General features: G+C 62.9%; 57 protein-coding genes, 1 tRNA gene, 1 other RNA gene and 2 pseudogenes (1 of these 61 cut by a window edge). 18 read left to right on the top strand and 43 right to left on the bottom strand.

The genetic code is table 11. The features are described 5' to 3' along the window. The 3 genes from NKH28_RS13320 to NKH28_RS13310 all read right to left on the bottom strand — a co-directional run. On the bottom strand, positions 1-13 hold the beginning of the coding sequence (locus tag NKH28_RS13320) for an Rdx family protein (RefSeq protein WP_352683337.1). It extends 299 nt beyond the left edge of the window; 13 of the gene's 312 nt are visible here — the first part of the coding sequence; it begins with the start codon at positions 11-13; its stop codon lies off the left edge, out of view. Beyond that, complete coding sequence (locus tag NKH28_RS13315; RefSeq protein ID WP_352540320.1) at positions 10-759, bottom strand: YebC/PmpR family DNA-binding transcriptional regulator; 750 nt, start codon at positions 757-759, stop codon at positions 10-12. Before NKH28_RS13315 ends, NKH28_RS13320 begins: the two co-directional genes overlap by 4 nt. A 237-nt stretch (positions 760-996) precedes the next feature. Then, complete coding sequence (locus NKH28_RS13310) at positions 997-1,320, bottom strand: ArsR/SmtB family transcription factor (protein ID WP_023678030.1); 324 nt, start codon at positions 1,318-1,320, stop codon at positions 997-999. 51 nt (positions 1,321-1,371) lie between these two features. Here NKH28_RS13310 and NKH28_RS13305 point away from each other — a divergent pair, with 51 nt between their 5' ends. The 3 genes from NKH28_RS13305 to NKH28_RS13295 are packed head-to-tail and all read left to right on the top strand — an operon-like array spanning position 1,372 to position 2,732. Beyond that, positions 1,372-1,854 (top strand): SRPBCC domain-containing protein, encoded by a 483-nt coding sequence (locus NKH28_RS13305; RefSeq protein WP_352613345.1) that lies wholly within the window; start codon positions 1,372-1,374, stop codon positions 1,852-1,854. Between the two features lie 17 nt (positions 1,855-1,871). Beyond that, positions 1,872-2,234 (top strand): VOC family protein, encoded by a 363-nt coding sequence (locus NKH28_RS13300; RefSeq protein WP_352683335.1) that lies wholly within the window; start codon positions 1,872-1,874, stop codon positions 2,232-2,234. Between the two features lie 30 nt (positions 2,235-2,264). Further along, entirely contained in the window at positions 2,265-2,732 is a 468-nt protein-coding gene (locus tag NKH28_RS13295; RefSeq protein ID WP_352683333.1) for an SRPBCC family protein, read from the top strand. A 21-nt stretch (positions 2,733-2,753) separates the two neighbouring features. On the opposite strand, the gene NKH28_RS13290 is transcribed toward NKH28_RS13295, so the two are convergent. The 4 genes from NKH28_RS13290 to ssrS all read right to left on the bottom strand — a co-directional run bounded on the left by NKH28_RS13290 (position 2,754) and on the right by ssrS (position 5,378). Further along, complete coding sequence (locus NKH28_RS13290; protein ID WP_352471227.1) at positions 2,754-3,518, bottom strand: TerC family protein; 765 nt, start codon at positions 3,516-3,518, stop codon at positions 2,754-2,756. A gap of 70 nt (positions 3,519-3,588) precedes the next feature. After that, positions 3,589-4,413 carry a TIGR00282 family metallophosphoesterase gene (locus NKH28_RS13285; RefSeq protein ID WP_023678036.1) on the bottom strand — a complete coding sequence of 275 codons (825 nt, stop codon included), beginning with the start codon at positions 4,411-4,413 and terminating at the stop codon, positions 3,589-3,591. Between the two features lie 81 nt (positions 4,414-4,494). Next, positions 4,495-5,082, bottom strand: a complete 588-nt coding sequence (locus NKH28_RS13280; protein WP_352450855.1) for a 5-formyltetrahydrofolate cyclo-ligase — start codon at positions 5,080-5,082, stop codon at positions 4,495-4,497. 140 nt (positions 5,083-5,222) lie between these two features. Continuing rightward, positions 5,223-5,378: non-coding RNA, 6S RNA (gene ssrS / locus NKH28_RS13275), on the bottom strand. 176 nt (positions 5,379-5,554) lie between these two features. Here ssrS and NKH28_RS13270 point away from each other — a divergent pair. The 7 genes from NKH28_RS13270 (at position 5,555) to msrB (ending at position 10,164) form a co-directional block, all read left to right on the top strand. Further along, positions 5,555-6,394, top strand: coding sequence for an AAA family ATPase (locus tag NKH28_RS13270; RefSeq protein WP_352540325.1), 840 nt, complete (start codon positions 5,555-5,557; stop codon positions 6,392-6,394). Positions 6,395-6,511: 117 nt separating this feature from the next. Then, the gene (locus tag NKH28_RS13265) at positions 6,512-6,958 is read left to right on the top strand and encodes a GNAT family N-acetyltransferase (protein WP_352979142.1); all 447 of its coding nucleotides are present in this window, start codon (positions 6,512-6,514) and stop codon (positions 6,956-6,958) included. A gap of 61 nt (positions 6,959-7,019) precedes the next feature. Then, positions 7,020-7,214: a type II toxin-antitoxin system HicA family toxin gene (locus NKH28_RS13260; protein WP_126104508.1), complete on the top strand. Its 195-nt coding sequence runs from the start codon at positions 7,020-7,022 to the stop codon at positions 7,212-7,214. Positions 7,215-7,223: 9 nt separating this feature from the next. Continuing rightward, positions 7,224-7,628 (top strand): type II toxin-antitoxin system HicB family antitoxin, encoded by a 405-nt coding sequence (locus NKH28_RS13255; RefSeq protein WP_254816428.1) that lies wholly within the window; start codon positions 7,224-7,226, stop codon positions 7,626-7,628. Positions 7,629-7,637: 9 nt separating this feature from the next. Continuing rightward, positions 7,638-8,828, top strand: coding sequence for a vWA domain-containing protein (locus NKH28_RS13250; protein WP_352979140.1), 1,191 nt, complete (start codon positions 7,638-7,640; stop codon positions 8,826-8,828). Beyond that, positions 8,829-9,650, top strand: coding sequence for an MBL fold metallo-hydrolase (locus NKH28_RS13245; protein WP_352979138.1), 822 nt, complete (start codon positions 8,829-8,831; stop codon positions 9,648-9,650). A 109-nt stretch (positions 9,651-9,759) separates the two neighbouring features. Further along, positions 9,760-10,164 carry a peptide-methionine (R)-S-oxide reductase MsrB gene (gene msrB / locus NKH28_RS13240; RefSeq protein WP_027152870.1) on the top strand — a complete coding sequence of 135 codons (405 nt, stop codon included), beginning with the start codon at positions 9,760-9,762 and terminating at the stop codon, positions 10,162-10,164. Between the two features lie 3 nt (positions 10,165-10,167). Here msrB and NKH28_RS13235 read toward each other — a convergent pair whose 3' ends face one another. The 13 genes from NKH28_RS13235 to NKH28_RS13175 all read right to left on the bottom strand — a co-directional run bounded on the left by NKH28_RS13235 (position 10,168) and on the right by NKH28_RS13175 (position 24,737). Continuing rightward, a complete protein-coding gene (locus tag NKH28_RS13235; RefSeq protein WP_352613554.1) occupies positions 10,168-10,473 on the bottom strand; it encodes a hypothetical protein in 306 nt (101 codons plus the stop codon). Positions 10,474-10,551: 78 nt separating this feature from the next. Further along, the gene (locus tag NKH28_RS13230) at positions 10,552-10,992 is read right to left on the bottom strand and encodes a hypothetical protein (protein ID WP_292658543.1); all 441 of its coding nucleotides are present in this window, start codon (positions 10,990-10,992) and stop codon (positions 10,552-10,554) included. A gap of 61 nt (positions 10,993-11,053) precedes the next feature. Next, on the bottom strand, positions 11,054-11,314 hold the full coding sequence (locus NKH28_RS13225) for a DUF2312 domain-containing protein (protein WP_023719653.1): 261 nt from the start codon (positions 11,312-11,314) through the stop codon (positions 11,054-11,056). Positions 11,315-11,475: 161 nt separating this feature from the next. Next, positions 11,476-14,934, bottom strand: coding sequence for a pyruvate carboxylase (pyc, locus tag NKH28_RS13220; RefSeq protein WP_352979136.1), 3,459 nt, complete (start codon positions 14,932-14,934; stop codon positions 11,476-11,478). 191 nt (positions 14,935-15,125) lie between these two features. Beyond that, a complete protein-coding gene (locus NKH28_RS13215) occupies positions 15,126-16,244 on the bottom strand; it encodes a branched-chain amino acid ABC transporter substrate-binding protein (RefSeq protein ID WP_352471237.1) in 1,119 nt (372 codons plus the stop codon). A gap of 138 nt (positions 16,245-16,382) precedes the next feature. Next, positions 16,383-16,730 carry a DUF6867 family protein gene (locus NKH28_RS13210; RefSeq protein ID WP_352471238.1) on the bottom strand — a complete coding sequence of 116 codons (348 nt, stop codon included), beginning with the start codon at positions 16,728-16,730 and terminating at the stop codon, positions 16,383-16,385. Positions 16,731-16,749: 19 nt separating this feature from the next. Continuing rightward, a complete protein-coding gene (locus tag NKH28_RS13205; RefSeq protein WP_352979134.1) occupies positions 16,750-17,478 on the bottom strand; it encodes an ABC transporter ATP-binding protein in 729 nt (242 codons plus the stop codon). Beyond that, positions 17,478-18,644, bottom strand: a complete 1,167-nt coding sequence (locus NKH28_RS13200) for an ABC transporter ATP-binding protein (RefSeq protein WP_352540330.1) — start codon at positions 18,642-18,644, stop codon at positions 17,478-17,480. Before NKH28_RS13200 ends, NKH28_RS13205 begins: the two co-directional genes overlap by 1 nt. After that, positions 18,644-20,272 (bottom strand): high-affinity branched-chain amino acid ABC transporter permease LivM, encoded by a 1,629-nt coding sequence (gene livM / locus NKH28_RS13195; protein WP_352767577.1) that lies wholly within the window; start codon positions 20,270-20,272, stop codon positions 18,644-18,646. Before livM ends, NKH28_RS13200 begins: the two co-directional genes overlap by 1 nt. Positions 20,273-20,276: 4 nt before the next feature. Beyond that, on the bottom strand, positions 20,277-21,179 hold the full coding sequence (locus NKH28_RS13190) for a branched-chain amino acid ABC transporter permease (RefSeq protein ID WP_352454929.1): 903 nt from the start codon (positions 21,177-21,179) through the stop codon (positions 20,277-20,279). Positions 21,180-21,514: 335 nt separating this feature from the next. After that, positions 21,515-22,516 carry a 4-hydroxyproline epimerase gene (locus NKH28_RS13185; RefSeq protein WP_352979131.1) on the bottom strand — a complete coding sequence of 334 codons (1,002 nt, stop codon included), beginning with the start codon at positions 22,514-22,516 and terminating at the stop codon, positions 21,515-21,517. A gap of 28 nt (positions 22,517-22,544) precedes the next feature. Beyond that, entirely contained in the window at positions 22,545-23,795 is a 1,251-nt protein-coding gene (locus NKH28_RS13180) for an NAD(P)/FAD-dependent oxidoreductase (RefSeq protein ID WP_352979129.1), read from the bottom strand. Between the two features lie 48 nt (positions 23,796-23,843). After that, positions 23,844-24,737 (bottom strand): dihydrodipicolinate synthase family protein, encoded by an 894-nt coding sequence (locus NKH28_RS13175; RefSeq protein ID WP_352471244.1) that lies wholly within the window; start codon positions 24,735-24,737, stop codon positions 23,844-23,846. 166 nt (positions 24,738-24,903) lie between these two features. Between NKH28_RS13175 and NKH28_RS13170 the strand changes: the two genes are divergently transcribed. After that, the gene (locus NKH28_RS13170; protein WP_502893709.1) at positions 24,904-25,494 is read left to right on the top strand and encodes a GntR family transcriptional regulator; all 591 of its coding nucleotides are present in this window, start codon (positions 24,904-24,906) and stop codon (positions 25,492-25,494) included. A gap of 13 nt (positions 25,495-25,507) precedes the next feature. Here NKH28_RS13170 and NKH28_RS13165 read toward each other — a convergent pair whose 3' ends face one another. From NKH28_RS13165 to NKH28_RS13155, 3 genes are all read right to left on the bottom strand, one after another. Further along, the gene (locus NKH28_RS13165) at positions 25,508-25,822 is read right to left on the bottom strand and encodes a hypothetical protein (RefSeq protein ID WP_352471246.1); all 315 of its coding nucleotides are present in this window, start codon (positions 25,820-25,822) and stop codon (positions 25,508-25,510) included. A gap of 303 nt (positions 25,823-26,125) precedes the next feature. Beyond that, positions 26,126-26,422, bottom strand: a complete 297-nt coding sequence (locus NKH28_RS13160) for a hypothetical protein (RefSeq protein WP_352471247.1) — start codon at positions 26,420-26,422, stop codon at positions 26,126-26,128. Positions 26,423-26,729: 307 nt separating this feature from the next. Beyond that, positions 26,730-28,226: a CoA-acylating methylmalonate-semialdehyde dehydrogenase gene (locus NKH28_RS13155; RefSeq protein ID WP_352979127.1), complete on the bottom strand. Its 1,497-nt coding sequence runs from the start codon at positions 28,224-28,226 to the stop codon at positions 26,730-26,732. Positions 28,227-28,446: 220 nt separating this feature from the next. Between NKH28_RS13155 and NKH28_RS13150 the strand changes: the two genes are divergently transcribed. Beyond that, complete coding sequence (locus NKH28_RS13150; protein ID WP_352613322.1) at positions 28,447-29,328, top strand: LysR family transcriptional regulator; 882 nt, start codon at positions 28,447-28,449, stop codon at positions 29,326-29,328. A gap of 37 nt (positions 29,329-29,365) precedes the next feature. Here NKH28_RS13150 and NKH28_RS13145 read toward each other — a convergent pair. The 8 genes and pseudogenes from NKH28_RS13145 to rsfS all read right to left on the bottom strand — a co-directional run. After that, a pseudogene (locus tag NKH28_RS13145) lies at positions 29,366-30,643 on the bottom strand (D-amino acid dehydrogenase); the annotation flags it as partial. Positions 30,644-30,760: 117 nt separating this feature from the next. After that, on the bottom strand, positions 30,761-31,912 hold the full coding sequence (alr, locus tag NKH28_RS13140) for an alanine racemase (protein WP_352979125.1): 1,152 nt from the start codon (positions 31,910-31,912) through the stop codon (positions 30,761-30,763). A gap of 29 nt (positions 31,913-31,941) precedes the next feature. Then, a complete protein-coding gene (locus tag NKH28_RS13135) occupies positions 31,942-32,463 on the bottom strand; it encodes an RNA pyrophosphohydrolase (protein WP_352979123.1) in 522 nt (173 codons plus the stop codon). A gap of 1 nt (position 32,464) precedes the next feature. After that, positions 32,465-33,661 (bottom strand): divergent polysaccharide deacetylase family protein, encoded by a 1,197-nt coding sequence (locus NKH28_RS13130; protein ID WP_352979121.1) that lies wholly within the window; start codon positions 33,659-33,661, stop codon positions 32,465-32,467. Positions 33,662-33,864: 203 nt separating this feature from the next. Then, positions 33,865-35,190: a S41 family peptidase gene (locus NKH28_RS13125; RefSeq protein WP_023678065.1), complete on the bottom strand. Its 1,326-nt coding sequence runs from the start codon at positions 35,188-35,190 to the stop codon at positions 33,865-33,867. Next, positions 35,191-36,534, bottom strand: coding sequence for a murein hydrolase activator EnvC family protein (locus NKH28_RS13120; RefSeq protein ID WP_352450875.1), 1,344 nt, complete (start codon positions 36,532-36,534; stop codon positions 35,191-35,193). 151 nt (positions 36,535-36,685) lie between these two features. Beyond that, positions 36,686-37,168 carry a 23S rRNA (pseudouridine(1915)-N(3))-methyltransferase RlmH gene (gene rlmH / locus NKH28_RS13115; RefSeq protein ID WP_352613317.1) on the bottom strand — a complete coding sequence of 161 codons (483 nt, stop codon included), beginning with the start codon at positions 37,166-37,168 and terminating at the stop codon, positions 36,686-36,688. Positions 37,169-37,229: 61 nt separating this feature from the next. Next, complete coding sequence (gene rsfS / locus NKH28_RS13110; RefSeq protein ID WP_023678068.1) at positions 37,230-37,607, bottom strand: ribosome silencing factor; 378 nt, start codon at positions 37,605-37,607, stop codon at positions 37,230-37,232. A 239-nt stretch (positions 37,608-37,846) separates the two neighbouring features. Between rsfS and NKH28_RS13105 the strand changes: the two genes are divergently transcribed. Continuing rightward, positions 37,847-38,704: a mechanosensitive ion channel family protein gene (locus tag NKH28_RS13105; protein ID WP_352979119.1), complete on the top strand. Its 858-nt coding sequence runs from the start codon at positions 37,847-37,849 to the stop codon at positions 38,702-38,704. A gap of 29 nt (positions 38,705-38,733) precedes the next feature. On the opposite strand, the gene NKH28_RS13100 is transcribed toward NKH28_RS13105, so the two are convergent. The 5 genes from NKH28_RS13100 to obgE form a co-directional block, all read right to left on the bottom strand. Further along, positions 38,734-40,023 carry an MFS transporter gene (locus tag NKH28_RS13100; protein WP_352979117.1) on the bottom strand — a complete coding sequence of 430 codons (1,290 nt, stop codon included), beginning with the start codon at positions 40,021-40,023 and terminating at the stop codon, positions 38,734-38,736. A 74-nt stretch (positions 40,024-40,097) separates the two neighbouring features. Then, positions 40,098-40,685, bottom strand: coding sequence for a nicotinate-nucleotide adenylyltransferase (locus tag NKH28_RS13095; RefSeq protein WP_031212055.1), 588 nt, complete (start codon positions 40,683-40,685; stop codon positions 40,098-40,100). Between the two features lie 163 nt (positions 40,686-40,848). Continuing rightward, positions 40,849-42,135 (bottom strand): glutamate-5-semialdehyde dehydrogenase, encoded by a 1,287-nt coding sequence (locus tag NKH28_RS13090; protein ID WP_352979115.1) that lies wholly within the window; start codon positions 42,133-42,135, stop codon positions 40,849-40,851. Positions 42,136-42,148: 13 nt separating this feature from the next. Further along, positions 42,149-43,303 (bottom strand): glutamate 5-kinase, encoded by a 1,155-nt coding sequence (gene proB / locus NKH28_RS13085; protein WP_352979113.1) that lies wholly within the window; start codon positions 43,301-43,303, stop codon positions 42,149-42,151. A 2-nt stretch (positions 43,304-43,305) separates the two neighbouring features. Then, entirely contained in the window at positions 43,306-44,337 is a 1,032-nt protein-coding gene (obgE, locus tag NKH28_RS13080) for a GTPase ObgE (RefSeq protein WP_352979111.1), read from the bottom strand. A 172-nt stretch (positions 44,338-44,509) separates the two neighbouring features. Between obgE and NKH28_RS13075 the strand changes: the two genes are divergently transcribed. After that, entirely contained in the window at positions 44,510-45,379 is an 870-nt protein-coding gene (locus NKH28_RS13075; RefSeq protein WP_352979109.1) for an endonuclease/exonuclease/phosphatase family protein, read from the top strand. Positions 45,380-45,389: 10 nt separating this feature from the next. On the opposite strand, the gene NKH28_RS13070 is transcribed toward NKH28_RS13075, so the two are convergent. The 3 genes from NKH28_RS13070 to NKH28_RS13060 all read right to left on the bottom strand — a co-directional run bounded on the left by NKH28_RS13070 (position 45,390) and on the right by NKH28_RS13060 (position 47,172). Beyond that, positions 45,390-45,977 (bottom strand): GNAT family N-acetyltransferase, encoded by a 588-nt coding sequence (locus tag NKH28_RS13070; protein WP_352471260.1) that lies wholly within the window; start codon positions 45,975-45,977, stop codon positions 45,390-45,392. A gap of 119 nt (positions 45,978-46,096) precedes the next feature. Further along, on the bottom strand, positions 46,097-46,366 hold the full coding sequence (rpmA, locus tag NKH28_RS13065) for a 50S ribosomal protein L27 (RefSeq protein ID WP_023678077.1): 270 nt from the start codon (positions 46,364-46,366) through the stop codon (positions 46,097-46,099). Positions 46,367-46,464: 98 nt separating this feature from the next. Continuing rightward, positions 46,465-47,172, bottom strand: a complete 708-nt coding sequence (locus tag NKH28_RS13060; RefSeq protein ID WP_352471261.1) for a 50S ribosomal protein L21 — start codon at positions 47,170-47,172, stop codon at positions 46,465-46,467. 337 nt (positions 47,173-47,509) lie between these two features. On the opposite strand from NKH28_RS13060, the gene NKH28_RS13055 reads away from it, so the two are divergent. Then, positions 47,510-47,599: transfer RNA gene (locus NKH28_RS13055), tRNA-Ser, on the top strand. 75 nt (positions 47,600-47,674) lie between these two features. Here the strand turns inward: NKH28_RS13055 and NKH28_RS13050 are convergent. After that, positions 47,675-48,250: a DUF308 domain-containing protein gene (locus NKH28_RS13050; protein WP_352979107.1), complete on the bottom strand. Its 576-nt coding sequence runs from the start codon at positions 48,248-48,250 to the stop codon at positions 47,675-47,677. 66 nt (positions 48,251-48,316) lie between these two features. Further along, the gene (locus tag NKH28_RS13045; protein ID WP_352979105.1) at positions 48,317-48,925 is read right to left on the bottom strand and encodes a TetR/AcrR family transcriptional regulator; all 609 of its coding nucleotides are present in this window, start codon (positions 48,923-48,925) and stop codon (positions 48,317-48,319) included. Positions 48,926-49,649: 724 nt separating this feature from the next. On the opposite strand from NKH28_RS13045, the gene NKH28_RS13040 reads away from it, so the two are divergent. Both NKH28_RS13040 and NKH28_RS13035 read left to right on the top strand, forming a co-directional pair. Next, positions 49,650-50,567 carry an alpha/beta fold hydrolase gene (locus tag NKH28_RS13040; protein WP_352979103.1) on the top strand — a complete coding sequence of 306 codons (918 nt, stop codon included), beginning with the start codon at positions 49,650-49,652 and terminating at the stop codon, positions 50,565-50,567. Positions 50,568-50,741: 174 nt separating this feature from the next. Continuing rightward, entirely contained in the window at positions 50,742-50,996 is a 255-nt protein-coding gene (locus NKH28_RS13035; protein WP_352979101.1) for a hypothetical protein, read from the top strand. On the opposite strand, the gene NKH28_RS13030 is transcribed toward NKH28_RS13035, so the two are convergent. Continuing rightward, positions 50,993-52,141, bottom strand: coding sequence for a hypothetical protein (locus NKH28_RS13030; protein ID WP_352979099.1), 1,149 nt, complete (start codon positions 52,139-52,141; stop codon positions 50,993-50,995). The genes NKH28_RS13035 and NKH28_RS13030 overlap by 4 nt on opposite strands. A gap of 239 nt (positions 52,142-52,380) precedes the next feature. Here NKH28_RS13030 and NKH28_RS13025 point away from each other — a divergent pair. Continuing rightward, a pseudogene (locus tag NKH28_RS13025) lies at positions 52,381-52,473 on the top strand (SEC-C metal-binding domain-containing protein); the annotation flags it as partial. Positions 52,474-52,519: 46 nt separating this feature from the next. Here the strand turns inward: NKH28_RS13025 and recQ are convergent. Further along, positions 52,520-54,355 carry a DNA helicase RecQ gene (gene recQ / locus NKH28_RS13020; RefSeq protein ID WP_352979098.1) on the bottom strand — a complete coding sequence of 612 codons (1,836 nt, stop codon included), beginning with the start codon at positions 54,353-54,355 and terminating at the stop codon, positions 52,520-52,522. Positions 54,356-54,668 lie beyond the last annotated feature (313 nt).

Raw genomic sequence — 54,668 nt, 5'->3', positions numbered from 1 at the left:
CGTGTTGGATCATGCCGCGCTGAGCTTTGCCAAGGTCTCCTCGTCGACCTCGAAATTGGCGTAGACGCTCTGCACGTCGTCGTCGTCCTCGAGCGTCGCAACCAGCTTCATCAGCGATTGTGCCCGCTCCTCGTCGACCGCGATATTGGTCTGCGGCTTCCAGATCGGCTTCACCGATTCAGCCTCTCCGAGCGCGCCCTCCAGCGCCTTCGACACTTCGCCGAGATTCTCGAAAGCGCAGTAGATCGTGTGGCCGTCCTCGTCCGACTGGACGTCGTCGGCGCCGGCCTCGATCGCCGCGTCCATCACCTTCTCGGCGCTGCCGGCCGATGCCGGATAGTAGATCTCGCCGACGCGGTCCCACATGAACGATACCGAGCCGGTCTCGCCCATCGCCCCGCCCGCCTTGGTGAAGGCAGCGCGCACATTCGACGCCGAGCGGTTGCGGTTGTCGGTCAGCGCCTCGACGATCAGCGCGACGCCGCCTGGCCCGTAACCCTCGTAGCGCACGGCTTCGTAGGTCTCGGCATCGCCCATCGACGCCTTGTTGATGGCGCGCTGGATATTGTCCTTCGGCATCGACACCGCCTTAGCGTTCTGCACCGCAAGGCGCAGGCGCGGGTTCATCGATGGATCGGGCGTGCCGCTCTTGGCGGCGACGGTGATTTCGCGCGCCAGCTTGGAAAACATTTTCGACCGCACCGCATCCTGGCGGCCCTTGCGGTGCATGATGTTCTTGAACTGTGAATGGCCAGCCATGGCACCCCTGTCATCTTCTCGGCTAGAGCATCTGCCGCCTGGTGAACCACCCGGCATCTTGCAAAATGCTCGAATTCAAAATTTCAGAACGTCCTGCTGCGTCCCTGACGGACGGACGGCGCTCGCTGTCGGAATGGCCGGCTTATAGATAAATCGGCTCAATTCGTCCAGCCGCGCCATTGCTGCCGGCACGCAAGGGTTTCAAGATCCGAAAATCGGCAGGCTTCGGCAAACCTTTCATCCCTCAAGATCGGATTTCAGCCGGTCGAGGATGCTGATCGCGTGCGTGGCATATTGACTGATCCAGCGGTCGTGGATGTGCTTGATCGGCAGCGCGTTGAGATGGTTCCAGCGTTCGCGCCCCTCGCGCCGCGCCACGACCAGGTCGGCCTCCTCCAGCACCTTCAGGTGCAGCATGACCGTGCAGCGGTCCATGTCGGGGAAGGCATCGCACAACATGCCGGTGGTCTGCGGCGCATCCTTCAGCCGGTCGAGCAACGCACGCCGGCGCGGATGCGCCAGCGCCTTGAAAACATTGTCGTCCCGCGATTGGCTTGACATGTTATATTTCTATAACATATCATTGAGCCATTCAAGGAAGGAGCTGTGGATATGTCTCTTGGATTCAGGGTTTCTGGCCGCATCGGCAAACCCGTCGCCGAAGTCTTCGATGCGGTCGTCAATCCGAAGAAACTTAGCGGCTACTTCACCACGATCGGCGGCGCCAGCGCACTGCTGGTGGCGGGCGCCACCGTCATCTGGTGGGGCAAGGTTCCCGTCGAGGTCGACGAGGTGAAGAAAGACAGCCGCATCGTGCTGCGCTGGGATGCCACCGACGCCGACGGCAAGCCAGCCTACAAGACTCGCATCGAGATGAATTTCGAGCCGCTCGACGATGGCGGCACCTTCGTCACCATCGCCGAAACCGGCTGGCACGAGGACGCGGTCGGCCTGAAGAAATCCTACCTCAATTGCGAGGGCTGGTCGCAGATGCTGGCCTGCATGAAGGCCTATGTCGAATACGGCATCAATCTGCGCGACGGCTATTACCGCAGCGAGATGAAGGGCGAGCCGGCCAACCAGAACAACATCTGAGAGCAAATGGAGTAAGAATGTCCGCGAAGATCACCGGCGGCATCAACATCGCGATGAAGGTCCCGCCGCATCAATACCAGGCAACGGTCGCCTTCTATCGCGACGTCATCGGCCTGAAGCCATTCACCGCCAAGCCGCCGGCCGTCGGCTTCGAACTCGGTCCCAATCGGCTGTGGATCGACGAGGCGCCGATGATGAGCCAGGCCGAGATCTGGCTGGAACTGTTCACCGATGACTTTCCGGCCGCTGCGGAGCATCTCGCCGAGGCCGGTGTCGTGCGCTGCGATGCCATCGAGGCACTGGGTGAAGGCTTTCGCGGCGGCTGGATCACCAACCCGACCAACATCATTCACCTGGTGCGCGAACCCGATGCCTGGTGAACAGGGCGGCGCCGTGGAAAGGAGGATGAAATGGAAATCCGCGAAACACCGACCGCCGAAGCCGGCATGCTGATAAGGCGGCCGGTCGCCGACGTATTCGAAGCCTTCGTCGATCCGGCGATCACGACGAAGTTCTGGTTCACCCATGGCAGCAACAGGCTGGACAGCGGCAACAAAGTTCGCTGGGAATGGCGCATGTATGGCGTCTCGACGACGGTCAATGTCAGTGAGATCGTCGATAACAAGAAGATCGTCATGCAATGGAGCGATCCGCCGACTACGGTGGTCTGGACTTTCGAGGAGATGCCGGGCAACACGACCTTTGTCGAGGTCCGCAATTTCGGCTTTGCCGGCAGCCCTGACGAGCAGGTCAAGCAGGCGATCGGCTCGACCGATGGCTTTGCGCTGGTGCTCGCCGGCGCCAAGGCGTGGCTGGAGCAAGGCCTGACGCTTGGCCTGATCGGCGACCGCCATCCGAAGGGTGTGCCGGGGAATTAGGTCAGCCGCGGTGGGCCATCCTCAGTGCCCGCCGCCTTTTGCCTTCTTCCGCCGCCGCGCCAGCATGTTGAGCCCTTCGACCAGTGCCGAAAAACCCATGGCGGCGTAGATGTAGCCTTTCGGCACGTGGTAACCCATGCCGTCGGCGATCAGCGTCGTGCCGATCATCAGCAGGAAGCCGAGGGCCAGCATGACGATGCTGGGGTTCCTGGCGATAAAGTCGGCCAGCGGCCCGGCCGCCAGCATCATCACGCTCACCGCCACGATCACCGCGATGTACATGATCGCGATTTCGTCGGTCATGCCGACGGCGGTGATGATCGAGTCGATCGAGAAGACGAGGTCGAGCAGCAATATCTGGAAAATCGCGCCGGCCAGCGAAAGCTGCAGCGTCTCGCCCATCATGGTGTCCTGGTGATCATCGAGATCAACCGTGTGGTGGATCTCCTTGGTCGCCTTCCAGACAAGAAACAGGCCGCCTGCGATCAGGATCAGGTCGCGCCATGAAAACCCGTGGCCGAAGGCGGTGAATATCGGCGTCGTCAGTTGGACGATGATCGAGATGGTGGCCAGCAGGATCAGCCGCATCACCAGCGCGGCGGATATGCCGAGCCGCCGGGCGCGGGCCCGCTGCGCTACCGGCAATTTGTTGGTCAAAATCGAGATGAAGATCAGATTGTCGATGCCGAGCACGACCTCCAGCACGACCAGAGTCAGCAGCGCGACCCATGCCGTCGGGTCGGAGACAAAGGCGAAATGCGGCGCCAGGAATTCGACTAGCTGCATGGAGGTCGTCCCCTCTACGATCTAGAGCAGTTTCGCCGGCAATTGGGTATTGCAAGCGTCCATATCAATGTCACGACCAGAAGGATGGCGCCGTTTCCTCCAGCCGCGGGCCGCGGCGAAACGGCGCGATCCGTTCGGTCAGGCCGCTACGGTCGGAAATGTCGACGCCGACGCCGCACAATGTCGCCGGTCCGGTCGACGCCTCGAAGCGGCCTTTCGGCACCTTGGACAAGAACCGGTTGAGCGGCTCCTCCTTGTCCATGCCGAGCGAGGAATCGTAATCGCCGCACATGCCGGCATCGGAAATATAACCGGTGCCGCCATTGAGGATCTGGTGATCGCCGGTCGGCTGATGCGTATGGGTGCCGACAACAAGGCTGGCACGGCCGTCGACGAAATGAGCGAAGCACATTTTTTCCGAGGTCGCCTCGGCATGGAAATCGATGACGATCGCATCGGCCTGCTCGCCAAGCGGACAAGCGGCAAGTTCGCGCTCGCCGGCCTGGAACGGATCGTCGAGCTCGGGATGCATGAACACCCGGCCCATGATGTTGGCGACCAGCACGCGCGCGCCGTTCCTGGCGATGTAGACGCCTGAGCCGCGCCCCGGCGTACCCTTGGGGAAATTGGACGGACGCAGGAAGCGCTCTTCGCGCGGCGCGAAAATCAGCGCATCGCGCTGGTCCCAGACATGGTTGCCGGTGGTGACGACATCGGCGCCGGCCGAGATCGTCTCGCGAAAAATTTCCTCGGTGATGCCGAAGCCGCCGGCGGCGTTCTCGCCATTGACGATGACGAAGTCGAGTTTGAAATCCGAGATCAGGCCGGGCAGTTGTTCCCACACCGCCGTACGTCCTGTCTTGCCGACCATGTCGCCGAGGAAGAGAAGTCTCATATAAGCGTGATCCCGAACCGAAGGTCAGCGAAGCAAAAAGCTGCATGACTTTCGGAAAAGACCATGCGTCCAGGAACTTATCTACAATTTCGGCGCGAACCGGCGCAACCCGCTCTCGGTGAGTATTTCCGGAATGATCACGTCATGCGGCTCGTCCGGCACCAGGGCCACCTCCTGGCAGTCGAAGGCAATGCCGATCAGCCGCGGCTGCTGCCCCTTGTCGGCCAGCCGCGCGATCGCCCGGTCATAATAGCCGGCGCCGTAACCGATGCGGTGGCCGCGCGCATCGAAGGCGGCAAGCGGCACCAGCATCATTTGGGGATCGAGCACCTCGGCTTCCTCATGCGGCCCGACGGTGCCGAAGCCCATGTCGATCATCGGCGCGCCGCGCACCAGTTCGCGAAAAACGATGGTGGTCTTGTTGAGGATGGCCGGCAGGCAGAGCCTTGCCCCCTTTTCGCGCAAGGCAAACATCAGCGGCCGGACGTCGACTTCCGAGCGCATCGGCCAGAAGCCTGAGACGATCTGGGCCGGCTCGACCGTGATCCGGTCGCGCGCCGTCTCGGCCATTTCGAGTGCTGCCTCCACCCGCCAGAAAGGATCGAGCGCGTCGCGGCGCCCGAGGGCTTGGTTGCGGAGAGTTTTTTTCAGGTCTTTTGGGGATGTCATGCGCCGACGTTAGAAAAGGTCAGATTTGGATGGAGTTTTACGAGCGACGTTTTGGAGGAGCGGGGCGAGCTTTCGTTCGTGAGAGCACCGCACAAAGCGGCGCGACGACAAGATCCGCCAGACATTGCCTTTTCGACAGGTGACGATCCACACAACCGGTGGAGAGAGCGATCCCGGGAACCTACAAAGTAGGTGGGCGCCGTATGAGAAAACCCACGGGTCTTCCCAGGGACAGCTCCCTAGGGATCATTAAGGCCCCGGGGAAAATGTTCTCCTGCCGGGAAGCGCAGACCGTCTCCGCCAATATAGGCAGACGGCAGACCAAGCGCCAGAGAGACGACATGTTTCGAGTCTTAAATCGACGCAGAACCGCTCGACGAGGGTCGCGCCGGCAAGATCCCCGCTTTGCCAGCAGCGCCTTGCACAGCGAAGGCCGCCTCCTTAGGGTCGCGCGATGAACCCGGGAGCAAAAATGCGTTTTGAAGGCACGGCAGCCTATGTCGCCGACAAGGATCTGATGGTGGCGGTCAACGCGGCGATCGCGCTCGAGCGGCCGTTGCTGGTCAAGGGCGAGCCCGGTACCGGCAAGACCGAACTTGCCCGCCAGGTGGCGGCGGCGCTCGGCATCGATCTGATCGAATGGCATGTCAAATCGACCACGCGGGCGCAGCAGGGCCTCTATGAATATGATGCCGTCTCGCGGCTGCGCGACAGCCAGCTCGGCGACGAGCGCTTCAACGACATCCGCAATTACATCAAGCGCGGCAAGCTGTGGGACGCCTTTGCTGCCGGCAAGAAAGTCGTGCTTCTGATCGACGAGATCGACAAGGCCGATATCGAGTTCCCCAACGATCTGTTGCAGGAACTGGATCGGATGGAGTTCTTCGTCTACGAGACCGGCGAGACCATCCGTGCCACAGTCCGGCCGATCGTCATCATCACCTCCAACAACGAAAAAGAGCTGCCGGACGCCTTCCTGCGCCGCTGCTTCTTCCACTACATCCGCTTTCCCGACGTCGAGACGCTGCACAAAATCGTCGACGTGCACTATCCCGGCATCAAGCAGAACCTGGTGCGCGCCGCACTCACGCAATTCTATGAAATCCGTGACGTGCCGGGCCTCAAGAAGAAGCCGTCGACCTCCGAGGCACTCGACTGGATCCGCCTGCTGGTCGCCGACGAGATCGCGCCCGAGGACCTGCGCGCCGACCCGAAGAACGTGCTGCCCAAGCTGCACGGCGCCTTGCTGAAGAACGAACAGGACGTGCATCTGTTCGAGCGCCTGGCCTTCATGGCGAGACGGCAGGGATGAGGGGCCGGTCGGCCGGAAGCCCACGAAGTCACCGGACAGCGCTTTCCCGGTGCTGGACCGTTGCCTCTAGCCGGGCACGGAGGCAGCTTCAGGTTGCCGACTTCAGAGGGAAACGAAATGACCGAGATCACCATCCGCCCATTGGCGCAATCTGACCACGCCGATTGGCGGCGTCTTTGGACCGCCTATCTCACCTTCTACGAAACCAAGCTGCCGGAAGAGGTTTACGCCGTCACCTGGAAGCGGCTGTTCACGGCGGGCGAGTTCGAGCCGAAAGGCTTCATCGCCACCCTCGACGGCAAGGCCGTCGGCCTGACGCACTATCTCTACCATCGCTCCTGCTGGTCGCAGATAAACAACTGCTATCTGCAGGACCTGTTCGCCGACCCCGATGTACGCGGCAAGGGCGTCGGCGCCGCCCTGATCGAAGCGGTCAAGCAGGAAGCCGGCAAGATCGGCGTCAAGAACGTCTACTGGATGACCCACGAAACCAACACCACGGCACGCAAGCTCTACGACCGCGTGGCGCGGCGGACCGGCTTCATCGAGTACGATCTGCTATGATGAAGCCAACGATTGAAATAATCACCTGTGCGCAATATATTGCGCATGATCAGGGGCGACAGTGCCGCTGATCGAGACCAACACGCGCAAGATTGTCACGAGGCTTTTACGTGACGGCTGGGTGAACGTAGGCGGCGGCAAACACGAGAAGTACGAGCATCCGGAAAGGCCGGAGATCATGATTATCGTGCCGCGGCATCGCGAACAATCTCTGGGTGTTGCGCGGTCGATCGCCCGGCTTGCTGGATGGATTTAAGGACGAATCATGACGCACTATGTCGGAATTCTTGACGGCGCAGATGAAGTCTGGGGAGTGCGGGTGCCTGATCTTCCCGGATGTCACGGCGGTGGCGCAAGTCCCGAAGAGGCGATAGCCGATGCGACTTCTGCCGTTCGCGAATGGGCAGAGACACGAATGGCGAAGAACTTGCCCTTGCCCGCGGCGCGCACTGTGGCAGATCTGCTCCGACTGGGCGAAGTCGATAGCGCTGCCGGTGAATCCGCCGTGATGATCCCTGTGCTGATCGATTCCGGACGGCCTGTCCGGGCCAATCTGTCGCTCGACGCAGGTCTTTTGGCGGCAATCGACGAAGAAGCGGGTCGGCGTGGTCTGACGCGTTCCGCCTTTATCGCCAGCGCCGCACGGGAGAAGATCGAGGGACACAGATAAAGTCGGACCATGTTCATCCCCTTCTTCCTCGAACTGAAGGCAGCGCGGGTTCCGGTCTCGCTCCGCGAATATCTGTCGCTGCTGGAGGGGCTGGAGGCCGGGCTGGTCGACTATGATGTCGAGGGCTTTTACTATCTCGCCCGCGCCGCTCTGGTGAAGGACGAGCGCCACATCGACCGCTTCGACCAGGTCTTTTCGCACATCTTCAAAGGTGTCGAGGCGCAGGCTGGCGAAAACGCGGTCGATGTCGCAAACATCCCGGAGGAATGGCTGCGGAGGCTCGCCGAAAAGCACCTGACCGACGAGGAGAAGAAGCTGATCGAGGCGCTGGGCGGCTTCGGAAAGCTGATGGAGACGCTGAAGAAGCGGTTGGAGGAGCAAAAGGGCCGGCATCAGGGCGGTTCGAAATGGATCGGCACCGGCGGCACCTCGCCGTTCGGCGCCTATGGCTACAATCCCGAAGGCGTGCGCATCGGCCAGCACGAAAGCCGCAACCGCCGCGCGGTAAAAGTCTGGGACAAACGCGAGTTCAGGAATTTCGACGATGCCGTCGAACTCGGCACCCGCAACATCAAGGTCGCGCTGAAGCGCTTGCGCCGCTGGGTGCGCGAAGGCGCCGAACAGGAATTCGACCTGCCCGGCACCATCCACGCCACCGCCGAGCACGGTTATCTTGACGTTAAGACACAACCCGAACGTCGCAATGCCGTGAAGCTGCTGATGTTCTTCGATGTCGGCGGCTCGATGGACGACCATGTCAGGAGTGTCGAGGAGCTGTTTTCGGCCGCGCGCGCCGAGTTCCGCCAGCTCGAATATTTCTATTTCCACAACTGCCTTTACGAGGGCGTGTGGAAGGACAATCGCCGCCGCCATGCCGAGGTGATTCCGACCTTCGATCTCCTCCATAAATATGGCCCCGACTACAAGGTGATCGTCGTCGGCGACGCCTCGATGAGCCCCTATGAGATCGCTCAACCCGGCGGCTCGGTCGAGCATTGGAACAAGGAGGCCGGCGCCGTCTGGCTCGGCAGGCTGCTGCAGCAATGGCCGAACGCCATTTGGCTCAATCCGGAAGACGCGAAGAACTGGGGTTTTACCCATTCGATTGCCATGATCCGCGATATTTTTGGCGGCCGCATGTTTCCGCTGACGCTCGCCGGCCTCGAAGCCGCGACGAAGCAACTTTCAAGGAAGCACTGAATGGATCCACGCAAAACAGGACGGTCGACCTGTTTCCTTTGCCTGCAATGCGGTGTCCAGTTCGCGGCGACAGCGACGCCGCCGCGACATTGCCCGATCTGCGAGGACGAGCGGCAATATGTGCGCTGGGAAGGTCAGGCCTGGACCACGCCGGAAGAGCTCGCCGCCGGCCATCGGGTCGTGATCAAGGATGATGCCGGCGTGCTCGCCTTCGGCATCGAGCCACGCTTCGCTATCGGCCAGCGCGCATTGCTGGCGCAAACGCCGCACGGCAATGTGCTGTGGGACTGCATCTCGATGGTCAGCGACGAGGCGGTGGCCGAGATCAACCGCCGGGGCGGCCTGACCGCCATCGCCATTTCGCACTGCCATTATTATTCGGCAATGGTCGAATGGAGCGGGGCGTTTGGCGGCGTGCCGATTTATCTGCACGCCGATGATCGTCAGTGGATCATGCGGCCGCATCCGGCAATCATCAGTTGGGAAGGCGAGATGCGCGCCATAAACCCGTCGCTGACGCTCATCCGCTGCGGCGGCCACTTTGCCGGTGGCCAGGTACTGCACTGGAAGCGCGACCGCGGCAATGCCATCCTGGCCGGCGACATCCTGCAGGTGACGCCGACCCGCCGTCATGTAAGCTTCATGTACAGCTATCCGAACTATATCCCGCTCAACGCGACGAAAGTGCACGGCATCAAGGCCGCGCTGGAGCCTTTCGCGTTCGACCATATCTACGGCGCATGGTGGAACCAGAACGTCATCGGAGACGCAAAGGCGGCATTTTCAGCATCGGTTGCGCGCTATCTCGCCGCCATCGCCTGAGGGATTCTTCGCGGCAGGATAGGAAATACGAGCAAACGCCGTAACAAATGCCTATTTCAGACGAAGTTGCGAAGGCAACCCAAATAGCGACATAAGCTAAGAGGAAAAAATGGACAGCCACACCTACCCCGTTACCCGCACCGATGCCGAATGGCGCGCCCGGCTGACGCCCGAGCAATATGCGGTGATGCGCAACCACGGCACCGAGCGGCCGGGAAGCTGCGCCCTGCTGCACGAGAAGCGCGCCGGCACCTTCTCCTGCGTCGGCTGCGACCAGCCCTTGTTTGAATCCAAGCTGAAATTCGAGAGCGGCACCGGCTGGCCGAGCTTCAACGACCCAGTGCCGGGTTCGGTCGAGACCACCGTCGACCGCAGCTACGGCATGGTCCGCACCGAATGCCATTGCGCCCGCTGCGGCAGCCATCTCGGCCACGTCTTCGAGGACGGCCCGCCGCCGACGGGTCTGCGCTATTGCATCAACGGCGTGGCGCTCAAATTCGAGCCGGCCGCCTGATCGTCAGGCCACAACCACCAGGATCAGCCACAACGTGGCGCCAAGCGTCATCAGCGAGGCCATGACGCCACTCGATTTTCCGGCAGTTCGCCAAACGGCAAAGGTCAGGAAGATATTGTAGGGCACCGGCGCGAAATGCACCGCCAGGACGAGCGCAAGCGGCAGCTTCAATCCTAGCAGAATGAGCGCCCCCACCGACGACGCGACGTTGATCGCTGTGCCGACAACGACCAGGTCGCGCCAGAACAGCCGATCGAGCGGCACGCCGCCGAACCAGCGTGAGCGGAAGAAGGCGGCAACGCGCGACATGATCGTCATCGATCGATCGGCTCCCTGGCTGCTCACCAGAGCAACCCTTCCACAAGGATTGCGTCTGGAAACCCTGCTTTATTCCTGACCCAGAACTTCGGCAATCGCGCGCTCGAAACGTGAGGCTTCCGTCACCAGCCAGTCGGTCATCGCCGGCCAATTGTCCTCGGCAAAACAATTCACCCGCCACATCGAATTGATGCCGAGGCCGTCGCAACTTTGTTCTGGCCTGAGCTTCAGCCTGTCTTCGATGGCCGGCTGGAACGGCTTCAACCGCGACCAGGCTTGCGTGGCACCGAACTTCTCGTTGCGGCCGAAGAAGACGCCGACATGATTGTGCGCAGGCGCGACATACATGGAAAGGACCAATGCGAAATCGGGCAGCCCACGCTGCCAGAACCACGGTCCGCGCCTCGCCAACAGAGCCCTTTCATCCGGATGCCGTTCCGCGAACAGCGTCCAGAAGCTGCGTTGGCGGAATTCAGAGGCGCGGCGGGCGCCAAAATCGAATTCGCTCATGGCTGGAATCCATGGTCAGAACCGCTTCTCCCGCGATCGTCTCCGGCGCCGAGGCCGGCCTTTACACCATGCCGAGCGCAGCCTTGTACAGATCGAGGATGGATTCCTCTTCCTGCCGCTCGGCCTGGTCCTTCTTGCGCAGCCGGATGATCGACCGCATCGCCTTGGTGTCGAATCCGGTGCCCTTGGCCTCGGCGAACACTTCCTTGATGTCGTCGGCAATCGTCTTCTTCTCTTCCTCGAGCCGCTCGATTCGTTCGATGAAGGCGCGCAGCTGGCCGGCGGCAACAGTCTGGCTGGTCTCGGTGATGTCGTCGGCCATATTCTTCTCTCCGCGTCGTTTCTCGCCGCGACTCGGGGTGACCCGAGCGGGCGAATTGCAGCGGTTCGATGCCCGACCGGGCGCGGCGGGTCAAGGTACTATCGATGCGGCATGAAGGGCTGCTGCCAGGCGCCGACAAGTCTCTCTGATGCCGGCCTGTTTCACCCGAACGCGATCAGCAGATCCTTGGCATCGATCTGGTCGCCGGCCTTGACCAGCACCTCGGCTATGGTGCCGTCGCGTTCGGCATGCAACGCCGTTTCCATCTTCATCGCTTCGATCGACAGCAGCACGTCGCCGGCCTTCACCGCCTGGCCGGCAGCGACCGCAAGCGCCGAGACGACGCCAGGCATCGGCGCGCCGACATGCGCCTCATTGCCCGGCTCCGCCTTGCGCCGTGCCTTGGCAGCGGACGCGCCATGCGCCCGGTCCGGCACCTTCACCCGGCGCGGCTGCCCGTTGAGCTCGAAGAACACGGTGACCATGCCCTTTTCGTCGACATCGCCGATGGCAAGGCAGCGCACCACCAGCGTCTTGCCTTTTTCGATGTCGACGAAAATCTCGTCTTCCGGCTTCATGCCGTAGAAATAGGTCGGCGTCGGCAGCACGCTGACCGGCCCGTAGGTCTCCTGCGCGGCGGCAAAATCGGAAAACACCTTCGGATACATCAGCCACGACGCGAACTCGAACTCGCTGAGCTTGCGCTCGAGCTTTTCCTCGACCTCCGCGCGACTGGCCTTGAGGTCCGCCGGTTTGAGCAGCGAACCCGGCCGCACCGTGATCGGCTTTTCGCCCTTCAGCACCTTCTTCTGCAATGGCTTTGGCCAGCCGCCCGGCGACTGGCCGAGATCGCCGCGCAACATCGACACCACCGAATCCGGGAAGGCGATGTCCCTCGCCGGATTCTCGACGTCGGCGACGGTCAGGTCCTGGCTCACCATCATCAGCGCCATGTCGCCGACGACCTTGGACGACGGCGTCACCTTGACGATGTCGCCGAACATCAGATTGACGTCGTGATAGGTCTGCGCCACTTCGTGCCAGCGTGTCTCCAGCCCGAGCGAGCGCGCCTGTTCCTTGAGGTTGGTGAACTGACCGCCCGGCATTTCGTGCAGATAGACCTCCGATGCCGGCCCCTTCAGGTCGCTTTCGAAGGCTAAATACTGGTTGCGCACCGCCTCCCAGTAGAACGAGATGTTCCTGATCCACTGCGGGTCGAGGCCCGGATCGCGCTCGGTGCCCTTCAGCGCCTCCACGATCGAACCGAGGCACGGCTGCGAGGTGTTGCCCGATAGCGAATCCATCGCCGCGTCGATGGCGTCGACGCCGCTCTCCACCGCCGCCAGCACGGTTGCCGCCGACAGGCCGGATGTGTCGTGGGTGTGGAAGTGGATCGGCAGGTCCGTCGCCTCGCGCAGTGCCTTGAACAGCGCGCGGGCAGCGCTCGGCTTTAGAAGCCCAGCCATGTCCTTGACGGCGATGATATGGGCGCCTGCCGCCTGCAATTCCCTGGCCAGGCCGACATAGTATTTCAGATCGTATTTCGCCCGCGCCGGATCGAGTATGTCGCCGGTATAACAGATCGCCGCTTCGATCAGTCTGCCCTCGGCGCCGACCGCATCCATGGCCACGCGCATGTTCTCGACCCAGTTCAGGCAGTCGAAGACCCGGAACAGGTCGATGCCGCCGGCAGCGGCCTGGCGGACGAAATGCTGGACGACATTGTCGGGATAGTTGGTATAGCCGACGCCGTTGGCACCGCGCAGGAGCATCTGCAGCAGAAGGTTGGGTGCTGCCTCGCGCACCAGCGACAGCCGCTCCCATGGGTCTTCGGTGAGAAAGCGCATGGCGACGTCGAATGTGGCGCCGCCCCAGCATTCGAGCGACAAAAGCTGCGGCAGAGCACGCGCATAGGTGCCGGCAATTCCGGCAATGTCATAGGTGCGCACACGCGTCGCGAGCAAGGATTGATGCCCGTCGCGCATTGTCGTGTCGGTGACCAGCACCTCTTTTTGCTCGCGCATCCACGCGGCGAATTTCTCCGGCCCGAGCACGTCGAGCTTCTGCTTGCTGGCTTGAGGCACATTGCCGTTGAGATATGGCACTACCGGTGGCGCCGCATCGGCCTTTGGCTGCGGCCGGCCGCGCGTCTCGGGATGACCATTGACCGAAACGTCGGCAAGGTAGTTGAGCAGCTTGGTCGCGCGGTCCTGCCGCTTCACACTGGCGAACAGTTCCGGCGTCGTGTCGATGAACTTGGTGGTGTAGGAATTGTCGGCGAAGCTCCGGTGATTGATGATCGCCTCGAGGAACGTGAGGTTGGTCGCCACGCCGCGGATGCGGAATTCGCGCAGCGCCCGGTTCATGCGGGCGATGGTCTCGGCCGGCGTCGGCGCCCACGCCGTTACCTTTTCCAGCAGCGGATCGTAGAAGCGGGTGATGACCGCGCCCGAATAGGCGGTGCCGCCATCAAGGCGGATACCGAAGCCGGTGGCACCGCGATAGGCGGTGATGCGGCCATAGTCGGGGATGAAATTATGCTCGGGATCTTCCGTGGTGATGCGGCACTGCAGCGCGTGGCCGTTGAGTCTGATGTCCTTCTGCGCCGGAACGCCCGATTCCGCCGTGCCGATGGCAAAGCCGTCGAGGATATGGATCTGCGCCTTGACGATGTCGATGCCGGTCACCTGTTCGGTGACCGTGTGCTCGACCTGGATACGCGGATTGACCTCGATGAAGTAGAATTTTCCGGTATCAGCATCCTGCAGGAACTCGACCGTGCCGGCGCCGATATAGCTGGTTTCGCGCGCGATCCTCAGCGCGTAGCCGCAAAGCTCCTCGCGCTGTGACATTTCGAGGTAGGGCGCCGGCGCCCGCTCGACCACTTTCTGGTTGCGGCGCTGGATCGAACAATCGCGCTCGAACAGGTGCAAGGCGTTGCCATGAGTGTCGCCCAGCACCTGCACCTCGACATGGCGTGCGCGCTCGATCAGCTTTTCGAGATAGACCTCGTCCTTGCCGAAAGCCGCCTTCGCCTCACGCTTGCCTTCCATGACCTCGCGCGCGAGATCGGCCTCGGAGCGGATGGCGCGCATGCCGCGGCCGCCGCCGCCCCAGGATGCCTTGAGCATCACCGGGTAGCCGATCGTCTTGGCGAGTTCCTTTATCGCCGCCATGTCGTCCGGCAAGGGATCGGTGGCGGGAATTACCGGCACGCCGACTTCGATCGCGAGGTTGCGAGCGGCGACCTTGTTGCCTAGCCTGCGCATCGTATCCGGCTTTGGCCCGATGAAGATGATGCCGGCCGTGGCGCAGGCCTCGGCGAATTCCGGGCTTTCCGACAGCAGGCCGTAGCCTGGATGGATGGCATCGGCGCCCGATAGCCTGGCGACGCGGATAACCTCCTCGATCGACAGATAGCTTTCTATCGGCCCCATGTCCCTGGCCAAATGCGGCCCGCGCCCGACCTGGTAGCTTTCGTCGGCCTTGAAGCGATGCAGGGAGTATTTGTCCTCCTCTGCCCAGATCGCCACGGTTTTGAGGCCGAGCTCATTGGCCGCGCGGAAGACGCGGATGGCTATTTCGGAGCGGTTGGCGACAAGGATCTTCGAGATTGCCAAGGACAGGGCTCCGGACGCGGGAAAGGGAACTGCTGGACATGATTAGCGCGAAAATGCTGCAGTGCAAACAAAAATGGAGACGTCGGCTAAACCGATTTAAATCCTTGCGCCTATGCGATGAAGCAAAAGACAAATGAGAAATGCCCGGCGCGAGGCGCCGGGCATTTTTTGGGCTGCAGGCGTTTGCCGGCTTATTGTTCGAAGTAGGTGTACTTGCCGTCGTCACCCTTCTTCCAAGTGTAGATGACGTAGTCGGGACGGGTGATGTCGCCCTTTGCGTCATAGCCGATGTCGCCGATGGCGGTCTTCCACGGGCCACTCTTCTTGATCTCTTCCGCAACCTTCTGCGCGTCGTCGGAAGAGCCGACCTTGTTGGCGGCGGCGGCGACGATCTGCAGCGCGGCGTAGGAGTAGAGCGTATAGGCTTCAGGCTCGAAACCGGCGGCGCGGAACTTCTCCACGAGTTCCTTGGCGTTCGGGTTCTTGCGCGGATCGGGAGCGAACGTCATCAGCGTGCCGTCGACGGCATCGCCAGCGATGGAGGCCAATTCGTTCGACACGATGCCGTCGCCGGACATGAACTGGGCCTTGAGACCCTGATCGGCGAGCTGGCGCATAATCAGGCCGGCCTCGGTGTGCAGGCCGCCATAGTAGACGACGTTGACGCCGGCATCCTTCATCTTGGCGATCAACGCCGAGAAGTCCTTGTCGCCGACATTGATGCCCTCATACATGGCTTCGGTCACGCCATCAGCATTGAGTGCCTTCTTGGTTTCGTCGGCGAGACCCTGGCCGTAAGGCGTCTTGTCGTGGACGACGGCGATCTTGCCGTCCTTAAAGTGCGCGGCGAGGTAGTCGCCGGCAACCTTGCCCTGCTGATCGTCGCGTCCGCAGGTACGGAACGTGTTCCACAGGCCCCGCTCGGTCAGCTTCGGGTTGGTCGCGGAAGGCGTGATGACGAGAATGCCGTTCTCGGCATAGACCTCTGACGCCGGAATGGTGACGCCCGAATTGAAGTGGCCGACGACATATTTGACGCCATCGGCGACAAACTTGTTGGCGACCGAGATGCCCTGCTTCGGATCCGACACGTCGTCGCCGACCTCGATCTTGATCTGCTCGCCGTTAATGCCGCCAGCCGCGTTGATATCGGCGGCAGCCTGTTCGGCGCCCTTCTGCAACTGCGCGCCGAATGCTGCGTTCGGGCCAGTGATCGGACCGGCAACGCCGATCAGGATGTCAGCCCACGCGCTGCCGCTGAACGCGACAAGCGCGGTCAGGGCGACGGCGGACAAAAGTGACTTTTTCATTGAAACGCTCCCATTTACCGAGTGGGCGTGGATGTTGCTTTCATGCGATGCCCACTCTTGCTCGCAGAAAGAGTACTTTGCCGATTTTCAGGCACTTGTCACGCCGATTCATCCCTGAAGCGCCGTTAATGATAAATGTCAACCTTTTGGTTTCCAGCTCAAAAGAGAGGCTCTTTCGTAAAGCCAATTATACTGCGTTACCATCTGGTTGGTGCGCGTGTATTGGTAGCCAATGAAGCCCAATATCATCAGCACGATGGTGTCGACCACGTAGTAATGCAGCGAAAACATCGTTCCGCCGAACAGCGCATGATGGATGAATCTTACGCCGATGCCGAGCCCCAGCATGTAGGCGAACAACTGGGCGAAGCTGCGCCACGTCTGCGCACATGCCTTGCCCGTCATCCACGCCGCCCAGCCGCCGAGCAGGCAGGTGACGAAGAAGAACTGCCAGATCGAGGGTTCCTCATAGACAATGCCCTGCATGATTGATGTCTCCTGAAACTCAGTGATGGCCGCCTTCGAGATAGGCGGCGCGCACCTCCGGATTGGCGAGCAACTCCTTGCCGGTGCCGCTCATCGTCACGTTGCCGTTGACCATGACATAGCCGCGCGTGGCGAGCTTCAGAGCGCCGAAGGCGTTTTGCTCGACCAGGAACACGGTCAGTCCCTGCGTGCGGTTCAACTCCCGGATAGCGTCGAATATCTGCTTGACGATCAGCGGCGCCAGGCCAAGCGACGGCTCGTCGAGCAAAAGCAGCTTCGGCCGCGCCATCAGCGCGCGCCCGATCGACAGCATCTGCTGCTCGCCGCCGGACAGCGTGCCACCACGCTGGGCAATGCGTTCCTTCAGGCGTGGAAACAGCGTGAACACCTTCTCGACGTCCTCGTCATAATGCTCGAGGTTGTCGAGGCTGGCGCCCATTTGCAGGTTTTCCATCACCGTCATGCGCGGGAAAATGCGGCGCCCTTCCGGCGACTGGGCGATGCGCATGCGCGCGATCTCGTGGGTCGGCATCTGGGTGATGTCGGTACCGGCGAATGTGATGGTACCCGCGCGGGCGCGGGGAGCACCGAAGATGGTCATCATCAGCGTCGACTTGCCGGCGCCGTTGGCACCGATCAGCGCTACGATCTCACCTTGCTTGACCATGACATCGACGCCGTTCAGCGCCCTGATGTTGCCGTAGTAGGTCTGGACGCCCTTGATATCGAGCAGCGTTGTGCCGGCCATTATTTCCGCCCTCCACGCCGATTAGAGGTGCCGGGAGTTTTTGACTTCACCGGAGCCTTGGAGGCCGGCTTTGCAGTGGAAGATTTTGCGGCAGAAGATTTCGCGGCCGATTTGGCTTTGGCCGGCGATCCGGACTTTGCCGCGGCACTCGACCTTGCATCGATCTGCCCGGCTTTCGAAGCGCCCTTTGACACGGTGACGCGTTCGCCCTCGCTGTGGCCAACCGTGTCGGCAACCGGTCCGGCGAGATACGAAGACGACGTGCCTGGGCCGTGGGCCGCATCCGGACCCGTATCCAATTGCTCGATGACGTCTTCGTCGCCGACTTCGGTCAGCACCGTCTCGACGTCCTCGTCTTCGACGCCGAGGTAGGCAGCGATGACGCGCGGGTCGGTCCGCACCGATTGCGGGTTGCCGTCGGAGATCTTGCGCCCGTATTCGAGCACGACGACATGGTCTGAAATCTGCATAACCACCGCCATATCATGCTCGATCAAAAGGATCGACGTGCCGGTGTTGTCCTTGATGTCCATCAGCAGTGCATTGAGCGCCGCCGATTCCTTCGGATTAAGGCCGGCGGCCGGCTCGTCGAGGCACAGAAGCTCAGGGCCGGTGCACATGGCGCGAGCAATTTCGAGCCGTCGCTGCGCGCCATATGGCAGATCGCCGGCAGGATCGTCGGCGCGGTCGACGAGATCGGCCTTTTCCAGCCAGTGCTCGGCCAGTTCAACCGATTCCGCCGAAGCCTGTCTGTATCCGCTATAACCGAACAGGCCGAGAATGGTATAGCCGGACGCCTTCATCAGCTTGTTGTGCTGGGCCACCAGCAGGTTCTCCAGCAGCGTCATGCCCGAGAACAGGCGGATGTTCTGGAAGGTGCGCGCCACCTTGGCCCGCGCCGGGATTTCATGGTTCGGCAAACGTTCGAGCAGGAAGGTCGAGCCGTCGCGCCGATTGAGCGTGATCATGCCTTCCGACGGTTTGTAGAAACCGGTGATGCAATTGAACACGGTGGTCTTGCCGGCGCCGTTGGGACCGATCAGCGCGGTGATCTCGCCGCGTTTGGCCTGGAACGACAGGTCGCCGATGGCGACGAGACCGCCGAACTTCATCGACAAATGATCGACCTGCAGGATGGCATCGTTCACGGAGGGACTCGCGTTCATCAGCCGTGTCCCTCCTTGGTGAAGGACCCCGACACCGCCCTGCGCACCTTGAGGAAGGCTGTCGGCTCGCGGCTGCCGACGAAGCCGCGCGGCTTCCACAGCATGACGATGACCATGGCCATGCCGAACAACAGCATGCGATAAAGCTCCGGCGTGAAGTCGGGGCCGAACCCGGGTATAACCTTGATGTTGCCCCAACTCAGGCCGGTCTTGAGGAAATCCAGTTCGCGCAGGATTTCGGTGCCGCCGATCATCACCATGGCGGCGACGGCAATGCCGACCAGCGAGCCCATGCCGCCAAGCACGACGATGGCAAGGATGATCGCGGATTCCAGGAAGACGAAGGATTCCGGGCTGACGAAGCCTTGCCGCGCGGCAAAGAACGAGCCGGCGAAGCCGCCAAACATCGCGCCCGTGGCAAAGGCCGTGAGCTTGGTGGTGGTGGTGTTGATACCGAGCGAGCGGCAGGCGATCTCGTCCTCGCGCAGCGCTTCCCAGGCGCGGCCGACCGGCAGACGCCTGAGCCTCACGGTGACGAAAGCCGTCAGCAGACAGAGCCCAAGGATCAAATAGTAGAGGAATATCTTGTAGTAGGCACCCGATTGGGCGATGCCGAGCACCTTCGAGATGTAGTTCGGATCGGAGACGTTGAACGACATCAGGCCGAAGAAAGACACCTTCGGGATGCCGGAAATGCCGGCCGAGCCGTTGGTCACCTCGCGCCAGTTGATGATCACCAGCCTTATGATTTCGCCGAAGGCGAGCGTCACGATCGCCAGATAGTCACCGCGCAGGCGCAGCACCGGGAAGCCGAGCATCACGCCCCAGAACGCAGCCATCAGGCCGGCGGCGGGCAGCAGGATCCAGAAGGAGAGGCCGAAATGCGTGCCGAGCAGCGCATAGGCGTAGGCACCGACGGCGTAGAAGGCGACATAGCCGAGATCGAGCAAGCCGGCCAAGCCGATGACGATATTCAGCCCCCAAGCCAGCATCACATAGATCAGGATCTGGATGCCGTAATTGTCGACATATTTCAGCGAGCCCTGGAAACCGGCGGCCATCGACCCGGCATATAGAGCCAGCACCAACACCACGATAATCGGGTAGAGCGCCAGTGCGGTTATGCCCAATGCCGAGAAATGAGCGTGAATGAAGGCCCGGAACCGATATATCAGCCAGGCCAGCGCATAGATGATTGCGAGCGCCCGCAGGAACCGCACAAAATCGGAAAGTTCCGGCCCTAAGGCCTCGGTCAGAAAGCTGCTGAGCGCGAGCAGAATAACGGCGACGGCGAGCGCCACGATGAACGCGGGAAGGCGGAAGAATCGCGAAGCCAGGCTGACCGGCAGCAGGCCGGTGGCGACGTCGACGATCTTCTGGTTCGCCAGGAAGGGTTGGCCATAGGCGACATAAAGGAAGCGTCCTGCCATGGTGGCGATCACGACGCCGGCGAGCAAGCCCCAGCGTTGCACTAGGATCAGTTCGTTGGAGATGTTCTGGTCGGTCTTCAGGCCGATGAACAGCACGAACAGGCCAAGCGAGATGGCGCCGGCATAGAGCGCTTCGCGAAAAGCGCGCTGGACCGGGGTGGCGACGACGGTGCTTTCCGGAGACACGGTAACCGCCATGATCTCAGACCTTTTCGACTTCTGGCCGGCCGAGAATGCCGGAAGGCAGGAAGATCAGCACGATCGCCAGGATGGAGAAGGCGGCGACGTCCTTGTAGTCGATCGAGAAATAAGCCGACCACATGCTTTCGATGAAGCCAATCATCAGCCCGCCGAGCACGGCGCCGGGCAGTGAGCCGATGCCGCCGAGCACCGCGGCAGTAAACGCCTTCACACCGGGCGTAAAGCCGTCGGAAAACACCACCACGCCGTAATACATCAGGAACAACGTGCCGGCGACGGCGGCAAGGGCGGCGCCCATGATGAAGGTGATCGAGATGGTGCGATCGACGTCGACGCCGAGCAGTGCGGCCATCTTGCGATCCTGCTCGCAGGCGCGCTGCGCCCGGCCGAGCGAGGTCTTGTTGACCAGGTACCAGAACAGCGCCAGCAGGACTATGGTGACCAGGACGATGATGATCTGCTTCAGCGAGACGCTGATGCCTTCGATGTTGTAGACCTTGGACACCATTGGCGGGACCGGCTTGTTGCGCGGCCCTTGCGTCACCTGGACGAAATTGGACAGCGCAATCGACATGCCAATCGCGGTGATCAGCGGCGCCAGCCGGAATGAACCACGCAAAGGCCGGTAGGCCACCTTCTCGATCGTCCAGTTATACAGGCTGGTCAGCAGCATCGCGACGATCATCATGATCAGCAGCGCAACGACGATCGGCAGCGAATAGAACAACGCACCGAGGATAAGGAAAACGATAAGCGCGGTGAAAGCGCCGATCATGAAAATGTCGCCATGGGCGAAATTTATCATGCCGATGATGCCGTAGACCATCGTATAGCCGATCGCTATCAGCCCATAGATCGATCCCAGCGTCAGCCCGTTGATAAGCTGCTGGACAAAATACTGCATGCTGTCGTGGCTCCCCTGGAATGTCGCCCATGCAGACGCATTCCTTTTCGTATTTTCCCTAGTCGTAAAGTTTCGAGCCCGGATTGCAACGTGATTTTTCGATCATTACGCGTGTTTTCGCCGCACGTCGTCCGATTGCCCGTTTTGTTCCCGTCCGCCCCCTGGACCATCGCGGACCCTACCATTGGCCTAACGCAATGTCTTTGACGATTCAATCGCAGCATGCGACCCATTTCGAAGAAATCGCCGTCAAAATAAGTTGATGAGCGGGATCGTTGCGCCGTCGAAGGCAATCCGTTTGCGCTCTCTTTCTTTCGCTTGCGTCAGCGTTTTCTCTATTTGACGACGAAGCCGTGCGCGAACGGGTCGCGGTCGTCGATGAAGATCGTGTTCAATCCGGTCATCCGCGCCCACCCGCCGATCGACGGAATGATTGCCGGCTTGCCGGCGACGGTGACCTCTTTCTCCACCCTGCCCTTGAACAGCGACCCGATGATCGATTCGTGGACGAAGTCGTCGCCGACCCCAAGCTTGCCCTTGGCGTGAAGCTGCGCCATCCGCGCCGAGGTGCCGGTGCCGCAGGGCGAGCGGTCGATTGCCTTGTCGCCGTAGAAGACGGCGTTGCGGGCATCGGCTTGCGGGTTGGTCGGCGCCCCGGTCCACAATATGTGCGACAGCTTATCGATGCCGGGATTCTCCGGATGGACGAAGGAATATTTCTCGTTGAGCCGCTGCCGCATCACCGGGCTCCAGGCGATCAGTTCGCCGGCCGAATGGTCGGCCATGTCGCGATAGGTCTTTTGCGGTTCGACGATGGCGTAGAAATTGCCGCCATAGGCGACATCGACGCTGATCTCGCCGAGCCCGGGGCATTCGACCGTCAGAGCCTCGGCATAGAGGAAGGAAGGCACATTGGTGATGCGCACCTCCTCGACATAGTCGCCGACTTGGCTGTACTCCGCTACGACCACGCCCGCCGGCGTATCCAGCCTGAGCACGCCCGGTGTCTTCGGCTTGATCAGCCCATGCTCGACGGCAAAAGTTACCGTGCCGATGGTGCCGTGGCCGCACATCGGCAAGCAGCCCGAGGTTTCGATGAACAGGATGGCGATGTCGCAATCTTCACGCGTCGGCGGATAGAGGATCGAGCCGGACATCACGTCATGGCCGCGCGGCTCGAACATCAGCCCGGTGCGGATCCAGTCATATTCGGCCAGGAAATGCGCTCGCCGCTCCATCATCGTCGAGCCCTTGAGCAAAGGCCCGCCGCCGGCGACCAGCCGCACCGGATTGCCGCAGGTGTGGCCGTCTATGCAGAAGAAGGAATTCTTGGCCATGCCGGCTCCCAACTGACTGTCTTCGAACTCAAAACCGTTGCGGGCTGAACGGGCCGAGATCGAGCGATGGATTCTGCCCGAGAACGAGCTCGCGGATCAAGCGCCCGGTCGCCGCGGCCTGGGTCAGGCCGAGGTGACCGTGGCCGAAACCATACACCACAGACGGCGTTTGTTGCGACCGCCCGATCACCGGCAGCGAATCCGGCAGCGACGGCCGGAACCCCATCCATTCGCGTCCATTGGCCGGATCCAGTCCCGGCAGGAATTTCTGCGCCTTTTCGAGCAGCGCTCTCGAGCGCGCATAATTGGGCGGCCTCTCAAGGCCGCCGAGTTCGACCGCGCCGCCGACGCGCAGGCCCGTCTCGAGCGGCGTGATGACGAAGCCATGTCCGGAGAAGATCAATTGCCGCTTTACGTTGAAGGCAGTCTTCGGCAACGTCGTGTTGTAGCCACGCTCGGTCTCCAGCGGGATTCCGTCGCCGAGATGTCTCGCCAGCAGATGCGACCAGGCCCCGGCAGCGATGACGACGTGCTTCGCCCGTCGCCGCGTGCCGTCGGCCGTGGTCAGGATCGCGCCGTCCTGTCCCGCCTCGACACGCTCGATCCGGGCCCTTTCGAACCCGGCGCCCAACCTCTCGGCATAGGCCCACAAGGCCTTTCCAAGCAGCTTGGGATCGGCAACGGTTTTCCACCCAGGCACGAACGTTCCCTTGACGAAGCGCGGCGACAGACCGGGCTGCAGGGCTGTGAGAGCGCTCCCCTCGACATGGCTGAAGCCGATGCCGAAGCGCTGCCTTGCCGCCCAGCCGGGCAGTGAAGCCTTGAACTCGGTCTCGCTGTCGTAGAGTTCGAGCGAGCCGTCCTCACGCAGCATCGGCCGTGTGCCGGAACGGTCGAGCAAGCCCATCCATTCCGCCTCGGCGAGCTTCATCATCCCGGCCTGCGCGGCAAGGCCGCCTTCATAGCGGTCGCTTCGGCCGGCGCGCCAGAAGCGGACCAGCCAGGGCAGCAGCTTCGGCAGATACGCGGGTGGGATGCTGAGCGGGCCGAGCGGGTCGGCGAGCCATTTCGGCAACTGCTTGATCATGCCCTTGTGGGCGAGCGGCAGCACATCGGAGAAGGCAAAGGCAGCGGCATTGCCGGAGCTGGTTTCCTCACAGATCCCCGTCCGATCGAAGATCGTCACGTTTCGCCCCGCCTCTGCCAGAAAGGCGGCGGCGCAGATGCCGATGATGCCGCCACCAATGATGGCGACATCGAGCGTAGCATTATCATTCATTGCCATGCGCCGCGCTGCACATCTGCAAATGCCTTCAAAGCGACTGGATCAGAATGTCGGCAGCTCTGGCCGCACCGCCAGCGCATCCCTGACGATCTTTTCGACTGCCTTGCGCCGCTCGCCCGACAATGGCTGGCGCGGCATGCGCACGCGGTCGTTGGTGTTGATCGCCAGCACTTCGGCAAGCTTGATGTTCTGCACCAGATAGGTCGAAACGTCGAGGTCGAGCAGCGGCCGGAACCAGCGGTAGATCTTCAACGCCTCCTCGCGGCGGCCCTGTCGCATCAGCTGGTAGATGGCGACGGTCTCGCGCGGGAACGCGGTGACCAGGCCCGCCACCCAGCCGATGGCGCCGACCGACAGCGCCTCGAAGGCGAGATTGTCTACGCCGGTGAACAGGTCGTAGCGGTCGCCGAGGCGGTTGATGATCTCGGTCGAGCGGCGGATGTCGTCGGAGGACTCTTTTATGGCGACGAAGCGTTGGTCCTTCGCCAACTCCTCCATCTGGTCGACGGTAACGTCGACGCGGTAGGCAAGCCGGTTGGAGTAGATCATCACCGGCAGGTCGCCGGCCGCGGCGACGGCGCTGAGTGCCGCGACCGTCTCCTCGGCATTGGTATGGTAGATCGGGCTCGGCACCACCATCAAGCCGTTGGCGCCTTCCTTGGCGGCGCGGCGCGCGATCGCCGCCGCCTCGCGTGTACCGGCCTCGTTGACCGTCAACAGCACCGGTTTCTTGCCGGCGATCTTCTGCGCGGTCTTCAGCACCGCGATCTTCTCGTCGTGCGACAGCATCGGGCCTTCGCCGAGCGACCCGCAGACGATGATGCCGTCACAGCCGGCCTCCATCTGCAGCGCAAAGCAGCGCTCCATCTCGGCATGGTCGAGGCCGTCGTCCTCGGTGAATTTGGTCGTAACGGCGGGGAAGACTCCGGCCCACATGTCGATCGCTCCATCTGATATATCAGTCGTATATTTCTTAAGAAGCCGGCTGTCAACGTTGAATCTGATATGATATATCAACAATATATCAGGAGATGCCGCATTGGTATATGACAGCCCGGGCTCCGAGCCGGCAACTGCGAAGGCCTACCGCAGGCTCGAGCACATGATCGTAACTCTCGAACTGGCGCCGGCGAGCTTCATCACCGAGGGGGCGCTGATTGACAGGCTCGGCCTCGGCCGCACCCCGGTTCGCGAAGCAATCCAGCGGCTGGCCTGGGAGGGCCTGCTCGAGGTCCGGCCGCGCGCCGGCATCGCCATCGCGCCGCTTCACCCCGGCGACTGGCTGCGTGTCCTCGACGCCCGCCGTGGCGTCGAGGTGGTGCTTGCCCGCTCGGCCGCCCGCTTCGTCACCCGCGAGGCCGCCGACCTGTTCCATGACGCTGCCCTTGCCATGCAAAAGGCGGTGATTTCGGAAAATGTGTTCTACTTTATCCAGGCCGACAAGGCGCTCGACGAGGCGCTGGCGCTGGCTGCCGACAACCCGTTCGCCGCGCGCCTGGCGGCACCCTTGCAAACCCATAGCCGTCGCTTCTGGTTCCGCTACAAGGCCGATACCGGCTTGGCCGAATCCGCCGAGCATCATGTCGCACTGATCCGTTCGATCCTCGCCGGCGACGAAGATGCCGCGGCCAAGGACGCCAAGCGCCTGATGGCGCTTTTGCGCGGCCATGCCGAGGCAGCTGCCACACGCTGAGCCTGCCATTTCGTCATGCGCCCTGGCCGGGCAGGGCCATCACGTTTTCCCAATTGTCGCCGGCCGCGACGATGCAGCTTCTGCCGGCGATATCGGTGACGACGATGGTCCAGGTTCCGGTCTCGGCGACAAAGACTTCCATGACCGCCTCATGACCGATCAGCCCCAAAGCAAACTGCCTTTCCTGGAACTTCTCGCTCAAATGGGCGACGAGCTCGCCATGTTCAACGCAGTGTTGATATTGCGCGCCTGCGGTGTTCGTACCCACCGCCAATGCGCCAGCAAGAACCAGGGTTTTCACCCATCTCAACAGCGATTTGCGTGCCATAGGGCACCTCCTTTGCCATCACGTTCCGGCAAAGGAGGGGTTTGACGGCCTCATTTTGCCGGAGCGATCCAGGCCGGTTCCGACGTCATCATCATCGCGTCGTTCCTTTCTGTGTTCCGGTCTGCCATTGGTGGGAACGATTTCAGATGTTCCCATTATGTTCTCGATATATGGTATCGATAATGGAAAAGCGCAAGCAGGCGCCCAAGCGGGCGCCTGCAGATCCGTTTTACGGCTGTCGCCGAAAGAATGAGCCACAGGCCGCGCGGCCATGCCGAGGCGCGCAGACCCGTGATAAATCGTTCAGGTGCCTGGCAGCGCCGCTTTCGTCATCGCGCTCTCCCAGCCTTCGCCGACTGAAATCACGCAGCTTTGACCTTTTGTGTCGCTGGCGAGGATGGTCCATGTGCCCTTGTCGGAAACGAAGACTTCAAGCACCACATTCGGATTGACGACGCCGACCGCGCTCGGGTTTTCATGAAACTTCTCGCCGAGCGCCTTGACCATATCGGCGCGTGCCGCACATTGCTCGGCAGCCATTGCCGGGACGGCGGAAAGGGCCATCGCAGCGCAAGCTATAGTCGCCATGAGACGTGCCATCTGACACCTCCTTTGCGCCGGACGATATCCCCCGGAGCCGTCACCAGCGCCGTTGGTTAATCTGCCAGCATCTCCTTCGCGGCAGGACTGCAACCTAAGAAGATTGCTGCCTTCTTGGTTCCATCACATTAGTGTTCATGCCGATGAAGACCGCGACAAAAAGGCCCGAGCTTGGTGCCCGGGCCTTTTCTTGCTTTCTGCGATTTGGATCAGTTCATCGTCGGGGTGACAAATTCGGCGCCATCCTTCACGCCGGCCCGCGCGCCCCAAGCCGAAGGCGAGGACGCGCTGACAGGAAACCGTTCGGTCAGTTCATCGTCGGGATGACGAACTCGGCACCGTCCTTCACGCCGGACGGCCAGCGCGACGTTACCGTCTTGGTCTTGGTGTAGAAGCGGAACGCGTCCGGCCCATGCTGGTTGAGGTCGCCGAAGGAGGACGCCTTCCAGCCGCCAAAGGTGTAGTAGGCGATCGGCACCGGGATCGGCACGTTGATGCCGACCATGCCGACCTGAACCCGCGAGGCGAAGTCGCGCGCCGCGTCGCCGTCACGGGTGAAGATGGCGACGCCATTGCCCATCTCGTGCTCGTTGGCGAGCTTGATGGCGTTCTCGTAGGTCGGTGCGCGAACGACCGAGAGCACCGGCCCGAAGATCTCTTCCTTGTAGATGCGCATGTCGGCGGTCACATTGTCGAACAGGCAGCCGCCCATATAGTAGCCGTTCTCGTAGCCCTGCATGGAGAAGCCGCGGCCGTCGACGACCAGCTTGGCGCCTTCCTTGACGCCGGTGTCGACATAGGACTTGACCCGCTCCAGCGCCTGCGCCGTGACCAGCGGGCCGAAATCGGCGGAGGAATCCGTCGACGGACCGACCTTCAGGCTCTCGACGCGCGGCACCAGTCTTTCCATCAGCCGGTTGGCGGTGTCGTTGCCGACCGGGACGGCCACCGAGATCGCCATGCAGCGCTCACCGGCCGAGCCGTAGCCGGCGCCGATCAGTGCGTCGACGGTCTGGTCCATGTCGGCATCCGGCATGATGATCATGTGATTCTTGGCGCCGCCGAAGCACTGCACGCGCTTGCCGGCCGCGCAGCCGCGCGAATAAATGTACTGGGCGATCGGTGTCGAGCCGACGAAACCGATGGCCTTGATGTCAGCATCGTCGAGGATGGCGTCGACCACTTCCTTGTCGCCATTGACGACATTGAGGATGCCCGCCGGCAGACCGGCCTCGATGAACAGTTCGGCAATGCGCATCGGCACGCCCGGGTCGCGTTCGGACGGCTTGAGAATGAAGGCATTGCCGCAGGCGATGGCCGGCGCGATCTTCCACAGCGGGATCATCGCCGGAAAATTGAACGGCGTGATGCCGGCGACGACGCCGAGCGGCTGGCGCATCGAATAGACGTCGATGCCGGGGCCGGCGCCATCGGTGAACTCGCCCTTCATCATATGCGGCGCACCGATGCAGACCTCGACCACTTCGAGGCCGCGCTGGATGTCGCCCTTGGCGTCGGCGATGGTCTTGCCGTGTTCGCGCGCCAATACCTCGGCCAGCGCGTCATACTCCTTGGCGACCAACTCGAGGAACCGCATCAGGACGCGTACGCGCCGCTGCGGATTGGTCGCCGCCCAGCCGGGCTGTGCGGCCTTGGCGTTTTCGACCGCCGCACGCAATTCCGCCTGCGAAGCCAGCGCCACCGTGCCGCGCACCGTGCCGTCCATCGGCTGCATGACGTCCTGCTTGCGGCCGCTGGTTCCGGCGACGCGCTTGCCGCCGATGAAATGACCGTATTCGATCATGGTCTCTCTCCCTGGTTCGTGATGAGGCATTGTCCGCCTTTGCGGGAGCGATGGCAACGCGAGCGAAAACGCAACCGTTGTGCGGAGAATAGATAGCGGTGGGTGTCTGTACATCAAATAGCGCAAATGATAGAGATGTGCGGTGTACGCCATGGGATTGAGAAATTGAGTTTCTTCGCCGTCGAGCGCTGCCGTAATCGTCATTATCCGGACCACCCTCATGAACTGGGATGATGCCCGTATCTTCCTTGCCGTAGCGCGGGCCGGCCAGATCCTCGGCGCCGCCAGGCGGCTGGAGCTTAATCACGCGACCGTCTCGCGCCGCATTGCCGCCCTCGAGGCAGCGCTCAGGACAAAACTGTTTCGCCGGCTTACCACCGGCAGCGAGCTGACGCCGGCGGGCGAGCGTTTCCTCGAGATTGCCGAACGCATGGAGGGCGACATGATCGCCGCGCGCTCGACCGTTTCAGGCGAAGGCGACGACATCTCGGGCACCGTGCGCATCGGCGCGCCGGACGGCTTTGGCGTCGCCTTCCTGGCCAGGCGCCTCGGCGCGCTGACCGCTCTGCACCGTGAGCTCACCATCCAGCTGGTGCCGGTGCCACGCTCCTTCTCTTTGTCCCGGCGCGAGGCCGACATTGCCATCACCGTCGAACGGCCGACGGAAGGCCGCCTGGTGGCGGGAAAGCTGGTCGACTACACGCTCGGCCTGTTCGCGTCGCGTGCCTACGCCGACACCCATGGCCTGCCCGGAACCGCCGCCGAGCTAGGCCAGCATACGCTGATCGGCTACGTGCCGGACCTGATCGTCAGTCCCTCGCTCGACTACGCGGCCGAATTCAGCCCCGACTGGCGGACCAGCTTCGCCATTTCCTCCGCGCTCGGCCAGGCCGAAGCGGTGCGTTCCGGCGCCGGCATCGGCATCCTGCACACCTTCGTTGCCCGCTCGATGCCGGAGCTGGTGCCTCTCGATATCGTCGCACCCATCCGCCGCGCCTACTGGCTGGTCTATCATGAATCGGTCAGGCCGCTGCGCCGCGTCCAGGTCGTCGCGAGCTTCATTACCAAGGCCGTCGAACGGGACAGGGGTTTGTTCGCGTGAGCCTGCCGGCCGCTGGCTGTCTTAGCTGGTGGGCGTCTTACTTGGCGTATCGTCCGGGCCCGAGATCGCCGACGTCGATGTCGGGCACCCGGCTGGAGATGATGTCGGCCAGAACTTTGGCCGAGCCGCAGGCCATGGTCCAGCCGAGTGTGCCATGGCCAGTGTTGAGATAGAGATTGGAGAAATCGGTGCGGCCGATCAGCGGCGGCCCGTCCGGTGTCATCGGCCGCAGCCCGCACCAGAAGGTCGCCGATCGCATGTCGCCGCTGCCCGGAAACAGGTCGCCGACCGAATGTTCGAGCGTGCGGCGCCGCGATTCATGCAGCCGCAGGTCGAAGCCGGAAATCTCCGCCGTGCCGCCGACCCGGATACGGTCGCCGAGCCGGGTGATCGCTACTTTGTAGCTCTCGTCCATCACGGTCGAGACCGGTGCAGCGGCGGCGTCCTTGATCGGCAGGGTGATCGAATAGCCCTTGACCGGGTAGACCGGGATGGGCCGCTTCAGCATGCGCATGAACCGTGCCGAATAGCTGCCCATCGCCATCACATAGGCATCGGCGACCATCCAGCCCTTGCTGGTGCTGATGTTGGTGATGCGATCGCGCTTCTTGACAACGCGCCGTATCTCCGTGTCGTATTCGAAGGTGACGCCGCGTGCTGCGCAAAGCTCGGCAAGCCTGTCGGTGAACATCTTGCAGTCGCCGGTTTCGTCGCCGGGCAACCGCAGGCCACCGACGAATTTTTCGCGCACGCCGGCCAGCCCAGGCTCGGCCGCAATGCAGCCGTCGGGGTCGAGGACCTCGTAGGGGACGCCATAGGCCTTCAGCACCTCGACATCGCCGCCGACGCCGTCGAGCTGCTTTTGCGTTCGGAAGAGCTGCAGCGTGCCCTTGGCGCGCTCGTCATAGGCGATGCCGGTCGCCTCGCGCAGCGCCTTCAGCGTGTCGCGGCTGTACTCGGCCAGCGGCACCATGCGCGCCTTGTTCAGCGCGTAGCGTTCAGCCGTGCAATTGCGCAGCATCTTGACCAGCCATATCCACATATGCGGATCGAGGGCCGGTCGCACCACCAGTGGACCGTGCTTCTTCAAAAGCCATTTGATGGCCTTCAGCGGAACGCCGGGCCCGGCCCAGGGCGAGGCATAGCCGGGCGAGATCTCGCCGGCATTGGCAAAGCTGGTTTCCAGCGCCGGGCCTTTCTGGCGATCGATCACCGTCACCTGATGACCGGCCTCGGCAAGAAAATAGGCGGTGGTGACCCCGATCACGCCGCCGCCCAGCACGAAGATCTTCATCGTTTGGTTCTCCGCGGCGGCATCTCGTCGGGATTCGAGACCGGGATCATCGCCGCCTCATGTCTGCCGGATTCTGTGGCGTCAGCCAAGTGCCGATGCTTAGGGAAAAGACATGCGTGAGGACAACAACCTTGCGTCCTAGCCATTCACATAGCGCCGGTGGAAACGGTGGCCGAGGCTGGTCAAGACCTCATAGCCGATGGTGCCGGCTTGGCCGGCTACCTGGTCCACCGTCTGCGACGACGGTCCGATGAGTTCGACGAGGTCGCCGGCCTTCAGCCTGCCGGGCGGCAATGCGGAAATGTCGAGGATGATCGAATCCATCGAAACCCGGCCGACGAAGGGCAGCCGCACATTTTCGAGCCAGGCGACGGAAGCGGCGCGTCGATGCCAGCCATCGCCATAGCCGAGCGAAATCGTCGCCGCGGCAAGCGGAGCCTTGGTGTGGAAAGTGTGGCCGTAGCCGACACCGGCGCCGGCCTCCAATATCCGCGTCTGGATGACCTTGGCCTGCAATCGCACCACCGGCAGCATCGGGTTTTCCTTCGCCGGCGTCGGATTGATGCCATAGAGAGCGGCACCGGGACGAGCGAGGTCGTAGTGATAGCGCTGCCCGAGAAAAATGCCTGATGAGTTGGCAAACGAAGCCGGCGCTTCCGGCAGCATCCGGCGCAGCCGTTCGAATTCCCGCCGCTGCCGCTCGTTGGCCGGCTGCTCGGGTTCATCGGCGCAGGCGAGATGGCTCATCACGAACGTCAGTTCGACACCGTCGAAAGCCTGCGGATCCTGCGCAACGGCCTTCACCTCGGACGGCGCCATGCCGAGCCGCGACATGCCGCTGTCGACCTGGAGGGCGGCCGGCAATTTGCGGCCCACCCGCCCGGCCATCTCGCGCCATGCCGCGAGTTGGCTGGCGCTGTTGAGTACTGTGCAAAGCCCTGCCGCAACCGCTTCCCTTTCCGCACCCGGCGGAATGCCGTTCAGCACATAAATGGCCGGGTCTGAGCCGAGCGCCTTGCGCAGCAAGATGCCGCCGGCCAAATGCGCAACAAAGAAAGTATTGCAGCCCTCAGCCATCAGCGCCGCCGCCACCGCCGCCGCGCCAATCCCATAGCCGTCGGCCTTGACCACTCCAGCACAGCCGACGCCGCCCAGCCGCGCCTTCAGCCGCCGGTAGTTCTCACGGACGGCGCCGAGATCGATGGTCAGGATCGCCCCTGCCGCGGCTTCGCTGATCGGTTCGCCCAGGGTGACGGTCGGCGGAAGAGATTTGCTGGAGATGTCGTTCATCGCGACCTGTTTTAACGGAAGGCCGGCGGCTACGCCACCAGGTGCCGGAACGCCGCTACCACGTCTTCGTAGACCTTGCGCTTGAACGGCACGATCAGGCCCGGCAATTCCAGCATCGGCCGCCACGCCCACCGGTCGAACTCGGCCTTGTGGCCACCCGGCGGCGGATTGATCGCGATCTCGGTTTCGTTGCCGTGGAAACGGAAGGCAAACCATTTCTGCGTCTGGCCGCGATACCGTCCCTTGAAGGCGACGCCGACCAGATGCGCCGGCAGGTCGTATTTGATCCAGTGCGGCGCCTCGGCCAGCAGCGACACCGAGCGCATGCCGGTCTCTTCGTAAAGTTCACGCGCCGCCGCGGGCAGCGGCTCCTCGCCATCATCGATGCCGCCCTGCGGCATCTGCCAGAGCTGCGTCGTTCCAGCGAATTCGCTGTCCGGCTCGGCAATGCGACGGCCGACCCAGACCAGGCCGGCTTCATTGAGGACCATCACCCCTACGCAGGGCCGGTAGGGCAGCGTCTCGGGGTCAACGAGCTTGTACTTTGCCATGTCAGCCTTTTTCCGGATCTATGGCCACCGCCGAAACCGGCACGATCTCGATGCCACGCTTCTTGGCCCCGGTCACCCAGGAAGACACGGTATCCACCGTCAGGTCGAAAGCCGAGCCGATGCCGACGGCAAACCCTTTCGCCCGTGCCGTCGCTTCCAGCCCATCCAGTTTCTTCAATATGGCGCCGCGGTCCTGCACGGCATCGATCGCCGTATCGCCGCCGACGAACGGCACGCCGTCCTTCAGCGCCAGTTCGGGTGCCAGGCTGCGCGCCGACGAACCGTCGTCGACATAGGCCAGACCACGCTTGCCAAGCTCGGCCATCAACGGCCCCATCGCCGTCGCGTCGGCCGAAAAGCGGGCGCCCATATAGTTCATGACGCCGGTGTAGTTGGTCGTTCGCGACAGCGCCCAGCGTAAATTCTTCAAATTCTCGTCCGGCGTTGCAGCCACGGTCAGCGTGTTACGGCCGGGATTGACGTTCGGATAGTCGAACGGCTCAAGCGGTACCTGCATGATGACCTCATGGCCGCTCTGCCGCGCCACCTGCATCCAGCGGCCGATGCTGTTGCCTTGCGGCGCGAAGGCCAGCGTCACTTCCGCCGGCAGCTTGGCGATGGCTGCCTGCGTGCCGGTCTGCGACACGGCAAGCCCGCCGATGACGAGCGCGACGCGTGCACCGCGAGCCCCGGACCACGGCCGCGCATAGACATCGAACGGGCGCCTGCCGTCGGCGGCGCGGATCGGCAACGGACCGGTTTCGCTGGCCTCGACCAGCGCCTTGTCGGGAATATGCGCGATCCTGAGGTTCTGGCCGATCGTCGAAGGGTCGCGAATGACTATGGCCGCCTCGGGTGGAGCGTCGCCCCCCTCGGTCTGGACATGGATGATCTGCGGACCGCCCGTCTGCGGCCCGCTTATGTTGGACCCGCTTGCGTTGCCTGGCGCTGCCGTTTCGGGCGTCGCCTTGGCGGGCGCGGCGGCGGTATCCGCCGCCGGCGTCGTCGGCGTCGAAACGGCTACTTCTTGCAGCTTCCGGAACGGCTTGTCTCGCAAGGCGATCGCGCTGGAGACGCCGACCACGGACAGCACGACAAGCGCGGCCGCGACCGTACCGGCGCTGATCCCGCTGCCTGAGTGCGGCAGCCGGATCGCCTGTCCGAGAGGTCGTTCTATGTCCTTGCCGATATCAGCCAAGCCCGCACCCCCCGGCGTGCATCCCCGAAGTAAACCTTCTCCGGAGGCACAAAATCCAAAATGTCGGCGCGTCCCCTTGCTTCACTGGACGCGCAGCATGCCGGCCGCGGCCCCCGAATCAAACTGCCGGAGCCTCGCGGCCCCGGCAGCATCGCATCGCTTCGCTCAGGCAGCCAGACCTGTTTGGCCCGGCTTGCCTGCCCTTACTGGTTCAACACGGCCTTTTGCGGATTCGGCGGGAACGCCGGATCGGTCTTCTGGCCGCGCAGCAGCTGCTCGGCATAGATGAGCTGCAAATCGTCCTTCGGTTCCGGCGGCACATAGGCTGCCGAACCCGAACCGGTCGTGCTTTCGTCGGCGCCCTTGATATGGCCCTTGAGGTCCGATTCGCCGCGCGTCAGGTCCCTGCCCTGCAGTTCCGCCGGCAGCGGCTGGTCGACCTTGATGTCGGGCGTGATGCCCTTGCCCTGGATCGACTTGCCGGACGGCGTGTAATAGAGCGCCGTCGTCAGCCGCAGCGCCCCGTTCTCGCCAAGCGGAATGATGGTCTGCACCGAACCCTTGCCGAAGGACTGCGTGCCGACCACCGTGGCGCGGCGCAGATCCTGCAGCGCGCCGGCGACGATTTCCGAGGCACTGGCCGAGCCGCCATTGACGAGCACGATCAGCGGCTTGCCGCCGATGTCGTCGCCGGCCCGCGCGTCGAAGCGGGTGACGTCCTTCGGATCGCGGCCGCGCGTCGAGACGATCTCGCCACGGTCGAGGAAGGCATCCGACACGCTCACCGCCTGGTCGAGCAAACCGCCCGGATTGAGACGCAGGTCGAGCACGTAGCCCTTGAGCTTGTCGTTCGGCACCTGCTTCTTGATGGTGTCGATGGCATTCTCGAGGTCGTCATAGGTTTTTTCGGTAAAGGAGGTGATCTTCATGTAGCCGATGTCGTTTTCGACCCGGAACTTGACCGCCTTGACCTTGATGATATCGCGCACGACGGTCAGTTCGATCGGCTTGTCGGCGCCCTGGCGCAGGATGGTGAGCTTGATCGGCGTATTGACCAGCCCGCGCATCTTCTCGACGGCGTCGTTGAGCGTCAGGCCGCGGACCTCCTCGCCGTCGATCTTGGCGATATAGTCGCCGGCGAGCACGCCTGCCTTGGCGGCCGGCGTATCGTCGATCGGCGTGATCACCTTGACCAGGTCGTTCTCCATGGTGACCTCGATGCCGAGGCCGCCGAATTCGCCCTTGGTCTGCACGCGCATGTCCTGCGCTTCTTCGGCATTCATGTAGGAGGAGTGTGGGTCGAGCGACGACAGCATGCCGTTGATGGCATTTTCAACCAGCGACTTGTCGTCGGGCGGCGTCACATAATTCGCCCGTACCCGTTCGAAGATATCGCCGAAGATCGCCAGTTGCTTATAGGTCTCGGAGCCCGCAGCTTTCGCTGTCGAGCCGGGCGCGCCATAGACCAGGCTCATCGCCGATGCACCCATCAGCGCACCGGCAAACAGAAGCGACAGTTTCCGCATCATTCACGTCCTTCCAGAAAAACGGTCCGCCCACCATGGGGCCGGATCGACGGGTTTTCCATCCTTGCGGAACTCGACATAGAGCTCCGGCGTGGCATTTCCATTCTTCGATGCCGAGGTGCTCGCCACCCGGGCCTCTCCCATCGCGCCGACCGGCTCACCTGCGAGCACCGACTGGCCAGACGCGACGCTGATTCTGCTCATCCCCGCCAGGACGACATGATAGCCGTCACCCGCATTCAGGATCAAGAGTTGACCGTAAGAGCGGAAAGGCCCCGCATAAAGCACATTTCCATCCGCCGGCGCTGTGACGATGGCTCCCGATTGTGTCGCAACCATGTCACCGAGCATCACCGCGCCGTTACCGTCGTTGGCCCCGAAGCGCCGCTTGATCCTGCCGGTGACCGGTAGCGCGATCTGCCCTTGAAGCGCGGAAAACGGCGCGGCAGCGGTGAGCCTGTTGCTCTCCGGCACCGGCAGCGAGGCCAATTCCGTCGGCGCCGCAGCCGATGCCGGGCCCTTGTCGGCGTCGGCCGTCTTTTGCTCGGCTGCCTTGGCCGCATCCGCCGCCTTGCGGGCTCTGTCGGCCTCGAGCGAGGCGATCAGTTCTTTCAGGCTGCCGGCCTTGGCCGCCAACGTCGCGGACCGCTGCTTTTCGGCGGCCAGCGCGGTTTGCGTATCGGCGGCGAGCTTCTGCTTGGCTTCGAGCAGCATGCCGAGCCGCTTTTTTTCCGCCGCCTGCTCGCCGACAGCTGCCGTCAGCCGCGCCCGCTCGGCCTCGATCGAGGCCGTCACCCGCGACTGCTCCTTGAGGTCGGCCAGCAACATGTCGGTCTGCTGGCGCAGTTCCGGCACCACGGCACCGAGCAGGATGGCGCTGCGCACCGACGACAATGCGTCCTCCGGCTTGACCAGGATCGCCGGCGGCGGATTGAGCCCCATGCGCTGCAGCGCGCCGAGCACTTCGGCCAGAACGTCGCGTCTGGCGGCCAGTGAGGCGCGGATCTTCTGCTCCTGCGCCTTCAGCCCTTCCAGCTTGCCGCCAATGTCCTCGATGTCCTGGCCGAGCTTCTGCTCGGTCATCGCCGACTGGATCAGCGCCGCGGTGATCGAGGCGTGGTCCTTCTTGACAGCCGCTATGTCGGCGGCGAGCTTGGCCAGCCGCTCGGACGACAGCGTGATCTCTTTCGATACTTTTTCGTATTCGGCGCGGCTCTGGTCCGGGTCGGGCGCCAGGTCGAGCGTGTTCTCGGCCCGCGCGACGCCGAGCGAAAGCGCGATCGTCGCCACGGCGATGCCGTAGCGCACGCGCCAGGAGCCCGTTCGTGATTTCCAGTCTTCAGACATTGAAGCCCAACTCTATGCGCGGCTTCGTTAACGAACCATCAACCATGTTCGAGCCCCGGCCGCCATCCGCAAACCCCATGAGCCCAAACTGTCGATGAGCATTGGGGCAAAAATCCGGGCGGCTGGCATCAATTCGCCGATGGAGCCGAGTTCATGAACGATGGTAGGGGTGACCGGAAAGGATCGTGGCCGCCCGGTAAAGCTGCTCGCCCAGCATCACGCGGACCAGCTGATGCGGCCAGGTCAGCGCGCCGAGCGACACCGTCAGATCAGCCAGGTCGCGCAGCGACTGGTCATGGCCGTCGGCGCCGCCAATGGCGATCACCACCGCCTTGCGCCCGCCATCGCGCAGCGAACCTATGCGGCCGGCGAAATCCTCGGAGGAAAGGTTCTTGCCGCGCTCATCCAGCAGCATCAGCGCCGTGCCCGGTTGCAAGTGCGTCTGCAGCTTCTGGCCTTCCTCGCGCCGGCGCTCATTGGCCGTCTGCGCGCGACCTTCCGCAATCTCGACGATCCCGGCGAATTCGAGGCCTACGGCAGGACCGCTCCTGGCAAAACGCTCGAAATAGCGGTCGGCCAACTGCTTCTCGGGGCCGGCTTTCATTCGGCCCACGGCATGAACCGTAATCTTCATCCCTGCCTCGAAGAGCCGCTGATGCATGTCGGACAACGACATGCATCAAGACGAATACGGCTCAGTGGAGGGTCTCCTCCTCGAGATCGGGCGCTTGCCACATCTTTTCGAGATTGTAGAAGTCGCGGACCTCGGGACGGAAGACATGGACGATGATGTCGCCCGAATCGATCAGGACCCAGTCGGCGCCAGCCAGCCCCTCGACGCGCGCCGTGCCGAGCCCGGCATCCTTGAGCGCCTTGAGGAGATGATCGGCAACAGCCGAGACATGACGGTGCGATCGGCCCGATGCGACGACCATGTAGTCGCCGAGGCTCGATTTCCCCTGAATGTCGATTGAGACGATATTTTCGGCCTTGGAGTCTTCCAGACTGGCAAGGACTGTCTTGATGGCGCGGGACACGGCGTCGTTTACGCTGATCCCGGCCGGCGAAGGCACGATGTCGGCCTTCTTCCGCAGTGCTGTTCTCAGTGTATTTCCTTTCGCAGCAAGAACAACCAAATCACCTCTGAAATCAGGTGACACTGCTTAGATAGGCAGAGTTAGGTTGCAGTTTCAAGACACCGCTCACAAGCAGACGCCCGGTAACGGCCGAATATCCGGCTTTTCGGGCCAGAAAATCGGAACCGCCTCGCCCCGCAGCGGTTATCGGCTCATCCACGAACCGGAATCCCGACATGCCGATCGATCCCCAGAACGCCCTCCTCACCGTGCAATCCGGCCTTGCGCAACTCAGCACGCTGATCGTCTCCTACTCGCTTTCGGCGGTCGGCGCCGTCATCCTGCTGGTCATCGGCTACATCGTCGCCGGCCTCGCCGAGCGTTCGATCTATGCCGGCCTCGGCCATATCAGCGGCTTCGACGAAACGCTCCGCCATTTCTTCTCGCAGGTCGTCCGCTACGCCATCCTGGGACTGGTCGTGATCATGGTTCTCGGCCAGTTCGGCGTGCAGACGGCTTCGATCATTGCCGCTATCGGTGCCGCCGGCCTGGCCATCGGCCTGGCGCTGCAAGGCACGCTGCAGAACATTGCCGCCGGCATCATGCTGCTGGCGCTGCGGCCGTTCCGCATCGGCGAATATGTCGAAGTCGGCGCGATATCCGGCACCGTCGAGGAGATCGGGCTGTTTGCCACAACGCTGAGGACGGTCGAAGGCGTCTACGTGCTTGCACCCAACTCGACCCTGTGGAACCAGCCGGTCCGCAACTTCACCCGCAACGGTGTGCGGCGCGGCGACATCACGCTCAGCATCGGCTCCTGGAACGACATCGATTTTGCGCAGAAGACCATGCTTGGCGTTGCCGCCGCCGACCGGCGCGTCAGGCGGCAGCCTGCGCCGATCGCCTTTGTCGCGACCGTCGGCGACAGCACCGTCGCCATCAGCTTGCGCTACTGGACGGCGGCTGCCGATTTCTTCGCCGCCCAGATCGACCTCACCAAAGGGGTCAAGCAGGCGTTCGATGCCGAAGGTCTTTCAATTCCGGCGCCGGCGCCGCAAGCGCCGCAGCCGGAGGCCCCAGCCACGCAGCAATAGAGCGTTGCAGCCAGCTGGCAGGATGCCCCTCAAAGCTCTCCGCGCCCGCGCTGATCTTCAGGCGCGAAGGCGAGATCGACAGGCAACGGCGCCTGCGCCGTCATTGGCGCGAAACTGCCGGTCTCGGTGGCGGGCACCGGCCGCACCATGACGACGCGCCAGAGAACGAACAGGCAGTAGGCGGCGGCAATGACGATTGCCACATAGATGAAGGCCTGCGTGCCGTAGACGGCGGAAAGTCCGGTCACAATGCCGGGTACGACGAAGCCGGAAAGCGACCAGGCAAACAAAAGCGAGCTCGACAGCGCCACCATGTCGTCCTTGCCGGCGCGGTCACCGGCATGGGCGCTGGCCAGCGAGTAGATCGATTCCGAGGCGCCGTCCCAGACCACATAGATGACAAGCAGAGCCGCCAGCGCGCCGCCGTCGAAACCGAGGGCAAACACGCCCGCCGCGGCGGCAAGCGCCGACGCCGCGATCAGCACAAAGCGCCGGTCGGTGCGGTCGGAAATCCAGCCGAGCGGAATCTGCAGGATCAGCGTGCCGACCGGCATTGCCGAAAGCAGCAAGGCGACGTCGGCCTGGCTGTAGCCCTTGGTCGTGGCATGGATCGGCGCAAAACCCGAGATCGTCATCGACAGGCCGCCGACGGCAAGCATGCCGGCGACGCCGACCGGGGAGATCCGCCAGGCGCGACCGAGCGCCACGGAAGCCGCTTGCGGCGCCGGCGGCTGCGCGAGCCGCGTCAGCCCGACGGGAAGGATCGACAGCGCGGTAAAGGCAATGCCGATCAGCGGCGCATCGGCCGCGCGGATATCGATCAACGCCAGCGTCGAATAACCGACGCCGAGCCCGGCGACATAGGCAACGTAGAAGATGGCCATGACCCGGCCGCGGATGGCGTTGGCGACGACATCGTTCAGCCAGCTCTGCGCGACGATGAACAGGCCGCATATGGCAAAGCCGTAGAGTGCCCGTGCAGCGATCCATGGCAAGGGGTGCGGCCCGGCGCCGACCGCGGCGTTGGACAGCACGATCAGTGCCGACAGCACCATGAACACGCGGGCATGGCCGACACGCCGCACCAGCGGCCCGGTCAGGATGCAGCCGGCAAGGCCGCCAGCCGAAAGGCCGGTGACGATCAGCCCCGCCCATGTCGGATCGAAGCCCTCGGCGCCGAGCCGGACTGGGATATAGGCGAACATCAGCCCATTGCCGACGGCGATCAGCGCCATCGACAAGAGGATGCTGGCAATGGCGATCGACGGCGCCGGCTGCCCTAGACCGTTCTTGTCCTGGTCGCGCGCGAGAATCGTCATGACCGAGGATCGCCCATCAAGCAGGTCAAGGCAGCGGCAAAAGCGACATCACCGGACTTGCCTTCCGCGCCGGTTCAGCCCTTTGCCACCTTGCGGATCGCGCTCGACGACAGCGACGAACGCGGGCCGTGGATGAAGGTCCAGGCCGGCGCCGTCATGCGGGCGAGCCGCGGTGCGTCGCCTTCGTCGACGCGGGCATAGTCGAAGGTCTTGGCGACCACCGACGACAGGAACGACAGCGTCGCACCCGGCCGGTCGACCACCGCGATCGGAAACGTCATCACGATGCGGCGCCAGCGCTGCCAGCGGTGGAAGTCGCGAAGCGAGTCGGCGCCCATGATCCAGACGAAATCGACGCCCGGGTTCCGCGCCTTGACCAGCGCCAGCGTGTCGGCGGTGAAGCGGACGCGGTGGGCCGCCTCGAAGGCGGTGACCTTGATCTTCGGGTTCTTGGCGATCTTTTCGGATAGCTGCAGCCGCTCAGCCAGCGGCGCCAGGTCTCCGGCGTTCTTGAGCGGGTTGCCGGGCGTCACCATCCACCACAATTGGTCGAGCGCAAGCCGTCTGAGTGCGATCTCGGCGACCAGCGCATGGCCGGCATGCGGCGGGTTGAACGAACCGCCGAACAGCCCGACCGCCACGCCTTTCCCGGCATGCGGCATGTGCAGATAGTGGGAGGATACGGATTCCTTACCCTCCTCCTTGTGAGGAGGGTCGATCCGCGAAGCGGAGCGGGGTGGGGGTGTTGCAGAGTTCAGCGTCGCACCCCCACCCGGCTCGCGATGCTCGCCACCCTCCCCACAAGGGGGAGGGTAAGACCGGCGCTCAAGGCCTCACCTGTCCCGACCCGCGTACGCGGTATTTGAACGAGGTCAGTTGCTCGACGCCGACCGGCCCGCGTGCATGCATCTTGCCTGTGGCGATGCCGATCTCGGCGCCCATGCCGAACTCGCCGCCATCGGCAAACTGGGTCGAGGCGTTGTGCAGAAGGATCGCCGAATCGACCTCGTTGAAGAACCGGTCGACCGCTGTGGCGTCCTCGGCGATGATCGCCTCGGTGTGATGCGAGGAAAACGTCTCGATATGCTCGATGGCGCCGGCGACGCCGTCGACCAGCTTCACCGCAATGATCGCGTCCAGATACTCGGTCACCCAGTCTGCATCGGTCGCGGGCTGGGCATCGGCATAAAGCCTCAGCGCCTCGGCATCGGCATGGATCTCGCAGCCTGCCGCCCGCAAGGCCTCGAGGATCGGCACCAGATGCGTGCCGGCGGCGGCACGATCGACCAGCAGCGTCTCGGCAGCACCGCACACCCCGGTGCGCCGCATCTTGGCATTGACCGCGATCTTGACCGCCATGTCGAGATCGGCCGATCGGTCGATATAGAGATGGCAGATGCCCTCGAGATGCGCGAAGACCGGCACCCGCGCCTCGCTCTGCACACGCTCGACCAGGCTGCGGCCGCCGCGCGGAATGATGACCTCGAGATTGCCTGAAAGCCCTTTCAGCATTTCGCCGACGGCGGCGCGATCGGTAGTCGGCACCAGCTGGATGGCATCCTCCGGCAGCCCGGCTGCCTTCAGCCCCTCGACCAGGCAGGCATGGATAGCGGCGGAAGAGTTGAGCGAATCCGAGCCGCCGCGAAGGATTACTGGATTGCCCGCCTTGAGGCACAGCGCGCCGGCATCCGCGGTAACGTTCGGCCGGCTCTCGTAAATGACGCCGACGACGCCGAGCGGCGTGCGCACCCGTTCGATATGCAGGCCGTTCGGCCGGTCCCAAGCCGCGATGACATCCCCAACCGGATCGCCGAGTGCGGCGATTTCGCGAATACCGTCTGCCATTGCGCGGATGCGCGCCGGATCGAGCTTCAGCCGATCCATCGACGCTGCCGATAGGCCAGCCTCCCTGCCATTTCTGATGTCGATGGCATTGGCGTCGAGGATGTCCTGCTCATGCCGAAGGATCGCCTGAGCCATGCCGAACAGCGCCGCGTGCTTGCGCTCGGCCGCAGCTATGGCCAGCGGGCGGGCCGCGGCACGCGCGCGGCGGCCGATATCGGCCATCAGCGCCACGGTATCATCCCGGGATTTTTCATGCAGCGTCAGCATGGCTCATCCTCCGCTATGTAACCTGGTCACCGACTACTTGCTCGCCACCGGCATGGCTCACCACAAGATCGTCGCGGTGGATCATCGCCGAACGCGCCTCGTAGCCGAGCACGGTTTCGATCTCGGCCGTCTTCAGGCCAGCGATCCTTACGGCATCGGCGGCATCATAGGCAACCAGCCCGCGCGCGATCTCGCGGCCCTCGGGCGACAGGATCGCCACCGTGTCGCCACGCGCAAAATTGCCGCTGACCAGTTTGACGCCGGCCGGCAGCAGCGACTTGCCGGAGAGCAGCGCGCCGATGGCGCCGGCATCGACGGTCAGCCGTCCTGCAGGTTCGAGCTGCCCGGCGATCCAGGTCTTGTAGCCCTTGACCGGATTGGCGCTCGGCCGGAAGAAGGTGGCACGCTCGCCGCGCTCGATTGCCAGCAGCGGCGACAGCCGCGTGCCCGATGTGATGATCATGGCGGTGCCGGCGGCGGTCGCGATCTTGCCGGCGTCGAGCTTGGTGCGCATGCCGCCGCGCGACAATTCCGAAGCAGCGGCACCCGCCATCGCTTCGATGTCGGGAGTGATGCGGTCGACGACCTGAATGAATCGAGCTTGCGGGTCACGCGCCGGCGGTGCCGTGTAGAGCCCGTCAATGTCGGAGAGCAGCACCAAAAGGTCGGCGCCCATCATGGTGGCGACGCGCGCCGCCAGCCGGTCGTTATCGCCATAGCGGATTTCGGAGGTGGCCACCGTATCGTTCTCGTTGATGACCGGCACCGCCTTCATCTTGAGCAGTGTCGAGATCGTCGCCCGCGCGTTGAGATAGCGGCGGCGCTCTTCGGTGTCGCCGAGCGTCAGCAGGATCTGGCCCGATTTCAAGCCATTCTTGCCGAGCGCATCCGACCAGGCGCCGGCTAAGGCGATCTGCCCGACGGCAGCAGCAGCCTGGCTCTCCTCGAGCTTCAGCGCCCGCTTGCCGAGGCCGAGGATGGTGCGGCCGAGTGCAATCGCCCCGGAAGACACGACGAGAATTTCGGCGCCGCCACTGGCCAGCACGGCGATGTCGTCCGCCAGCGAGGCCAGCCAGTCGCGCTTCAGGCCCGTCGTGCGGTCGACAAGCAGCGCCGAGCCGATCTTGACGGCAATGCGCCGATAATTTTTCAGCGATTGCGCGGCCATGGCTATGTGTTCCAGCGCGTCTCGACCGGCGCGGCGACAGCCTCGCGCGCGTCCGCCACCACCCCCATCAGCGCGCGCAGCACCGCTTCGACGCCTTCGCCGGTGACTGCCGAAAGCAGCATCGGCGCGCGGCCGGCGGCACGTTTCAGCGAGGCGGTCTTTTTCTTGCGTGCGTCGGCATCGAGTATGTCGACCTGGGAAAGCGCGACGATTTCGACCTTGTCGGTCAGCCCATTGCCGTAGGCTTCGAGCTCGGCACGCACAGTCTTGTAGGCATTGGCCGGATTTTCTTCCTGCGCCGAGACAAGATGCAGAAGGACACGCGTGCGCTCGACATGGCCAAGGAAGCGGTCGCCGATGCCGACACCTTCATGCGCGCCTTCGATCAGGCCCGGGATATCGGCAATGACGAATTCGCGACCGTCGATGCGTGCCACGCCAAGGCCGGGATGCAGCGTGGTGAAGGGATAGTCGGCGATCTTCGGCTTGGCCGCGGTGACCGCCGCCAGGAAGGTCGACTTGCCGGCGTTGGGCAGCCCGACGAGGCCGGCATCGGCGATCAGCTTCAGCCTGAGCCAGATGTTGAGCTCTTCGCCCGGCAGTCCGGGATTGGCGCGGCGCGGCGCCTGGTTGGTCGAGGTCTTGAAGTGCTGGTTGCCGAAGCCGCCATTGCCGCCCTTGGCCAAAAGAAAGCGCTGGCCGACGACCGTCAGATCGCAGATCAGCGTCTCGTTGTCCTCGGCAAAGACTTGCGTTCCGGCCGGCACTTTCAGCGTCACGTCGGCACCCTTGGCGCCGGTCATGTTGCGGCCCATGCCGTGCGTCCCGGTCTTGGCCTTGAAATGCTGCTGGTAGCGATAGTCGATCAGCGTGTTCAGCCCATCGACCGCCTCGACCCAGACATCGCCGCCGCGACCGCCGTCGCCGCCGTCCGGGCCGCCGAACTCGATGAACTTTTCGCGCCGGAACGACACCGAACCGGCGCCGCCGTCGCCGGAGCGGATGTAGACCTTGGCTTGATCGAGAAATTTCATCGGATTGTATGGTTTCTGCTATTGGCTTTGCGGGATTGCTCTAAACCAAGGCGGGTCGAAGGGCGAGGGCCGTTTTTGCTACTGTAACGTCGCGCGTAGCTCTGGACGCGTACCATTTGGTTGACCCTTGCCGAAAAATCGATCCTCGGCTTTCCAAGCGCGAGATGTCGGAATGAAACTGGTAACTTACAATATCCACTACGGCGTCGGTCTCGACGCCCGCTACGATGTCGGCCGTATCGCCGATGCCGTGCGCGGCGCCGACGTGATCGCGCTGCAGGAGGTCACCCGCGCCAACCCGAAGAATGGCGGCCGCGACATGGTGGCCGACCTCGGCGAGGCGCTGCCCGACTATTTTGCCGTCTACGGCAGCAATTTCGAAGCCGACGCCGGCTCGCGCCTGGAGAACGGCCGCGCCATCACGACCACCTTCCAGCTCGGCAACATGGTGCTGTCGAGGACGCCGATCCATCTGTCGCGCAATCTCCTTTTGCCGCGCAGCCGCAGTGTCGAGGCGATGAACTTCCAGCGCGGCGCGCTGGAGGCGCTGGTCGAAACGCCGCTTGGTCCGATCCGCTTCTATTCCACCCATCTCGACCATCGCAGCCCGGTTGAACGCCTGAGCCAGATCCGCTTTCTGCGCCAGCGCCTGTTGAACTACCCGCTCGAGGGCGGCGGGCTCTCCGGCGTCGCCGAGATCGGCTTGCCGGACCTGCCTTGTCCCGAAGCCTTCGTCGTCATGGGCGACTTCAACATGCTGGCCGGATCGCCGGAACATGTCGAACTCGCCGGCCAGCCTGACCATGAATTCGGCATGCCGGTGACCGCCGACCTCGCCGTCGATGCTGCCACGCGCCTCGGCGCCGCCGGCGCCGATCTCGTCACCTGGGTCGACCCCAAGCGGCCGGGCGATACCAGCCGCTACAAGCGCATCGACTACGTCTTCACCAGCGCCTCGCTTGCCAAATCGCTGAGGCGCCTGTGGGTCGACCGGCAAGCGGCCGGTTCGGATCACTTGCCGGTCTGGCTCGAGATGACGTGAGCCGCATCCATCAAAAATGCACCCAGTTCCGCAGGCTGGTCCAGGTCTTGCGATCGAGGCGGTAGCGTTCGACCGGCACCTGACCGGCAACGATCGAATTCAGCATGCCCTGGCCGGCATACTGGAAGCCGCATTTGTGGATGACCCGGCGCGAGGCCGGATTGATAACCCGCGTCGAGGCGTGCAGCACCTGGATCGTGGTTCTCTGGAAGGCAAGATCGACCAGTGCGTGCGCTGCTTCCGTCGCGTAGCCGCGCTTCCAGTACGGCTCGCCGATCCAGTAGCCAAGCTCCAGCCCGCGATCCGTGGTGTTGAGCCCGGCACAGCCGACGAAGGTCTCGGTGCCGGCCAGCGTCAACGCATAGGCGATTCCGGCCCGGCGCGATGCCGTCATGGCCAGGAAAGCGCGTGCCTCCGCCTCGCCATAGGGATGCGGCATGCGAGCCAGCATTTCCGCGACATGGCGGTTGTCGGCGAGCGCCACCAATTGCTCGATGTCGCTTTCACGCGGGGCACGCATGACCAGCCGCTCGGTCGCGAGCACCGGGCAATCTATCGTGTAACTTTCGTCGTCTGTCGCTTCCGCTTCGGCAACCATATCAAAGTCCTCCAGGCACAAGAAAAAGGGGAGATGGAAACCCATCTCCCCTGATCCATTTCCTGGCTTGGCCAGACACCGGTCCCGAGATGGGTGCCGGTGTTCTCGTGCGGAACCGGCTACTCCGCTGCCTTCGTCATCGGGTTCACCGATACGTAGGTTCGGCCATTGGCTTTTTTGTTGAAGGTGACTGCGCCAGCTTCGAGCGCAAACAGCGTGTGGTCCGTGCCAATGCCGACATTGGTGCCGGGATGCCACGTCGTGCCACGCTGACGAATGATGATGTTGCCCGGAATCACGGCTTCGCCGCCGAACTTCTTCACGCCGAGCCGCTTGGAATGGGAGTCGCGACCATTGCGCGACGATCCGCCAGCTTTCTTGTGTGCCATCTAACTACTCCGATGCGCCGCGAGGCGCCTAAACGATCTTATGAACGCGTTCGCGTTCCGTTTCAAGTCCGATCCGGCGACGATTGCGTCGGTTCGTTCTACTTCTTCGCCAATTCCTTGGCCTGCTCACGCCAGTCCTTGATCTGGTCGGCGCTGAACGGCATGTGCTCGTCGATCTTGGCGACGTCCTTGTCGGACAGCTTGGCGATCTGGGCAAAGGTGGTGATGCCCTGTTCGTTGAGCTGGCCGGCGGCGACCGGGCCGATGCCCTTGATCACGGTCAGGTCGTCCGGCTCGCCCTTCGGCGCCTTGAACAACGGTGCGGCGGCTTCGGCAGCCTTGTCCTCGGTCGTCTCGGCCTTGGCTTCCTTCTTCGGCGCAGCCTCTGCCTTCGCTGCTGCCTTCGGCGCGGCTTCAGCCTTCGCCTCGGTCTTGGCTGCAACTTCAGCCTTCGCTTCGGTCTTGGCGGCGGCCTTCTTCGCCGGCTTGGCGCCACCCAGCAGGATTTCAGCAATCCTGACGGTGGTCAAAAGCTGGCGATGGCCGATCTTGCGGCGCGAATTCTGCCGGCGGCGCTTCTTGAAGGCGATGACGGTGCGGTTCTTGCCTTGCTCGACGACTTCGGCGGTGACCATCGCACCATCCACGAACGGTGCGCCGAACGTGACGTTTTCGCCCTCGCCATGCGCGAGCACACTACCGATCTCGACGATGTCGCCGACATTGGCTTCGAGTTTTTCGATCTTCAGGAGATCGTTGGCGGCAACGCGATACTGCTTGCCGCCCGTTTTGATGACTGCGAACATTTTTTGCCTTTCGCTGTTCGGTCGGCCTTGATGAACCGCCACAGGCGGTTCGGCCGTCTTTTTGTCAGTCTGCGGGTTCAAAAAACAAGCGGCGCGGAAGATCCCTCCACGCCGATTGCGCGCTGTCCCTAACCGAAGGTTCGGCTTGAGTCAAGGCAAGCGCCGCGGGCAAGCTGCGAATGGGTTGAGCCCAGACCTTGCAAATATCGAGCAGTGACCACCGGAGCCTCGAAGAAGCATGGACAGAAGCTGCGGCGCCGGGGCAGATTGGCCCTTGTAACCTGCCTGTCCAGCCGTTATCTAGTGCGCCGCGCCGGCAACGGCGGACCATGACCGCGGAGAGGTGGCAGAGTGGTCGAATGCACCGCACTCGAAATGCGGCATGGGTGCAAGCCCATCGGGGGTTCGAATCCCTCCCTCTCCGCCACTTCGCAATGTGTCCATTCCGGACCCATAGGTAACAGCATCTCTCATCGCGCCGGTAATGGCTTAAGATGGCACGCTATGCAGCCTTCCGCCGCAATTGGCTCACGCTCAGCCACACCGCCGAAACCAGGAAATACAGGGCGCCTACTGCGGCATAGCCGGCCACGTTGGAGATCGATGGCGGCATCGGCATCCGCGTCTGCGCGATGAAAAACGTGCCTGCCAGTGCTGATTGCCCTCCGCTCAGGATCATCGCCCACTGCGCACCAGAGCTCTTCCAACGGCGGACGGCGGTGCCGAGTTGAAGCAGGCCGGACAGGATCGCCCATAGGCCGAACACGCCGAGCACCCGGTTCATGCTCATCTTCAGCGCAACAATGATCGCGAGCGTTGTCGCCACACTGACCACGACGTTGATGGTCTGGGTGCGATTCTGTCCCAATCCTCCGCTGCGCGATGCGTCGACGAAATTGGCCAGGGCATCCCATGCAGGATAAGCCACGAGCAAAACCGCCGCGACCACCCCGGAATTCTGTCCCACCGTAAAGGCAGCCGCCACCCAGACAGCCGAGAACGCCGTCCGAGCGAAGTAATAAAGCTTGAACCATTGTTCCTGGCTGGCGCGGGAAAGATCGCCATCGTGAATCGTCATTGGATCATCCTCTCGACTAGTAGGTAGGGACTCTCGACGAACGTCGCAGAGTGATTGCTATTATGGTTAGTTGAGATCTAGGCCCGCATCCGGGGGGGAAGCGCGGAGCCGCTCCAGGAGCGGGCCCGTCACGACGGCGAATGCCTTCGGATCGCCATAGGCCCGTGCTGAAAGCATCGCGCCGTGAACGGTCGCCATGAACGCTTCAGCCTCGGCACGAGGGGTACTCATCAGTCGAAATTGGCCGTGCCGCGCACCGCGCTCCAGCACCGATGTAAGCCAAGCCGACAGCGAGCGGAAATGCGCCCGGACCTCAAGGCCAACTTCCTCGGGCAGCACGGGGAGCTCGCTTGCCAACAGCGCGCAGATACAAAACGGGGCGCTGGCGTTCGCGATGCAGGCTTCCCAATACCCGGCATAGATCCGCAACTGTTCGAGCGGATCGGATTCGTGAAGTTCGACATTTGCCATCCCCGCTTCAGTTTCTTCGCGATACCGCGCAACCAGCGTCCGAACCAGATCGACCTTGCTTGGGAAATGGTGATGAATGCTCGCCTTACGGATCCCGACCACTTCAGCGATGTCGGCATAACTGAATCCGTTGTAGCCGCCAGCCACGATCAGTGAACGTGCACAAGCCAGGATGTCGTCAGAGGTGGTATACAAGTTGCTCATGCTTTTACCTACCTTCTGGTAGGATGGCAGTCAAGCCTCCTTGCAACGCGAGTAGCGTGAAATTGCGTGGCTATGGCGTAGACCTCATTCGATCTTCATTGTTTTCGGCCCGCCATCCATTCAGAAAGCTCCGGGTGTTTGTCGATCGAGGTAGCCATCCCACTTCGAGGACGAGGCAACACCCTTCGGCCGACCGGGCCACCGCTAATCGCCGTGCGGCACTAGGCGTTTGCACCGACTGCGCTATCTCCCCATCGTCAGCTTGTTCTATCGCTGGTTGAAGACTGGGAGGTTTCCATGGATCGGCGACTATTTTTGACAGGAATGTTTGGCATTGCCGGGGCCGCGGCCCTTGCAAGCACAGTTCGGCCAATCAACGCAGTGGCCGGCGTTCCAACTGCCAGAAGCGGCATTCTCGATGAACTCGAGGCGCCGGATGTCGAGACCTTCGACGACGACGAAACTCAAGCGGAGTTGCAACCAGTCTATCATCGCGGGTGGCATATGCCGCGCCGGCGCCGCCGGCGCGCCTGGAGAAGGGTCTGTCGCGTTTACTGGCGAAACGGCTATCGGCGCAGGCGGTGCTTCCGCAGGCGCGTCTGGGTCTGGTTTCGATTCTAGCAACTGGCCGGCTTGAACCCCGGCCATCGCGGCCGGGGTTTTCGCCTCAGGCGGCCGTTAGCGCCCGTAGGGAGCTTTCCTAAGGGCGCGGAGGAGGCTGACGGTGTTTGCAGGTTTCAGAGCCACCAGCCTACGACTGGACGATACGACGATTTTCGCAAGGGTCGGAGGCACCGGCCCGCCGCTGCTGCTTCTTCACGGTTTTCCAGAAACGCATCTGATGTGGAGGGATATCGCCGCAGCCTTGGCGCTCCGCTTCACGGTCGTCGCCGCCGACCTTCGAGGCTATGGCCAAAGCGGATGCCCGGTTTCCTCTGCCGATCATAGCCCGTACGCCAAGCGCGCCATGGCCGGCGACATGGTTCAGGCCATGAAGCAAGTGGGGTTTGAGCGGTTCATGGTTGCCGGGCATGATCGCGGCGGGCGGGTTGCCTATCGCCTGGCGCTCGACCATCCCGACAACGTGCTCAAAATCGCCGTCCTCGACATCATCCCCACCGCCGCAACATGGGATCGGGCGGATGCCAGACTGGCGCTTGGCTTCTGGCCCTGGAGCCTTCTTGCCCAGCCGGAGCCCCTGCCGGAGCGTCTGATCGGCGCGGCTCCCGATGCTGTCGTCGACGATGCAATAACGCAGTGGGGATCGTCGGCGAAAATTGTCTCCAAAGAGGTCAGGAACGCCTATGTTGATGCGCTTCGCGATCCCGCGCATATTCATGCCATCTGCGAAGAGTATCGCGCCGCTGCGACGATCGATCGTGAACAGGACGCGTTGGACCACGCAAACGGTCGTCGCATCGACTGTCCGCTACTGGCGCTATGGAGTGGCGAAGGCGCCCTGGAGAACTGGTATGCGCAAGAAGGCGGGCCGCTGGCCATCTGGAGGAAATGGGCCGACAGAGTGGCAGGACGCGCTGTCCAAGGCGGGCACTTTTTCCCGGAAGAGCACCCCGACAAGACGGCAGCGGCTCTCTCGGAATTCTTTGACGACAAACAGGTCGGTCAGCACAGAGTATTGTAGAGGTCACATGCTTCAGTTACGCGGAACCTCGCGAGTGCTTCGCGGCCCCAGATCGAGAACCCTCCGTAAATCCGCCCGTCCGGCATCAATGTGCTTGATAAGGGAATGAAGGCGATCTCCACGGCCGCGCCTCTGATATGCAGCCTCATGTTTGTCGGAAGTTGCGCATCGCCTTTGCCGGCATCCTTTGATGCTGCGAAATACGACAAGATGAGTTGCGTCGAGCTCAACGTGGCGATAGGCGCGGTCGCCGACGAAATGTCGGCGACAGCCATCGCTCGTGGCAAAGTCGTCCACACCAACATTCCGGGCTGGCTGTTGGGAGGGCAGCGTGTCGCCTCGACCGTAGCTGCCCGCCAGAGTGCGAAGATCGAGCGCTTGCGGCGGCAGGAGGCTGCGATTGCAGCGGCGAGACGAAGCCGGTGCTAATCGTCTCTTAGCCGTTCGATAAATCGCCTCTTATGGATATGCCGATCGCGGATCGCCTGCAGCCTGCGAGCAAAATCGTGGGTCGTGCCACATTCCTCGGCGATTGCCTTGAGGTCGAGCAGAAGGCTGGCGGCCTCATCGTAGCCGGGAGGGTTGCGGCGTTCGATCTCGTTCTCCACCTCACGCCAGACGCTTTCGCCGCGCCGCGAGAGCGCATCGAGCCGAATACGGCGGGCGCGCGCCTCTTCCGCCGCCTGCCGTTTTCTTTCAGCCTCTCGTTGCTCCTCCTGCGCGTGCTCGCGGGCCTGACGGATCGCCTCGGCACGGGCTCGCAGTTCGCCGGCCGAGCGCGGAACAGTGGCCATGGGGCTTCCAACAGAGACTTTCAACATCGAGCGATTCCGGACGAACGCCCGAAGCTCGTTTTCAACATGCCGATCGCCGTCGACGAGACGAACGAGCAGCGTCGTCTTTTCATGATCGGACAAGGCGCCGACTGAACGCCGGACCATATCCGGCGACAATTCCGTTGTCGCGCCGGCGGGACGCTCGCCCGCCGCAGCGACGAGGTCGGCGTCGAGCTGAAAGAAGCGCGCGAAAGCGTCGAGCGCGGGCGTCATCGGGCCGATCCCCGGCAAAGGCTCCGCCTCGTCCGGCTTGACGGAACCGATCTCGGCCGCCTTCAGCCACAGCAGGTAGAAAAGCCTCAGATCGCCGCCGAGCACGTCGGCGCGCAGCGGCGCGAGTGCTTCGAGCCAGTGCGAGTCGTCGTCCCAATTATCCCAATCGTCCGCAGGTTCCAGTTCTTCGCACAGGATGTCGACGATCAGGTTCTCGCCGGACGTGCTGATCTCGAGGCAATCGACCGCATGTAGGAATCCCTCGAGACGCTGCCGGTCGATTAATCGCGCTGGAAACCGGATCATCAGCCGGTGGGTGCCCCAATTCGCCAAATAGAGATGAAGATCGAACCAACGCCGCATCAACGCGACCGGATCGCCTTTGAAGTCGCCCCACTCGTAGAAATTCGTGAAGCTCGTGGCCGTAATCCGCGCCCGCGTCGACACATCGCGCAAGTCCCGGCGATCCGCTTCGCTGAGTGGGCGGTCGACCGCCCGAAACTCGTAGTATTGATATTCGCTCATGGTTGCTTGGCTGCTGGCCGATCCTCGTCCCACAGGTCAGTTCAGGATAGAGCTGTGTCGAGATCGAACTCGCCCCGTCTGGCCCTTTCTGCACAGGAATTTGCCGTTTGTGCGGATGAACCGTTGAAAGGCAGCCGGCCTGTCGTAGATTTGGCAAGCGCGAACGGCAGCGAGGACGCCATGAAGAAGGAAGAACTGGACTCCGTCCTTGGCTCGACGAGTTGTCGAGATTGACAGCGCCGGTCACAAATCCTTGGCGCCATGTCGGACGCAATGATCCGTGTCCCTGTGGAAGCGGCAAGAAAGCAAAGAAATGCTGCCTGGCAAACTAACCTGTTGCAGTGTCGCGCAATTGCGAGTTTTGATTTTTGGCTACCCTCACGCCGATCCACCGGATTGATGCGCAGCGATCGCGCCGAGGAATATCTCGCCGAAATCCTTGAGCTTGGCGGCGCCGACGCCGTTGACCGCGGCGAAGGCGTCCAGATCACGCGGGCAGCGTTCGGCCATATCGATCAGTGTACGATCCGAAAAGATCACGAAGGCCGGCACCTGGCGTTCCCGGGCAAGACGCAGCCGTACAGCCTTGAGCGCCGCCAGCAGCGCCGAATCCAGACCTTCCGTGCCTGCTGCGGTATCCTCAGGACGTATCTTGCCTCGCGATGACTGGCGCGCGTCCAAGCGATACCGGAATGAAGCCTCGCCCCGGGCCAGCGCACGGCCCTTCTCGGCAATGGCGAGGCCGCCATGGCCGGCTGAGTCCAATGTCAGGAACCCTCCCGCGACGAGTTGGCGGAGCAGCGACAGCAAGAGATTCTTCTTATGCGCCACACCGGTGCCAAAGCTGGCAAGCCTGTGGTGATTCCTGGCCAGGACCTTCTCGGTTTCATGGCCGAGCAGGACATCGACGACATGGGCAGCACCAAAGCGCTCGCCGGTCTGTGCGATCGCCGCCAGGATGATCCGCGCCTCCGCCTCGCCATCCGCATGCGGCGCCTGGTCGAGGCAGTTGTCGCAATTGCCGCAAGGCGAAGCACTTTCGCCGAAATAGCCAAGCAGGATCTGACGGCGGCACTGCGTCGTCTCGCAATAACCGATCAGCGTATCGAGTCGGCCATGCGCGCGCCTTTTGTGCTCAGCCGGCGCATCCTCGTCTTCGATGAAAAGCCGCCGCATGCGTATATCGCCGAGACCGAACAGCATATGTGCCTCGGCCGCCCGCCCGTCGCGGCCCGCCCGCCCGATTTCCTGATAATAGGCCTCCAAGCTGCCCGGCAGGTCGGTGTGGAAGACATAGGCGACATCCGGCTTGTCGATCCCCATTCCGAAGGCGATGGTCGCCACCATCACCACGCCGGACAAGGTCATGAAAGCATTTTGATTCGCTTCACGCGCGTCCTTGCTCATGCCGGCATGATAGGCGAGCGCGCGTACGCCGCTGCGCTCGAGGAACGCCGCCATCTCTTCGGTCTTTTTGCGTGACAGGCAATAGACGATCCCGCTGCGGCCGGTATGGCGCTGCACGAAGCCGAGCAGTTGGCGCTTGCTGTCCTGCTTGGGCTCAATGCTTAGCTTGATGTTCGGCCGGTCGAAGCCGAGCACCACGGTATCGACGCGCCCGTCGAACAGTTGCGCGGCAATGTCGGTGCGCGTCGTCTCGTCCGCCGTCGCCGTCAGCGCAATGATCGGCACTTTCGGGAAGATATCACGTAGTCTCGACAATTCTTCGTATTCGCGCCGGAACGCCGGTCCCCATTGCGAGATGCAATGTGCCTCGTCGATGGCGATCAGCCGGACATCGAGCTTGGTCAACGCCTCGAGCATTCGCACCGTCATTAGCCGCTCCGGTGCAAGATAGAGCAGGCGCGTCTGGCCTGCCGCGACACGGCGCCATCCAGCGACATTGGCATCGCGGTCGAGCGAGGAATTGATCGTATCGGCCGCCACGCCGGCAAGGCGCAATGCGGCGACCTGATCCTGCATCAGGGCCACCAGCGGCGAAACGACAATGGTGAGCCCGCCCAGCACCAGCGCCGGGACCTGGTAGCAGAGCGATTTGCCGGCGCCGGTCGGCATGACAGCCAGCACATGGTGCCCGGCCAGCAGCGCCTCCATAACAGGCGCCTGGCCGGGACGAAAATCATCGAAACCGAATACATCCCTGAGGACGCGCCGCTTGGAATCCTCTGCCGGGATGCTCGCTGCTGCCTGCATTACAGAACTTTCGGGGATACGACCTGCCGAAATTCCCCGGCGAATCGCCAGGTGATTGCCTGGACAGCAGATTCGAACATTTATCGACCCCTCTGGTCCTGTCCGCGGCACCGCCTGAGGCGAACTTCTCTCTCATTGGCCGATATCAGACCGTCGTTCCAGCCCCTATTCGCTTTGGCTGTGAATATCGCACCGCCCCGGAGCGGTTAATCCTATCTTCACCATCATTCGGCAGGTTCAGGTTCTGCGGTGATGTTTTGAGTACCGCGGCGCCACAAGCGCCCAGGCAACACGCCCGCGTCTCTCCGGAGGC

The organism is Mesorhizobium sp. M1227 (assembly GCF_040318315.1).
In the GTDB taxonomy this organism is placed as follows: Bacteria; Pseudomonadota; Alphaproteobacteria; order Rhizobiales; family Rhizobiaceae; genus Mesorhizobium.
The sequence above is the reverse complement of the archived record's forward strand: the minus strand, read 5'-3'. Positions and strand labels throughout refer to the sequence as shown.

What these genes read in the sequence shown, in the direction of transcription:
- NKH28_RS13255 (WP_254816428.1), top strand. Translation starts at nt 7,224, where the DNA reads ATGACGCACTATGTCGGAATTCTTGACGGCGCAGATGAAGTCTGGGGA.
- NKH28_RS13265 (WP_352979142.1), top strand. Translation starts at nt 6,512, where the DNA reads ATGACCGAGATCACCATCCGCCCATTGGCGCAATCTGACCACGCCGAT.
- rlmH (WP_352613317.1), bottom strand. Translation starts at nt 37,168, where the DNA reads ATGAAGATTACGGTTCATGCCGTGGGCCGAATGAAAGCCGGCCCCGAG.
- recQ (WP_352979098.1), bottom strand. Translation starts at nt 54,355, where the DNA reads ATGCAGGCAGCAGCGAGCATCCCGGCAGAGGATTCCAAGCGGCGCGTC.
- livM (WP_352767577.1), bottom strand. Translation starts at nt 20,272, where the DNA reads ATGGCGGTTACCGTGTCTCCGGAAAGCACCGTCGTCGCCACCCCGGTC.
- NKH28_RS13295 (WP_352683333.1), top strand. Translation starts at nt 2,265, where the DNA reads ATGGAAATCCGCGAAACACCGACCGCCGAAGCCGGCATGCTGATAAGG.
- NKH28_RS13075 (WP_352979109.1), top strand. Translation starts at nt 44,510, where the DNA reads ATGAAACTGGTAACTTACAATATCCACTACGGCGTCGGTCTCGACGCC.
- NKH28_RS13310 (WP_023678030.1), bottom strand. Translation starts at nt 1,320, where the DNA reads ATGTCAAGCCAATCGCGGGACGACAATGTTTTCAAGGCGCTGGCGCAT.
- NKH28_RS13105 (WP_352979119.1), top strand. Translation starts at nt 37,847, where the DNA reads ATGCCGATCGATCCCCAGAACGCCCTCCTCACCGTGCAATCCGGCCTT.
- NKH28_RS13090 (WP_352979115.1), bottom strand. Translation starts at nt 42,135, where the DNA reads ATGCTGACGCTGCATGAAAAATCCCGGGATGATACCGTGGCGCTGATG.
- NKH28_RS13180 (WP_352979129.1), bottom strand. Translation starts at nt 23,795, where the DNA reads ATGAATGATAATGCTACGCTCGATGTCGCCATCATTGGTGGCGGCATC.
- NKH28_RS13300 (WP_352683335.1), top strand. Translation starts at nt 1,872, where the DNA reads ATGTCCGCGAAGATCACCGGCGGCATCAACATCGCGATGAAGGTCCCG.
- NKH28_RS13305 (WP_352613345.1), top strand. Translation starts at nt 1,372, where the DNA reads ATGTCTCTTGGATTCAGGGTTTCTGGCCGCATCGGCAAACCCGTCGCC.
- NKH28_RS13315 (WP_352540320.1), bottom strand. Translation starts at nt 759, where the DNA reads ATGGCTGGCCATTCACAGTTCAAGAACATCATGCACCGCAAGGGCCGC.
- NKH28_RS13170 (WP_502893709.1), top strand. Translation starts at nt 24,904, where the DNA reads ATGATCGTAACTCTCGAACTGGCGCCGGCGAGCTTCATCACCGAGGGG.
- NKH28_RS13235 (WP_352613554.1), bottom strand. Translation starts at nt 10,473, where the DNA reads ATGTCGCGCGTTGCCGCCTTCTTCCGCTCACGCTGGTTCGGCGGCGTG.
- NKH28_RS13120 (WP_352450875.1), bottom strand. Translation starts at nt 36,534, where the DNA reads ATGTCTGAAGACTGGAAATCACGAACGGGCTCCTGGCGCGTGCGCTAC.
- NKH28_RS13225 (WP_023719653.1), bottom strand. Translation starts at nt 11,314, where the DNA reads ATGGCCGACGACATCACCGAGACCAGCCAGACTGTTGCCGCCGGCCAG.
- msrB (WP_027152870.1), top strand. Translation starts at nt 9,760, where the DNA reads ATGGACAGCCACACCTACCCCGTTACCCGCACCGATGCCGAATGGCGC.
- NKH28_RS13165 (WP_352471246.1), bottom strand. Translation starts at nt 25,822, where the DNA reads ATGGCACGCAAATCGCTGTTGAGATGGGTGAAAACCCTGGTTCTTGCT.
- NKH28_RS13200 (WP_352540330.1), bottom strand. Translation starts at nt 18,644, where the DNA reads ATGAACGCGAGTCCCTCCGTGAACGATGCCATCCTGCAGGTCGATCAT.
- proB (WP_352979113.1), bottom strand. Translation starts at nt 43,303, where the DNA reads ATGGCCGCGCAATCGCTGAAAAATTATCGGCGCATTGCCGTCAAGATC.
- NKH28_RS13160 (WP_352471247.1), bottom strand. Translation starts at nt 26,422, where the DNA reads ATGGCACGTCTCATGGCGACTATAGCTTGCGCTGCGATGGCCCTTTCC.
- NKH28_RS13230 (WP_292658543.1), bottom strand. Translation starts at nt 10,992, where the DNA reads ATGAGCGAATTCGATTTTGGCGCCCGCCGCGCCTCTGAATTCCGCCAA.
- NKH28_RS13190 (WP_352454929.1), bottom strand. Translation starts at nt 21,179, where the DNA reads ATGCAGTATTTTGTCCAGCAGCTTATCAACGGGCTGACGCTGGGATCG.
- NKH28_RS13070 (WP_352471260.1), bottom strand. Translation starts at nt 45,977, where the DNA reads ATGGTTGCCGAAGCGGAAGCGACAGACGACGAAAGTTACACGATAGAT.
- NKH28_RS13245 (WP_352979138.1), top strand. Translation starts at nt 8,829, where the DNA reads ATGGATCCACGCAAAACAGGACGGTCGACCTGTTTCCTTTGCCTGCAA.
- NKH28_RS13095 (WP_031212055.1), bottom strand. Translation starts at nt 40,685, where the DNA reads ATGCCGCATGCCGGGAAAGGCGTGGCGGTCGGGCTGTTCGGCGGTTCG.
- NKH28_RS13150 (WP_352613322.1), top strand. Translation starts at nt 28,447, where the DNA reads ATGAACTGGGATGATGCCCGTATCTTCCTTGCCGTAGCGCGGGCCGGC.
- NKH28_RS13270 (WP_352540325.1), top strand. Translation starts at nt 5,555, where the DNA reads ATGCGTTTTGAAGGCACGGCAGCCTATGTCGCCGACAAGGATCTGATG.
- NKH28_RS13285 (WP_023678036.1), bottom strand. Translation starts at nt 4,413, where the DNA reads ATGAGACTTCTCTTCCTCGGCGACATGGTCGGCAAGACAGGACGTACG.
- alr (WP_352979125.1), bottom strand. Translation starts at nt 31,912, where the DNA reads ATGAACGACATCTCCAGCAAATCTCTTCCGCCGACCGTCACCCTGGGC.
- NKH28_RS13155 (WP_352979127.1), bottom strand. Translation starts at nt 28,226, where the DNA reads ATGATCGAATACGGTCATTTCATCGGCGGCAAGCGCGTCGCCGGAACC.
- NKH28_RS13135 (WP_352979123.1), bottom strand. Translation starts at nt 32,463, where the DNA reads ATGGCAAAGTACAAGCTCGTTGACCCCGAGACGCTGCCCTACCGGCCC.
- NKH28_RS13060 (WP_352471261.1), bottom strand. Translation starts at nt 47,172, where the DNA reads ATGTTCGCAGTCATCAAAACGGGCGGCAAGCAGTATCGCGTTGCCGCC.
- NKH28_RS13175 (WP_352471244.1), bottom strand. Translation starts at nt 24,737, where the DNA reads ATGTGGGCCGGAGTCTTCCCCGCCGTTACGACCAAATTCACCGAGGAC.
- NKH28_RS13030 (WP_352979099.1), bottom strand. Translation starts at nt 52,141, where the DNA reads ATGAGCGAATATCAATACTACGAGTTTCGGGCGGTCGACCGCCCACTC.
- NKH28_RS13050 (WP_352979107.1), bottom strand. Translation starts at nt 48,250, where the DNA reads ATGACGATTCACGATGGCGATCTTTCCCGCGCCAGCCAGGAACAATGG.
- rpmA (WP_023678077.1), bottom strand. Translation starts at nt 46,366, where the DNA reads ATGGCACACAAGAAAGCTGGCGGATCGTCGCGCAATGGTCGCGACTCC.
- NKH28_RS13280 (WP_352450855.1), bottom strand. Translation starts at nt 5,082, where the DNA reads ATGACATCCCCAAAAGACCTGAAAAAAACTCTCCGCAACCAAGCCCTC.
- NKH28_RS13185 (WP_352979131.1), bottom strand. Translation starts at nt 22,516, where the DNA reads ATGGCCAAGAATTCCTTCTTCTGCATAGACGGCCACACCTGCGGCAAT.
- NKH28_RS13205 (WP_352979134.1), bottom strand. Translation starts at nt 17,478, where the DNA reads ATGGCCGGCACAACGCTGCTCGATATCAAGGGCGTCCAGACCTACTAC.
- NKH28_RS13210 (WP_352471238.1), bottom strand. Translation starts at nt 16,730, where the DNA reads ATGCAGGGCATTGTCTATGAGGAACCCTCGATCTGGCAGTTCTTCTTC.
- NKH28_RS13045 (WP_352979105.1), bottom strand. Translation starts at nt 48,925, where the DNA reads ATGAGCAACTTGTATACCACCTCTGACGACATCCTGGCTTGTGCACGT.
- obgE (WP_352979111.1), bottom strand. Translation starts at nt 44,337, where the DNA reads ATGAAATTTCTCGATCAAGCCAAGGTCTACATCCGCTCCGGCGACGGC.
- NKH28_RS13215 (WP_352471237.1), bottom strand. Translation starts at nt 16,244, where the DNA reads ATGAAAAAGTCACTTTTGTCCGCCGTCGCCCTGACCGCGCTTGTCGCG.
- NKH28_RS13290 (WP_352471227.1), bottom strand. Translation starts at nt 3,518, where the DNA reads ATGCAGCTAGTCGAATTCCTGGCGCCGCATTTCGCCTTTGTCTCCGAC.
- NKH28_RS13250 (WP_352979140.1), top strand. Translation starts at nt 7,638, where the DNA reads ATGTTCATCCCCTTCTTCCTCGAACTGAAGGCAGCGCGGGTTCCGGTC.
- NKH28_RS13125 (WP_023678065.1), bottom strand. Translation starts at nt 35,190, where the DNA reads ATGATGCGGAAACTGTCGCTTCTGTTTGCCGGTGCGCTGATGGGTGCA.
- NKH28_RS13100 (WP_352979117.1), bottom strand. Translation starts at nt 40,023, where the DNA reads ATGACGATTCTCGCGCGCGACCAGGACAAGAACGGTCTAGGGCAGCCG.